Annotated in this window: 42 protein-coding genes and 5 pseudogenes; 31 read left to right on the plus strand and 16 right to left on the minus strand. The window is 46.1% G+C overall.

From position 1 onward, the window contains the following. Positions 1–100 precede the first annotated feature (100 nt). The 3 genes from ACQ76X_RS32060 to bshB2 are packed head-to-tail and all read left to right on the plus strand — an operon-like array spanning position 101 to position 1,483. Positions 101–409 (plus strand): hypothetical protein, encoded by a 309-nt coding sequence (locus ACQ76X_RS32060; RefSeq protein WP_038592034.1) that lies wholly within the window; start codon positions 101–103, stop codon positions 407–409. Between the two features lie 22 nt (positions 410–431). Next, positions 432–776 (plus strand): YojF family protein, encoded by a 345-nt coding sequence (locus tag ACQ76X_RS32065; protein ID WP_438497812.1) that lies wholly within the window; start codon positions 432–434, stop codon positions 774–776. A gap of 23 nt (positions 777–799) precedes the next feature. After that, the gene (gene bshB2 / locus ACQ76X_RS32070) at positions 800–1,483 is read left to right on the plus strand and encodes a bacillithiol biosynthesis deacetylase BshB2 (RefSeq protein ID WP_438497813.1); all 684 of its coding nucleotides are present in this window, start codon (positions 800–802) and stop codon (positions 1,481–1,483) included. A gap of 51 nt (positions 1,484–1,534) precedes the next feature. Here bshB2 and ACQ76X_RS32075 read toward each other — a convergent pair whose 3' ends face one another. Together ACQ76X_RS32075 and ACQ76X_RS32080 are read right to left on the minus strand one after the other, a co-directional pair. Next, positions 1,535–2,173, minus strand: a complete 639-nt coding sequence (locus tag ACQ76X_RS32075) for a TetR/AcrR family transcriptional regulator (protein ID WP_438497814.1) — start codon at positions 2,171–2,173, stop codon at positions 1,535–1,537. Continuing rightward, a pseudogene (locus ACQ76X_RS32080) lies at positions 2,166–3,369 on the minus strand (MFS transporter). Before ACQ76X_RS32080 ends, ACQ76X_RS32075 begins: the two are co-directional and overlap by 8 nt. A gap of 203 nt (positions 3,370–3,572) precedes the next feature. Between ACQ76X_RS32080 and ACQ76X_RS32085 the strand changes: the two are divergent. After that, the gene (locus tag ACQ76X_RS32085; protein ID WP_438497815.1) at positions 3,573–4,925 is read left to right on the plus strand and encodes a sodium-dependent transporter; all 1,353 of its coding nucleotides are present in this window, start codon (positions 3,573–3,575) and stop codon (positions 4,923–4,925) included. A gap of 81 nt (positions 4,926–5,006) precedes the next feature. On the opposite strand, the gene ACQ76X_RS32090 is transcribed toward ACQ76X_RS32085, so the two are convergent. Next, positions 5,007–6,392 (minus strand): MFS transporter, encoded by a 1,386-nt coding sequence (locus ACQ76X_RS32090; protein WP_438497816.1) that lies wholly within the window; start codon positions 6,390–6,392, stop codon positions 5,007–5,009. Between the two features lie 112 nt (positions 6,393–6,504). Here ACQ76X_RS32090 and ACQ76X_RS32095 point away from each other — a divergent pair, with 112 nt between their 5' ends. From ACQ76X_RS32095 to ACQ76X_RS32115, 5 genes are all read left to right on the plus strand, one after another. Then, a complete protein-coding gene (locus ACQ76X_RS32095) occupies positions 6,505–7,380 on the plus strand; it encodes a LysR family transcriptional regulator (RefSeq protein ID WP_438497818.1) in 876 nt (291 codons plus the stop codon). Positions 7,381–7,631: 251 nt separating this feature from the next. Beyond that, positions 7,632–8,402, plus strand: a complete 771-nt coding sequence (locus tag ACQ76X_RS32100; protein WP_438497820.1) for an amino acid ABC transporter substrate-binding protein — start codon at positions 7,632–7,634, stop codon at positions 8,400–8,402. Between the two features lie 29 nt (positions 8,403–8,431). Next, complete coding sequence (locus tag ACQ76X_RS32105) at positions 8,432–9,091, plus strand: amino acid ABC transporter permease (RefSeq protein WP_038592058.1); 660 nt, start codon at positions 8,432–8,434, stop codon at positions 9,089–9,091. A gap of 15 nt (positions 9,092–9,106) precedes the next feature. After that, entirely contained in the window at positions 9,107–9,850 is a 744-nt protein-coding gene (locus ACQ76X_RS32110) for an amino acid ABC transporter ATP-binding protein (RefSeq protein ID WP_438497822.1), read from the plus strand. Between the two features lie 106 nt (positions 9,851–9,956). Next, a complete protein-coding gene (locus ACQ76X_RS32115) occupies positions 9,957–10,085 on the plus strand; it encodes a DUF6254 family protein (RefSeq protein WP_231578275.1) in 129 nt (42 codons plus the stop codon). A 98-nt stretch (positions 10,086–10,183) separates the two neighbouring features. Here the strand turns inward: ACQ76X_RS32115 and ACQ76X_RS32120 are convergent, their stop codons facing one another. Together ACQ76X_RS32120 and ACQ76X_RS32125 are read right to left on the minus strand one after the other, a co-directional pair. Beyond that, positions 10,184–10,561, minus strand: coding sequence for a nitrous oxide-stimulated promoter family protein (locus ACQ76X_RS32120; protein ID WP_438497824.1), 378 nt, complete (start codon positions 10,559–10,561; stop codon positions 10,184–10,186). Between the two features lie 212 nt (positions 10,562–10,773). Beyond that, positions 10,774–11,628, minus strand: coding sequence for a helix-turn-helix domain-containing protein (locus ACQ76X_RS32125; RefSeq protein WP_438497825.1), 855 nt, complete (start codon positions 11,626–11,628; stop codon positions 10,774–10,776). 227 nt (positions 11,629–11,855) lie between these two features. Here ACQ76X_RS32125 and ACQ76X_RS32130 point away from each other — a divergent pair, with 227 nt between their 5' ends. Next, on the plus strand, positions 11,856–14,519 hold the full coding sequence (locus tag ACQ76X_RS32130; RefSeq protein ID WP_438497827.1) for a fibronectin type III domain-containing protein: 2,664 nt from the start codon (positions 11,856–11,858) through the stop codon (positions 14,517–14,519). A gap of 182 nt (positions 14,520–14,701) precedes the next feature. Further along, a complete protein-coding gene (locus ACQ76X_RS32135) occupies positions 14,702–15,670 on the plus strand; it encodes an alpha/beta hydrolase (RefSeq protein WP_438497829.1) in 969 nt (322 codons plus the stop codon). A gap of 84 nt (positions 15,671–15,754) precedes the next feature. Here ACQ76X_RS32135 and ACQ76X_RS32140 read toward each other — a convergent pair whose 3' ends face one another. Further along, positions 15,755–18,898 (minus strand): alpha-mannosidase, encoded by a 3,144-nt coding sequence (locus ACQ76X_RS32140; protein ID WP_438497831.1) that lies wholly within the window; start codon positions 18,896–18,898, stop codon positions 15,755–15,757. Between the two features lie 231 nt (positions 18,899–19,129). On the opposite strand from ACQ76X_RS32140, the gene ACQ76X_RS32145 reads away from it, so the two are divergent. The 6 genes from ACQ76X_RS32145 (at position 19,130) to ACQ76X_RS32170 (ending at position 28,992) form a co-directional block, all read left to right on the plus strand. Next, complete coding sequence (locus tag ACQ76X_RS32145) at positions 19,130–20,956, plus strand: sensor histidine kinase (RefSeq protein ID WP_438497832.1); 1,827 nt, start codon at positions 19,130–19,132, stop codon at positions 20,954–20,956. Between the two features lie 4 nt (positions 20,957–20,960). Next, positions 20,961–22,523 (plus strand): response regulator transcription factor, encoded by a 1,563-nt coding sequence (locus tag ACQ76X_RS32150; protein WP_438497833.1) that lies wholly within the window; start codon positions 20,961–20,963, stop codon positions 22,521–22,523. A 253-nt stretch (positions 22,524–22,776) separates the two neighbouring features. After that, entirely contained in the window at positions 22,777–23,706 is a 930-nt protein-coding gene (locus ACQ76X_RS32155; protein WP_038592086.1) for an ABC transporter permease, read from the plus strand. Between the two features lie 25 nt (positions 23,707–23,731). Next, positions 23,732–24,682: a carbohydrate ABC transporter permease gene (locus ACQ76X_RS32160; RefSeq protein ID WP_438497834.1), complete on the plus strand. Its 951-nt coding sequence runs from the start codon at positions 23,732–23,734 to the stop codon at positions 24,680–24,682. Between the two features lie 70 nt (positions 24,683–24,752). Further along, a complete protein-coding gene (locus ACQ76X_RS32165; protein ID WP_438497835.1) occupies positions 24,753–26,285 on the plus strand; it encodes an ABC transporter substrate-binding protein in 1,533 nt (510 codons plus the stop codon). Positions 26,286–26,340: 55 nt separating this feature from the next. Next, positions 26,341–28,992 (plus strand): endo-beta-N-acetylglucosaminidase, encoded by a 2,652-nt coding sequence (locus tag ACQ76X_RS32170; RefSeq protein WP_438497836.1) that lies wholly within the window; start codon positions 26,341–26,343, stop codon positions 28,990–28,992. Between the two features lie 115 nt (positions 28,993–29,107). Here ACQ76X_RS32170 and ACQ76X_RS32175 read toward each other — a convergent pair whose 3' ends face one another. Then, positions 29,108–30,406 carry an ankyrin repeat domain-containing protein gene (locus ACQ76X_RS32175; protein WP_438497837.1) on the minus strand — a complete coding sequence of 433 codons (1,299 nt, stop codon included), beginning with the start codon at positions 30,404–30,406 and terminating at the stop codon, positions 29,108–29,110. Positions 30,407–30,437: 31 nt separating this feature from the next. Here ACQ76X_RS32175 and ACQ76X_RS32180 point away from each other — a divergent pair, with 31 nt between their 5' ends. The 10 genes and pseudogenes from ACQ76X_RS32180 to ACQ76X_RS32225 all read left to right on the plus strand — a co-directional run bounded on the left by ACQ76X_RS32180 (position 30,438) and on the right by ACQ76X_RS32225 (position 38,849). After that, positions 30,438–31,826, plus strand: a complete 1,389-nt coding sequence (locus ACQ76X_RS32180; protein ID WP_438497839.1) for an AAA family ATPase — start codon at positions 30,438–30,440, stop codon at positions 31,824–31,826. 19 nt (positions 31,827–31,845) lie between these two features. Next, positions 31,846–32,247 (plus strand): DUF1257 domain-containing protein, encoded by a 402-nt coding sequence (locus tag ACQ76X_RS32185; protein WP_438497840.1) that lies wholly within the window; start codon positions 31,846–31,848, stop codon positions 32,245–32,247. A gap of 1 nt (position 32,248) precedes the next feature. Then, a complete protein-coding gene (locus ACQ76X_RS32190; RefSeq protein ID WP_438497841.1) occupies positions 32,249–32,443 on the plus strand; it encodes a DUF2997 domain-containing protein in 195 nt (64 codons plus the stop codon). Next, a complete protein-coding gene (locus ACQ76X_RS32195; protein ID WP_438497843.1) occupies positions 32,440–33,054 on the plus strand; it encodes a 4Fe-4S single cluster domain-containing protein in 615 nt (204 codons plus the stop codon). The genes ACQ76X_RS32190 and ACQ76X_RS32195 overlap by 4 nt, the downstream gene beginning before the upstream one ends. A 33-nt stretch (positions 33,055–33,087) precedes the next feature. Next, positions 33,088–33,309, plus strand: a pseudogene (locus ACQ76X_RS32200) (AraC family transcriptional regulator); the annotation flags it as partial. Further along, positions 33,296–33,909: pseudogene (locus tag ACQ76X_RS32205) on the plus strand (SDR family NAD(P)-dependent oxidoreductase); the annotation flags it as partial. The pseudogenes ACQ76X_RS32200 and ACQ76X_RS32205, both read left to right, overlap by 14 nt. A 261-nt stretch (positions 33,910–34,170) precedes the next feature. Beyond that, positions 34,171–35,661, plus strand: a complete 1,491-nt coding sequence (locus ACQ76X_RS32210; RefSeq protein WP_438497845.1) for a caspase family protein — start codon at positions 34,171–34,173, stop codon at positions 35,659–35,661. A gap of 75 nt (positions 35,662–35,736) precedes the next feature. Next, positions 35,737–36,279, plus strand: a complete 543-nt coding sequence (locus ACQ76X_RS32215; RefSeq protein WP_438497847.1) for a GNAT family N-acetyltransferase — start codon at positions 35,737–35,739, stop codon at positions 36,277–36,279. A 225-nt stretch (positions 36,280–36,504) separates the two neighbouring features. Further along, complete coding sequence (locus ACQ76X_RS32220; RefSeq protein ID WP_076112872.1) at positions 36,505–36,927, plus strand: chemotaxis protein CheW; 423 nt, start codon at positions 36,505–36,507, stop codon at positions 36,925–36,927. A 266-nt stretch (positions 36,928–37,193) separates the two neighbouring features. Next, a complete protein-coding gene (locus ACQ76X_RS32225; protein ID WP_438497848.1) occupies positions 37,194–38,849 on the plus strand; it encodes a DUF6138 family protein in 1,656 nt (551 codons plus the stop codon). A gap of 44 nt (positions 38,850–38,893) precedes the next feature. On the opposite strand, the gene ACQ76X_RS32230 is transcribed toward ACQ76X_RS32225, so the two are convergent. Then, on the minus strand, positions 38,894–39,169 hold the full coding sequence (locus tag ACQ76X_RS32230; RefSeq protein WP_438497849.1) for a hypothetical protein: 276 nt from the start codon (positions 39,167–39,169) through the stop codon (positions 38,894–38,896). A 331-nt stretch (positions 39,170–39,500) separates the two neighbouring features. Here ACQ76X_RS32230 and ACQ76X_RS32235 point away from each other — a divergent pair, with 331 nt between their 5' ends. From ACQ76X_RS32235 to ACQ76X_RS32245, 3 genes are all read left to right on the plus strand, one after another. Further along, positions 39,501–39,665, plus strand: coding sequence for a thioredoxin family protein (locus ACQ76X_RS32235; protein WP_438497863.1), 165 nt, complete (start codon positions 39,501–39,503; stop codon positions 39,663–39,665). Between the two features lie 25 nt (positions 39,666–39,690). Beyond that, positions 39,691–41,082, plus strand: a complete 1,392-nt coding sequence (locus ACQ76X_RS32240; protein WP_438497851.1) for a DHA2 family efflux MFS transporter permease subunit — start codon at positions 39,691–39,693, stop codon at positions 41,080–41,082. 160 nt (positions 41,083–41,242) lie between these two features. Beyond that, positions 41,243–42,493: an MFS transporter gene (locus ACQ76X_RS32245; protein ID WP_438497852.1), complete on the plus strand. Its 1,251-nt coding sequence runs from the start codon at positions 41,243–41,245 to the stop codon at positions 42,491–42,493. Between the two features lie 242 nt (positions 42,494–42,735). On the opposite strand, the gene ACQ76X_RS32250 is transcribed toward ACQ76X_RS32245, so the two are convergent. The 8 genes and pseudogenes from ACQ76X_RS32250 to ACQ76X_RS32285 form a co-directional block, all read right to left on the minus strand. Further along, a complete protein-coding gene (locus ACQ76X_RS32250; RefSeq protein ID WP_438497854.1) occupies positions 42,736–43,854 on the minus strand; it encodes a GerAB/ArcD/ProY family transporter in 1,119 nt (372 codons plus the stop codon). Between the two features lie 16 nt (positions 43,855–43,870). Next, on the minus strand, positions 43,871–44,122 hold the full coding sequence (locus ACQ76X_RS32255; RefSeq protein WP_438497856.1) for a hypothetical protein: 252 nt from the start codon (positions 44,120–44,122) through the stop codon (positions 43,871–43,873). A gap of 2 nt (positions 44,123–44,124) precedes the next feature. Further along, positions 44,125–45,348 carry a Ger(x)C family spore germination protein gene (locus ACQ76X_RS32260; RefSeq protein WP_438497858.1) on the minus strand — a complete coding sequence of 408 codons (1,224 nt, stop codon included), beginning with the start codon at positions 45,346–45,348 and terminating at the stop codon, positions 44,125–44,127. 15 nt (positions 45,349–45,363) lie between these two features. After that, positions 45,364–46,980 carry a spore germination protein gene (locus ACQ76X_RS32265; RefSeq protein WP_438497859.1) on the minus strand — a complete coding sequence of 539 codons (1,617 nt, stop codon included), beginning with the start codon at positions 46,978–46,980 and terminating at the stop codon, positions 45,364–45,366. Between the two features lie 406 nt (positions 46,981–47,386). Then, positions 47,387–49,437 (minus strand): annotated as a pseudogene (locus ACQ76X_RS32270) (serine hydrolase domain-containing protein). 151 nt (positions 49,438–49,588) lie between these two features. Further along, positions 49,589–50,871: pseudogene (locus ACQ76X_RS32275) on the minus strand (GHKL domain-containing protein). 1 nt (position 50,872) lies between these two features. Beyond that, positions 50,873–51,613: a LytR/AlgR family response regulator transcription factor gene (locus ACQ76X_RS32280; RefSeq protein WP_438497860.1), complete on the minus strand. Its 741-nt coding sequence runs from the start codon at positions 51,611–51,613 to the stop codon at positions 50,873–50,875. Positions 51,614–51,864: 251 nt separating this feature from the next. Next, a complete protein-coding gene (locus ACQ76X_RS32285) occupies positions 51,865–52,641 on the minus strand; it encodes a hypothetical protein (protein ID WP_438497861.1) in 777 nt (258 codons plus the stop codon). Positions 52,642–52,803: 162 nt separating this feature from the next. Here ACQ76X_RS32285 and ACQ76X_RS32290 point away from each other — a divergent pair, with 162 nt between their 5' ends. Continuing rightward, positions 52,804–54,114, plus strand: coding sequence for a YheC/YheD family endospore coat-associated protein (locus ACQ76X_RS32290; protein ID WP_438497862.1), 1,311 nt, complete (start codon positions 52,804–52,806; stop codon positions 54,112–54,114). Positions 54,115–54,190 lie beyond the last annotated feature (76 nt).

Here is a 54,190-nt window from a genome sequence, read left to right on the forward strand (position 1 = left end):
TCATTTTATGTACACTATAGTTTTGACAGTAGACTCCGAGAATGAGAGAATATAGTTTTGTAGAAGCTACAGATTTCAAAATAATTTTGGAGGCCTATCAATGAATCAGCGTTTTCGTATCACACGATCAATGCAGGAAAACAATGCGGAGCCATCCATCTCTTTGGATGAATGCAAAGATTACTTTGCAGCTAAGCCCGACTTTGCGTACTCACAGGTTTTTACCGTAAAAGGCCCGGAAAGCAACATGTCCATTGATGGAGACTTTTTTATGTGGAAGCAGGGGGATGTGGAAATTCCTTTCCGGCTTTACATGGGTGATTTGTATGTAGCTATTTCCAACGAAGCTGTAGTTCCCAAAATGATTGAAATTGCAACGGAACTGCAAGCTGATATAGTTGAAGGGTAAAACACCAATCAAGGAGGCCATTATGCTGCCGATACATCCTCAAGACATCCAAACTGTGATCGACCGCCTCACCGGTCAGGAACTTTACTTGCACCTTGAACTCACGACAGGGGCCTATGCCAGTCATTTGGACAGCAGCCGGCCAACCGCTTCGGCGTTCATCACCAATGCGGCCGTCTCATATACGCACGGCTCCATCTCCGGCACGGGTCCTTACCGGGTCGGATTAAAGACAGCAAGCGGCTGGATCTATGCAGAGGGCCTTACGCATGTTGATGAGAATGAGCATGAACGCCTAATCATGGCTGGGCACGACAGTCAAGGAAAGCTAATTGTGTCATTGCAATTAAGCCGGGAAAAGTTCTAATGAAAGCGGAGGATCAAGCAGCCATGAATACTAAACAAGCCAAACATGAGCGCATCTTAGTGGTATTTCCCCATCCCGATGACGAAGCATTCGTTGCATCAGGGACATTGGCTATGTACATAGAAGGCGGCGCTCAAGTCACCTATGCTTGTCTGACACTAGGGGAGATGGGCCGCAATATGGGCATCCCGCCGTTCGCGAGCCGTGTCAGCTTGCCAGCAATCCGCAAGGAGGAACTGACAGCGTCTTGCCATGCGATTGGCATCCAAGACTTAAGGATGCTCGGCTTCCATGATAAAATGATTGAGTTCGAAGACCAGCAGCTGCTGGACTCCCGCATCCTGTCACTACTCCAGGAATTGACCCCGTCGCTGGTCATCACCTTCTATCCAGGGTACAGTGTGCATCCCGATCATGATGCCACCGGGGCCGCCGTCATCCGAACCATCAGCCGGCTCCCCGCGGCAGAACGGCCGCTTGTGTACTGCAGCGCCTTCGCCAGCAATCATGAGATGGTAATCGGGAAAGCAGATGTGACCGTAGACGTGACATCATTCCTTGTTAAGAAAATGGCCTCGATTACGGCGCACCGTTCGCAATTCCAAGCGGCGGAACTCGTCGGGAACCGGGAGCTGAGTGATGAAGAAATCCGCGACCGGTTCGGCACAGAACAGTTCTGGACCTACCGGTTCGATTCATCTCTATGATAGAGGAACAGTTTATGGACAAATCCCCCTGCCTAAAGGCAGGGGGATTTGTTATATTCCACTTAAATGCTGAACCAACATTCCAACAAACCGCTTAGCCATTTGTTTATCCTGAAGTTCGCTGTTCCAATCGCCCTTGGGAATCAAGCTCATTTTCTGAAGTAAACCCATCATAGACATGAAGATAAAATGAGCGGTCTTCAAGGGCTCAGTATCTGACTTTAACGATCCATCTTTAAATCCAATGTCCAGAGCATCCATTAGGAAATGGCGTTCTTTTTCCCGGTTCACAAAATTATTGTACTGCTCTTTGAGTTCATCACTTGAGTCGTAGGCTTCATAATGCAGGTCGAAGAGAAGAATAAACTTGATGTACTCTGGATGTTGCGAAGCATAATCAATCCAAGCCTCCAGCATCGAAATAAGCATTTGTTTACCATTCATTTCGAGTGAAGCTGCTCTTCCAACAAATTGGGTCATACTCTGGAGGATTTCCATCTGGACCTCAAAGATCAGTTCATCCATGGATTGAAAATGCTTATAGAATGTAACCCGGCTTACACCGGCCACGAGGCATACATCTTTAATATTAACTTTGAGAAAGCTTTGCTTCATAAAAAGTTCCTTAGCCGCAGCAATTAGTTCTTCCCGGTTTTTGTTTCTCAAATTCTGATGCCAGTTCTCAGTCATAGGCAGCAATCCGTTCTTTATCATTTTTTGGCTTTCGCAAGGTTAAGAAAAGAGCAGATGTAAGGATAAGTGCACCAAAAATATAGGGTATATTCATGTGTTTGTCAAACAACTGCCCTGCTAAAATCGGCCCAAGTATATTTCCTATGCTGGTATACGTTGTATTCAATCCGGCAGCATATCCTTGCCGATCACCAGCTGAGTTGGCAATCAGCGTACTTACCGTTGGTCTTAAGAATGCATTAAAGGCAAAAAACAGGGCAGATACTACGATCAGATAACCTAAATTAAACTTGATGATCATTAAGAGCAAACTTATTGCCGTGATCACCAAAGATAGACGTATAAGTTTCATCTCGCCTAGCCGCTTAATAAGATAATCAAGCAGCCAGATCTGCACAATGATGCCTATAACTGCACCTACCGTAATGATAATTGAGATTTTAGCGGCATCAAAACCGTACTTTTGTTCCACAAATAAAGGCATACACCGTTTCATAATTCATCAAACCAAATGTCATGATCAGAATGAGCAGGAGATAGCGGAAATACGAAGTCCGGAATGAATTTAGGATCAGGTTGCGAAGGGGCTCCCGGCGTACCCGTTTACTAACGGATTTCCGTCTTTCCTTGGGAAGTGTCTCTGGCATAAATATACTAAGCAGCGTAGCTGCAAGTCCAAGCCCACCCGCGAAAAAATAGGGGACACGTATGCCGAATTCAGCGATAATCCCTCCTAACCCTGGACCAAGTACCATACCCAAATTCATGGAAGCCCCCAAGAATCCCATTCCTTTAGCGCGGGTTTCCTGAGTGGTAATATCAGCGACATAGGCCATATTGGAAGGAACCATTAATCCAATACCTATTCCCCCGATAAATCGGGCAATATACAGAAGCGGCAATGTCGCAGATACGGCAAACATCAGATCCGCAATGACCGTTAAAAACAGACCGGATATGATCATGGACTTACGACCCCAGCGATCCGAAAGCTGCCCGCCTATAGGTGAAAAAATAAACTGTGCGGCTCCAAAAGCAGCAATAAGATACCCGGCTGCAGCCCCTGAGGCATTAAATTGTTTTAAATATTCAGGAAGAATGGGGATGACCATACCTTGTCCCAATAAAGCGATAAACAGATTCAGCATTAGAATGAAAAGTGGAAATCTGGCAGACTTAGGTAAGCTGCTCATATCAAAGCCCTCCCGCGAATGGTTTACACTAAGTAAATATTAACACAATGTAAATCATTCTAATTGAAAGAGAGAACATTGTAAATGATAAATACAACTCTTTTAACTTGAATGAATAGTTGAGAAATTAGAAATTACCATATGACTCCGATGGGTACTTAAGCTATAATGAGTTCTAAAAAAAGAAAATGGGGCGTTATGAAATGAATCAGTATAAAGGTGAAAAAAGCCTGCTCTCGGAGAAAAAGGAACGTTTCTCCTCCAGCGGCTTTATTTTCGCGGCCATCGGCAGCTCGGTGGGTCTGGGAAATATGTGGAAATTTCCTTATATTACAGGAGAAAATGGCGGAGCGGCTTTCTTCCTGCTCTTCATCGTCTGTCTGGTGCTAATCGGCTTGCCTGTGCTATTGGCCGAACTCGCCATCGGACGCAGTGGACGCGGAAGCGCGGCAACGTCGTTCATCCGTGCCGGAGGCGGAAAAGGGTGGAAGGCAGCTGGAATACTGCAAGTGATTGCGCCTTTTCTAATCCTCTCCTTTTATATTATTGTTGCAGGTTGGACGCTGCACTATGCAATGATTGCCTTCAATGGACAACTGTTCAGCACGACTGATTATGCAGGTGAATTTGGTTCATTTATCTCAGGGTACTTGCCGATTGTCTGGCAGGGTGTAGCCATCCTGATTTCTGCGGGAGTAGTTATCCTGGGGGTATCGGGCGGGATTGAGAAATTTAATAAAGTACTGATTCCCGGCCTGGTTGTACTCCTTATTGTATTGATGATTCGTGCGCTAACCTTGCCGGGTGCAGATAAAGGGGTTTCCTTCTTCCTCAAACCGGACTTCTCGGTACTAACGGCAGAATCCGCACTGGTCGCCTTGGGACATGCCTTCTTCTCGTTATCACTCGGAATGGGGATTCTTTTGACGTACGGTTCTTATGTAGATAAAAATCAGTCGCTGGGCACCGCTACACTTGCGATAGGAGCCGGAGATTTGATCTATGCGTTTATCGCCGGATTGATTATTTTCCCGACTACGTTCTCGTTCGGCATTGCTCCTGACCAAGGACCTTCGCTGATTTTCATCGCTCTGCCGGCGGCTTTCTCGGCTATGCCGTTAGGTTCGTTCTTCGGCGGTCTGTTCTTCATCCTGCTGGCGATTGCCGCCTTGACCTCAGCTGTATCCCTGCTTGAAGTGCCTGTATCCTTCGCGATGGAGCGCTGGAACTGGAGCCGTCAACGTTCGGTTTGGGTATTGTCTCTGGTCTGTTTTCTGCTTGGGATTCCTTCAGCAATGTCGCTGGGAATGTTCCCTGAACTTACGTTTGGCGGCAAAGCCCTGTTCGACTGGATGGATTTCATTACCTCCAACATTATGCTGCCGCTTGGCGGTCTGCTGATCACCATTTTTGCCGGTTATTTCTGGAAGGGGGCAGCAGAAGCGGCTGGACTACAGGCGCGCTGGTTCCGCATCTGGTTGTTCATGCTCCGGTATATTGCGCCTATTTTGGTGTTCCTGGTGTTGCTGCATACCTCGGGAATCCTTAAATTCTAATTCAACAACCATTCATTGCAGAATGAACAAAAGAACTCTACAACCCATGTGGTTGTAGAGTTTCTTTGTTTAGAGCATCACCTAAGACTCTTCCAGTTGTCGCGAGTTCCTGTGCCGCCAACTCATACATACCAGAGACAATGCAATGACCGAGAGGATCACACCAAGCAGTCGAAATCCCCCAGCGCTGAACTTACCTCCCATTATGATGCCCAGCAATAAGGAAGAGAGAATGGTTCCCAGATATCTTGATGTCATAAATACGCCGGATGCTACACCGATCATTTCTTTTGGCGAACTTTTGAACAGAGCCACTTGCATACCGACATTATTTAATCCGTTCCCAACACCGAATGCAGCCAACGACACACATACACTGATAACTGGTGAAGTGGGATTCATGGTCACCATCCATACCGATCCTAGTGTCATTAGTATTCCGGATGTCAGCAATGCGGGCCCTGGTCCTGATTTATCTATCCATCGTCCGGCTAGTGGAGAAACAATGAGCGAGCACAAGCCTAAGCTTAACATCAGAATCCCTGTATGGGATTCGCTGACATGACGTACCATTTGCAAGTAGGACGGAAGCCCGAAAAAGAGTGAGTAATAAAGTACGTTAACGAGCATGAATTCGATATTAACCCAAGTCATCTCAGGATATTTGGCGAATGTGCGCAAAGGAATAAAGGGTGATGCCGCTTTTAACTCATGGCGTACGAAAGCCACCAGTGCAAAAAGGCCAATCAGTCCGATAATGACAGGACCCAACGAGACATGGCCAGATGATTTTGCTGACAGTAATCCCACCAGCAAGGCGACCAGACCCACGATAAAGAGCAGAATCCCTGTCGCATCAATCAAATCATACCATTTACGGAACGACATCTGGGATGTAACGGATGTTGGCGGTTCGTCCTTAGGAATCATCCTCCAAGCTAACACAAAGCTCGTAACCACGAACGGAATATTGACGAGAAAGATCGCAGACCAGTCCCACCATTGAATCAAGACCCCTCCGATAAAGGGACCGATAGCTGCCGCACCGGATAGGAAAATGGACATCACGGACAGCGCAGTCGCCTGTTTCTCCGTAATATGAATTCGCACAATGGCCATTCCAACTGCAACCATCATGCTTGTTCCGATGGATTGCACAATACGGAACACAATGAGCCACCCAAAGGTGGGGGATAGCGGAGCTAATAATGATGCAACGAAGGCTACAACAAGACCGGTTAGAAAGATCTTTCTGCGCCCGAATAGATCACTGGCCTTCCCCATGACAGGTTGAGCGATAGCACTCGCAATATAGAATGAGAAAATGATCCAGGATACCTCTGTAAAATCAAGCTGATACACCTTTTGCAGCCTTGCTATAGCCACGGAAATCATCGAAGAATTTAATGGGTTCAATAGAATCCCCAGACCCACGGAGATCATCAGCCACCTGCTGCGAGCATTCATTTTTGGTCCTCCCCAAAGTGTTATTGATGTCATCGTACTTCAGATTGATTATTTATTCCAACGCCTTTTATGTTATGATTTCATAGACTAGAAGGAATGAGAGGGGTATAAAATGGAACTTCTTCAACTGCAGTATTTTCTCGTGGTAGCCCGGCTGGAGCATGTGACCGAAGCAGCACGGACCCTGCACGTTACCCAATCCTCATTAAGCAAAACAATTCAACGTCTGGAAGAAGATCTGGGAGTCCCGCTATTCGACCGGATAGGAAGGAAGCTACGCTTGAATGAGTTCGGAAGCCAATTCCTCCGCAGGGCGGAAAGGGCCTTGTTTGAACTGGAACAGGGAAAGCAGGAGCTGCGTGATTTATCCTCCCCGGAACAAGGTACACTTGAACTTGCGGTGACTGCCGCGAGCACGTTGCCAAATATCCTTCGAGAGTTTCGAAAAAAGCGGCCTAATGTCCAATTTCATGTGCAAATGCTGACCACGCATGAAATGGTTAAGCTTCTTCACAGCGGAGAAGTCGATTTCTGCTTGTCCTCACCTGCCATAGAGGAGGAGGATATTGAATGCCAAATAGTCTTCATTGACCCCATTCTTGTAGCGGTTCCCAAAGGGCATCGGCTGGCAAATCGAAGCAGCATTTCTTTGACAGAATTGAGGGATGAAGAGTTTATCGGTGTAAAGAGAGGTTATGGTACCCGCGATTTAGTAGACAATGTATGCAGAACAGTTGGCTTTGAACCTAGATATGTGTATGAGGGGGATGAACCAGCAAGGCTAAGTGCCCTTGTGGAGGCAGAAATCGGCATCGCTTTTATACCTAGCACGGCAAGGAATTCTAGGGAACAGATTCACTATCTCCAAGTGGAAAATCATGACTTGGCGCGTGAGATCGCATTATTGTGGCACAAAAGCCGCTACATTTCGCCGGCTGCTCTGGAATTCCGTGAGGTCGTTGTAAACTATTTTAAGCCATTGACCTGAAAATACAGGCGATGGCTTTTTTTAAAATGTTAAGAATTTATATGCTTCACGGTATAAATCATCCTTCTATTTCTCGCTGAAACGGAAACCGTCCTTTTGAGGACGGCGAAGCCGTTTCACTTGTTTGACACAGAAGTGTTTCTCTTCTCTATCGACGCCGCTCAGATGATATGTTATCATGATAAACTGATAACGTGTTAATGAGCTAAAGCGTAGCATACAGTGTGTCATTTACTAGGGGGATTAGAGAGATGAAGAGAAAAGGATTATTAATTTTATTCGTAGTTATGGCAATTGCAGTGATCGCAGGCTGCTCCGGTTCAAAAGGTGATGACGGCAAACTGGTGATCGGTATAGATGATAAGTTTGCTCCGATGGGCTTCAGAGATGACAACAATGAAATTGTCGGTTTTGATATTGACTATGCGAAAGCAGCAGCCGAGAAAATGGGCAAAGAGATCACCTTCCAGCCAATTGACTGGTCGGCCAAGGAATCGGAGCTGAACAGCGGACGCATTGATATGATATGGAACGGGTACACCATAACAGACGAGCGTAAAGAGAAGGTGTTGTTTACCAAGCCTTATCTGGAGAACAGCCAGGTTGTAGTCGTGCTGGCGGATTCAGCGCTGTCGAAGCTGAATGATCTGGCTGGAAAAGAAGTCGGACTGCAGAGTCTTTCGTCGGCTGCCGATGCCCTGAATGCCAGTCCAATCAAAGCAGAGATTGACAAGGTATCTGAATTTCCGGACAATGTACTTGCCCTGACGGACCTGAAGTCGAAACGCCTGGATGGAGTGGTTATTGACGAAGTGGTGGCAAGATATTACATGTCTAAGGAGACCGGTACTTACAAGCTTCTGGATGAATCACTGGCTCCTGAGCAATACGGTATCGGGATTAAGAAAGGCAATGAAGCACTGCTTACTAAGCTGCAAAAGGCTCTGGATGAACTAAGCAGTGATGGAACGGCTGCTGAAATTTCAACGAAGTGGTTTGGCGAGAACAAAGTACTGAACTAGATTGTTTCCTTTAGGAGTCGGTTGAAGATATGAATATAGATTACATTATAAAAATTGCCGGGCCGATGCTTGAAGGTGCACGGACGACCGCCTTGCTGTTTCTGATTGTCATCGTGCTGTCCATTCCGCTAGGGATGCTGGTCACACTGATGGCCAAGAGCTCAATTAAACCGCTAGCTTGGCTTGCGCACACTTATATTTACGTCATGCGCGGAACTCCGCTACTGCTGCAGCTGCTATTCTTCTGCTTCGGCTTGCCGCAGATTCCGGTCATTGGGGAGTATCTGGTCATGGACCGCTTCGTTGCGGCCAGTCTTGGCTTCATCCTTAATTATGGTGCTTATTTTGCCGAAATCTTCCGTGGCGGGATGCTCTCGATTGATAAAGGACAACACGAGGCGGCCAAGGTTCTCGGGCTCAGCAAATGGCAGACCCTGCGCAAGGTAATTCTTGCCCAGATGTTCCGGGTTGCATTGCCTGCGGTAGCCAATGAGTCCATTACTCTGGTCAAGGACACTGCGTTGCTCTATGCTGTAGCTGTACCAGAGCTGCTGAATTACGCGAAGACGGCGGTGAACCGCGATTTTACGGTGACCCCATTTGTAGTTGCCGGCGTTATTTATTTGCTGATGACATTAATACTAACGCTGTTCTTCAAGGCACTGGAGAAACGTTTCAAATTTGAGTAGAAGGGCTGTCCAATTATGAGTAGTATGATTGAAGTTAAGCAATTGCAGAAATCTTTCGGCAGCCTCGATGTGCTGAAGAAGATTACCTTTGATGTGAAACCGGGAGAAGTCGTGGCGGTGATCGGGCCTTCCGGTTCCGGGAAAAGTACGATGCTGCGCAGTCTTGTTCATCTGGAGGAGGTTACCGGCGGAAGTATCCTTATCCATGGCAAACCGTTGGTAGAGAACGGCAAATACGCCAGCAATGCAGATATAAGGGAGATTACCGCGACCATGGGCATGGTGTTTCAGCACTTTAATCTGTTCCCTCACCTTAGCGTACGGGGGAATCTGGAGCTTGCCCCGCGAACACTGAAGCGGGAGGGCACTCAGGATATTGCCGCCAAAAGTAAGGAATTGCTCTCCAAAGTAGGCCTTGCCTATAAAGCGGAGGTGTACCCTTCCATGCTGTCAGGTGGACAGAAGCAGCGGGTAGCTATCGCCAGAGCGCTGATGCTGAACCCGGACATCCTGTTGTTTGACGAGCCGACTTCGGCACTTGATCCCGAGCTGACCGGCGAGGTGCTGCGTGTCATCCGCCAGCTTGCGGACGAGAACATGACGATGATAATCGTCACGCATGAGATGAACTTTGCCCGCGATGTGGCGGACCGTGTATTCTTCATGGATAACGGGGAAATTGCCGAATCGGGAACACCGGAGCAGATCTTTGGCAGCCCGCAGCTGGAGCGGACCCGGACGTTTTTGAATCAGGATTAACAAGAGTATCAAACATGAAAGCAAACTAACACGTATGAATAAACGCAATATTCAGCATCCTATTACTGTAGTATACATGATGCATTTCCAGAGGAGGCTACCCGAGATGAGCCAGCAGAAGCAAAGAAAAGAAGCTGGGTGGAAATCCCGAAAGCAGGACCAGCACCCCCATGGTAAAATCAAGTCGCTGAAAGAGCTTTCCAGCGAGTATGATGCGGAACATACTACGTCGTAACCTAGCACAAGGCGGTAGGTTGCCGATTCCCTTCGGCAGCCTATTCGGGACCGCCCGCTGATCTGGAACATTTGCCAGAATACATAGTCCAGACTGGGCTATTTTCTTCCTTTGCCTGGGATTGGAATATGCCTAATGGACTCAATGGGGTGGTACAGCAGCATCCATGGACCTGAGTAACGCATTACGTCCTTGATTTTTTGACGGTAATCCTGTTTGTAACAATGGATGGGGCATTTTGCGCAAGCCGTTTTCTCCTCACCGAATCGACAGAGCGATAATCTGTTCCTCGCATATACATTTAACTCCTGACATTCCTCGCAGAAGGCTGTTTGATGATGTTTTTTACTGCAATAGATACGAATCATTTTTGATACCAATTCTTGTTCTCTTCGAATTCTAGGCCCCTCATTCAATTGCCTTTTCACTTCTCTTGTCATGTGCGAAAGGTTCCTTTCAGTGTTATAAGAATACATTAACTCTATTTAATAAAGAAAATGGGTATTATTCTTTACATTTTCAAGGCATTTGCAAGGCCAACATGCACCCGTCCTACGTAGGATAGCTATTCAAGCAGGAAGTTGGCGGGAACGTATCGGATTCTTTGAATCGGGTGCGGAAATTCCCAATGGATGGATTGTACCGACCACACAGGATATCATTACTCCTTTAAAGGAATTCAGGCTTTTTATTGTTTTTCGGCCATGTATCCCGCCTGCGGATTCTTGCGGAATTTCAAGGGAGAGAGACCTATGATGCTTTTAAACGTCCGGCCAAAATGAGTTGAATTCTCGAAGCCGACGCTTTCGGCAATAGCTGAAACTTGCGAATTGGATTCTTTCAATAAATGGCAGGCTTGTTTGATCCGAACATGGTTCACATACTCGATGAGGGTAAACCCTGTTGATTCCTTGAAGGTCCGGCTAAGATGGGAGGGACTGACATGGAAACGGACTGCGAGCTCCTCCAAGGTCAGGCGCTGATCATAGTGGTGATTGATGAAATGGGTGATATGGGAGATACGCTGATAAACCTGGTTGGTGGAGCAATTCATATATGGACGTCCGCTGTTTAATAAGCGGTGTATGTAAATTAAAAGCTCGGACAAGAGGATTTTGAGATAGAAACCCGACTCAGGAAATCCGTTCGCGGACTCGGCGGCCATCTTTGCAAATATCGCTTCGACATAACCTTGCTCCTGACCCTTTAACCGGAGGGAGCCAGAACCGGATTGGAAAGCGGACAACGGATGAAATGACAAGTCCCCGGTCAACAACCCGCCTAGAAACTCTTCTTTAAAAAGCAGTGTTACTCTCTCAAATTCTGCACCATTGGGATTGATCAGCCGGTGTTCGTCATTTTTTCGGATGAGCAGCATGGAGCCGCCCACAAGCTGAAACGGCTGGCTTCCGATAGAATAATGAAGCTCGCCCGAGACAATATACAGAATTTCATAAGCATCATGATAGTGGAATGAAGGAATGCTGGAACAGGATTTACTTTCTCGGCTGATATAAAAGGGATCAGAATGAAAAAAGTTCATATCAATCACCTCTCCGGCACTCCGGTAATTTAATGATATTCTCATTGTAGCCGAAGCGGTTTGAATTGTTAAACAAAATGTTAACAGCAAGATATGTTGAAAATGGGGGTTTTTCAATAAGATTCTCTGAGAATCCTGAGGCGGGCGTGGGATATATTCAAGAAAGCGGGATTCCTAATGAATCCTCAAGCTAATCCGTTCATTTGAACGGGAAAGGGGCTGCAAACATGCAAAGCCAGAAAAAGAGAGGAAGTAATCCGAAACAACTATTCTTTATGTTCTTGGTGTTCCTGTTGATCCCCTGTTCATTCCCGGCAGACTCACTGGCCGGCCCCGTGGCGGGCAAGCCCAAGCAAGCCTCCGTTGTACAGAAGGAAACGGCTGCTGCAGAAGCCGTAATCGCCGAATGGGTATTCAAAAACAAAGGAGAAGCAGGTAGCCATCCGGCCACCGGAGGAGAATACATGTCTTCCTCGAGCCTTCAACAGGTCGGAGGGTATTTCGAAAACTTCGACAGCAAAGCCAAAGACATCAGCTATCAGGGCTGGGACAAAGGTGAGGGCAAAAAGTATTGGCTGGCAACCCTTTCTACATCCGCCTACAAGAATATCAAATTATCCTCGGAACAAAGCTCTTCCGGTTCTGGTCCGAACGATTTCAAAGTACAGGTAAGTTCGGACCGGACAGTCTGGACCGACGTGCCGGGAGGTACTGTTCAGATGAAGACCGTTTCAAGCTACAGTTGTCCGGGTCAATCCTGTAAGCTCAGCAAGCTGTCTCTGCCGAACGCAGACGACAAGGAATTGCTGTATATCCGCTGGCTGGTCAATTCCAATCTGGCCACGAACTCCAAAGATAATCCGGAAGGCATTGGTGAAGGTGGGTCCAGCAAAATCCGGAATATTCGTGTGACGGGTGATCTAATCCCTGGAAAAACGCCCATACCGCCGACAATTGATAAGTCCCATTCTCCTGAAGATGGAGCTGAAAAAGTATCCGTGACGGCTCCAGTCGAGGTTGAATTCAACAAATCGATAAAGCTGATGAATCAACAGGCCATCACGATTCGAGATGACCAGAATCAGCCTATACCCACCCTAACCGCCGAAGTCATAAACCAAACGACCTTGCGCATCGGGCATGGCGGACTAGGTCAAGGGAAAATGTACAGAGTTTCCATCCCCAAAACCGCGGTCCAAGGAATAGACGGCTCTCCCATGATCCGTAATGTCGAATGGAGCTTTACGACTCAACCATCCGCGTCTCAGCCCAATCTTATCAATATGACTTTCAACGGCGATACCAAAACGAGCATGTCGTTCGCATGGTACACAAATATTTCAGCGGAGACGAAGGTCCAGACTGCTGAAAGCGCAGGGGGAACCGGAAACGAATTTCCGAATGAGGGCGTTCTCGAATTTACCGGATCCTCCGAGGAAATATCAACTTATATGACCAAGAGCGACAGAACGACCGGAAAGAAGAAAAAGTTCTTCAGCCATAAAGCAACCGCGAACGGATTAAAGCCGGGAACCAAATATGTTTTCAGAGTGGGTGACGGCTCGGTTTGGAGCTCCATCGGATCATTTGAGACCGATACGGCGACCTCTCAGCCTTATCGTTTTATTGTTGGCTCCGATTCGCAGGCCTCAAGCAAATCGGGTTTTGAACCCTGGGCAGATACCTTCAGGAAAGCAAATGAACATATCGGTAACCCCAAATTTCTGATTAATGCCGGCGATTTGGTCGACAACGGTGACCTGGAGGAGCAGTGGCAGTGGATGCTCGGGCTCGCACAGCAGTCACTGATGAAAGTGCCCTTCGTTCCCGTGCTTGGCGGACATGAGGTGTCCGATTGGGACGGGGATGAAACAACGCGGAATAACAACTTTTACAACCACTTCAATCTGCCCCGGAAAGTGGTGGAAGCAACGCATGACGGCTCGGTGTATTCTTTTGAATATGGAGACGCTCTTTACATGGTATACAACTCTCAGTTTGACGGAAAGCTGAATGAAGATGGCTCTGTCAACTGGGATGATGAGAAACATGAGCAGTTCTGGAACCAGATCGATTGGATGCGGAATACAGTCGCTAAGTCTGATAAGAAGTGGAAATTCGTTGCATTTCACAAGGCGCCTTACGCATCCGGTGATAATTCTGCACAATGGGAAGGGGATCGCGTTAAATTTTACAGAAAGAATCTGATTCCAGTCTTTGACGAGCTTGGCATCGATATGGTGTTTGAGGCTCACGATCATATGTATATGCGTTCTTTCCAGATGTATGGGGATAAGGTTATAGATCCGAAAAAGCTGGAGAAGGACGAGGCAGGCAACGTTGTTAATCCGCAGGGAACGGTGTATCTGATGCCCAATGCTTTTGGAAACAAGTTTTATTACAAAAACGAACCGTATGACGACTTTTTTGCAGCAGTAAATAAGCAACCGGAGAAAAAAATGTTTACAGATGTGTCGGTTTCAGATCAAATCCTGAAACTTGATGCCTATACGGCTGCTGTGGAAGATGAAGGAAAGAGTGGCTATGGAAAAAACGGGCTAAAGGTATACGATCATTACGGCATCAAACGAACGGACACCAAACCGGCTCCCGCAGAGGAGTTCAAGGTGAAACTTCAAGGGACCAAGGCGACATTAACCTGGAAAACGCCTTTCACCAGCAAGGAACAGGTAAGGGGATTCCGTATTTATGAAAAAGATGATAAAATCAGCAAGTATTGGAGCCTTTATGTGCCGGTAAAGCCGGGAACGACGCAATACAGCACCGTTATCGAGCATTTAAATCCAGAGCACCAATATAATCTGGTGATCAAGTCCGTCGGCAGAAGGGACAATTCCAGTCCAGTCACGGTAAGTACAACAGCTAATTAATTTGATTCATTCTCGATGCAACGACTGATGTGCAAGCATCCTTGCATGTTACGTCGTTGCATTTATTTTGTTTGTTCATACTCCGTTCATATTGCCGTTACAAGGAGTACATGTTTGTCATGTAAACTTTGCAATAACGGCCCGCTTAAGGCAGTCCAATACACAGATAAGGACAGGAGAAGATGAGTGTGAAACGACAAGAAGAGGGGACAAAAAAAAGGATGCGCAAACCACTTCGCATAATCCTTAAATCTATAGGAGCTTTAGCAGGATTAATGGTACTTTTTCTAGCCATTGTTTTTATTGTTAATCTGGTTTGCAACAAGGTGGAGCAAGGTAAAATAGAACCCTATGGCCAGTTAGTATCTGTAGACGGAAAACATATGAATGTGCTGATCCAAGGGGAAGGCGAAGAAACAGTCGTGCTCCTGCCGGGTTTTGGAACAGCAGCTCCAGCACTTGATTTTAAGCTGCTGGTAGATGAACTATCTCCGTTCTACAAAGTTGTCGTGGTTGAGCCGTTCGGCTATGGATTAAGTGATGAAACCGATAAGGAGCGGACCGCAGACAATATGGTAACTGAAGTCCATGAAGCTTTGCAGCAGCTCAATATTGACCGGTTCACGCTAATGGGCCATTCCATTGCAGGTATTTACGGATTGAATTATGTTAACAAATATCCAAACGAAGTAAATGCATTTATCGGAATCGATAGCAGTGTGCCAACCCAAGGCGGAATGGATGCTGGATTCCCATTAAAAACGTTTAAATTCCTCAATAAATCAGGTCTCTTAAGATTGATCAAAAAAGTAGGGGAGGACCCCTATGCTTCGTTAGCATTTGATGATCACACCGTTGAGCAATCGAAAATGATTGCAAATAAAAACAATAATAATGACACTACTTTAAATGAAATGAAAAATATTTCTTCTAATTTTAAATTGGCTCAACAGTTGAAGTTCCCAAAAAATCTTCCCGTTCTTTTGTTTATCCAAGCGGATAATAAATCTGTTGAAGGCTGGATACCACTGCATGAAGCGCAGGCTAAAGATTCTGTACGTGGAAAAGTCATAAAACTTGAAGCAGAGCATTATTTACACCATACCAAATCCAAAGAAATCGTTGAAGACTTCAGGGAGTTCATGAAGTAAGCAATTATTATATACAAAACAAGGCGGCCTCACTTGAGGTCGCCTTGTTTTGTGCTTTAGAGGGAAGCCATCGTTACCTGACAGTTAGCATCGCAGGTCGATTTCAAAGGTTTTAATCTCATAAGGTTCAAGGATGAAGCAGATGCCAGCATTGTTATGCATTTCGCCATCTGGTTGTTCCATCAAGTTCGTTTCTCTCCATCCATGAATCTGCAGGCTGCTCGTCAGCTCCAGCATGTTGGAGCTTCCGGAGTAATCGTGAATACGCACGATGAGGCAGTCCGAATCCTCTGCTTTTTTGACAGCAGAGATCATAGCCGTATCGCCGGACAAGGCGAACATGGAGCGGCTTGGCTGCTCTGCATGTCCCTTCGTATAGCGAATCGGGGCATTCAGGAACCAGGCTTGCTTGACGGTCTGACCGGTCAGCCAATCCCCTTGATGCGGTAGAAGGGCATAGGTGAAGCGATGCAGCCCCTGATCGGCATGCGGATCAGGATGTGTAGCGCTTTTGATCAACGTCAGCCGCAGGACATTGTTTTTAATATCATACCCGTACTTGGAGTCGTTCAACAGGCTGACACCATAACCCTTGTCGGACAGATCTGCCCATTGATGCCCGACAGACTCGAAGCGCGCCCAATCCCAGCTCGTATTCCAATGTGTCGGCCGTTTCACGTTGCCGAACTGAATGTCATAGGTTGCCTCAGTAGATCGGATGCCGACCGGGAAAGCCACCTTTAGCAATTGCTGCTTCTCGTGCCAATCCACTTCGGTCACATAGTCGATGCGCCGATTCCCGGCATAGACGATCAGGTTCTGCGTAATTGTGGAATTACGGTACTGCCAATTGAACCGGATGACGGCCCGAAGCGGACCGGTCTCCATCACTTCGATTGCTGAACAATCTCGAATCTCAGTCATTTTTTCCTGATAGAAGATATCAATATCCCAAGCTTCATGTGCCAGAGGTTTATCCTCAAACACCTGCAATAGATTGCCGTTAGCGCCCTTGGCCAGTACTTCCCGTCGTGCTGCTTTATCGTAAATGCGGGTCAACTGCCCGGCTTCGTTCCACGCCAATTGATAAAAAGGGGTTTCGATTCCACGTTCTGTATGGCTGAATGGAGACAACTCCGAACTGATAGATTCAGCTTCGCCATGGAAATGAATGGTTGTATACCCGAGCGAAGGAATATCTTGCACTTCAATATACCAAATGCCTGTATCCAGCTGTGCATTCAAGCGTAGCCCTGCATCGCTTAACCAATATCCCTGCTCCATCCCCGTAGAAGCGGGAATAGCGACTAGCTCCGTAATACTCCATGGTGAGGAATTCCACACCGAGAAACTGCCTGCCGTTTTCCCTGCTGCGATCGCAGTCCGGGCTTGTGTGTCGACTTGACTGCCGATCTGCCACGCTTCCTCGTATTCGACTGTACTGTCTTCGTACACCTCACGGATGGAGGAGCCTGGAATGATGTCATGGAACTGGTTGCGCAGAATAATTTTCCATCCTGAGGTCAGCGGTTTGGCTTGATACAGATTCCAGTCTTCCTGCAAAATGCATTGCAGTGCATTCAGCCACTCGGCTTCACGATAGGCCAGTTCGAGTTTACGGTTCATCTGTTTGTTATACGCTTGGCTGGTATATGTCCCGCGGTGATACTCCAGATACAATTCGCCGTCCCAGGTATGGATGTATGAACCGGTATCCGCCACCGTCTGCTGCAGCTTTTCGAAATAGGCATCTGCACGTCCGGTGGTCACCTTTGGTAGCCCAGGCAATTGATCCAGCCGCCGGCGCATCTCGAGCATTTCGCGGTTCACGCCGCCACCGCCGTCGCCATAACCATAGGACAGCAGCAGTTCCTGATTCATCTCCTTGTCGCGGTAGGCATCCCATATTCCTTTGACCGTCTTGGGGATGATCTTCCCGTTATAGGTGTAGAACCATGAACCCGGCTCAGACCACGGTTCAGGTGTTGTGATGAAATGGGTCAATACCTCGGAGCCGTCAATGCCGCGCCAATGGAACGTATCGAAGGGCATCCGGTTATATTGGTTCCAGCTGATTTTCGTGGTCATGAACGTATGAATGCCCGATTTTTTCAAAATTTGCGGCAGGGACCAGCTGTAGCCGAACACATCCGGCAACCATAAGTACCTGCACTCCGATCCGAACTCCTCCTTCAGGAAGCGTGTACCGATCAGCAATTGCCGAACCAGCGATTCGCCCGAGGTCAGATTGCAGTCCGCTTCAAGCCACATGCCACCGCCGGCTTCCCAGCGTCCTTCTGCAATGCGCTCCTTGATGGATTCATACAGCTCCGGGTAGTCTTCTTTCACATATTCGTATAGCTGGGGCTGTGTCTGCAGGAAAACATACTCCGGGAACATCTCCATCAGCCGCATCACCGTAGAGAAGGACCGCGCACATTTCTCGCGAGTATGCTTAAGCCGCCACAACCAGGCAACGTCAATATGGGTATGGCCAATACAGGTGACGGTCACATCGGATAGTTTGTCCATGGCTTCCAGGCAGGCACTAAGATTGTCTCTGGCTTCGTAGACAGAGATGAAAAACGCCTCTGATTCGGAGTCTGCCCAGTCGATCATACGTAAGGATTGCTGCAGCGCCTGCAGCAGCTTCGTCCGCTCCGGCGCATTTGGATCCAGGATTTTTACGGTTTCGAGAATGGCCGTCCCGGTGAACACAAGATCGTCCATTTTCTCATCCAGCCAGCACAGCTCCGCCTGTTTGAAGGTATGGGTCTGATTGCGCGGTTGTCCGCCTCCTTCAAGGCCGGACCATAACCGGAAGAGCAGCTCAGCTGAGTGGCCTGCCGCCGAAGCAGGAAGAAATACTTCCTTATGATTGGAATCGACGCCTTGAAAAGGCTTGCCTTCCCAATAGAAAAGGGATTCAAATCCGGAGTTATTACCGCCCCCGGTATCGCCGAAATCAAACAAGCCGACGATTCGCTTATTTTCCCAGGATACAGGGATTTCAGCATCTGTACGCAGCCACAAATAGAGATCCCGGCCAGTCCAGGTCTCGTTAATGTGCATTGGCTGCCAATTGGCTTCGGCACCGGGCACCGTAGGATTTATATCTTCCCGGCGGTCTTCACAAGCAAGAAATACGCTCAGGGTCTTCCGGTCTCGGTAACGGAGTGCGGATAATTCATGAATACGTGCCTGTAATTTGTTTTCGGTAAGAAACATCGTGTGGACCCCCAGTTCATATTATCGGAGGGTGAATGATTTATAGGGAAAGTTCCAAATTGGGATAAAAAGTGAATAGCATAGGGGAATGCGCTCATTATAGCGGTTTCTTTTCCTTTTGACAATTGAAAGTTGAGGGGAAGGCACTGCATGTTCTATTTATTGCGCAAATTTAACGAACGGTGATACACTGAGTTGAAAATTGGCTCCGAAGGAGGCGGTCAGGCGCGAATGTCCAAGATCCGGACCTTTTATCAAAATCATCTGAAGAAAAAAATGTTTAACAAGATCCTCCTATTCTACTCCATGGTCATGGTTCTCTTGTTTATTAGTGTCTCAATTCTGGCTTACCGTTATTATGAGCAGCGGCTCGTAAGGGAGCAGATGGATGCGAGTCTTCAGGAACTAGACATCATCAGCATCAGTCTGAATCAGCAGAACGAACGGATGTATGGCGCAGTTCAGCAGATTTATACGGATGCGATGATTGGAGATGATCTGAAGTATTTCTTGACTCATGAGTATGAGAACTTCCTCAAGTGGCGTCTGAATCAATATGCAAACAGCTACCGGACGGAGCGTAACAGCTTTGATTATCATTTACGCCTGCTGCTGAAGGAGGAAGCATCCATCTCGAACATCGTGCTGTACAGCTCGGACCAGGACTTTTATTACCTTCTGAACCGGGAAACGCAGCATTTTTACGATCAACCGACGTTATCCGCCGCACATCAGGACTGGTACGATCGGTTCCGGAATCAGCCTTGGCAGTATATGGGCAACGAGCCGCTGTTCGAGGGAAAAGCCGCCGGGGAATCAACACCTTACAGCTACGTGAATGTGCTCAAGGACCCTGTGACGCTGAAGGAATACGGTGCCATCCTGTTCGAACTCAATACAGGCCGTATTAAAGGGCTGCTGCGTGAAAAATTGAACAATACGAGCAGTCGGATAATGCTGATCACATCGCAGGGGCAAGTGATTTTTGACTCGCAGGGGCGTTACGATAATACCGTCTATCCGTATTGGAAGCAGATGACTAAGCCGGGGGATTGGGTGAATCTGGAGGAACGCTCCAAAGTACAATTGCTGAATATCGGGAATACCGGGATGGTCGCTGCTGCCATCATTCCGGAGTCTCAAATCGTACAGAGCCTTCAAACCTTACGTTTTAGCCTCACAGGGATCGTGATCTTATGCATCATTATCAGCATCTCAGTGACGTTCACCGTTATCCGCCGCTACTCCAAAAAAATCCACAGAATTGTCGTCTACATGCGGCGCTGGCAGGATGGCGATTTGAGCAAGCGGATCAAAATGGAGGGGGAGGACGAACTGCAGCAGATCTCGCAAAGCTTTAACTATATGTGTGACCGGCTGGAGTCCTATATCCAGACCGTCTACATCTCGGAGATCAAGCAGAAGAACGCACAGCTCGTGGCTCTGCAGGCGCAGATCAATCCGCATTTCCTGTACAATACGCTCGAGAGTATACGCATGAAGGCCATTAGTTCAGGGGCCAGGGATGTCGGTCAAATGATCTATATTCTCGCCACAATGTTCAGACATTTGATCAAAAAACAAACACATGTCACTTTGGCCGAAGAAATCGAGCTGTGCGGGATGTATTTGGCCTTGATCCAATACCGGTACGAGAACAAGCTGCAGGTGGAAACGAACATCGAGATGCCGGTCGCCGGAAGCATCGTGGTTAAGCTGCTGATTCAGCCGATTATCGAAAATTACATCGTTCACGGCTTTCGGGCGAATGACGACGATAACCGGATTTCCATAACGGCTGCAGAACAGGAGAGACACATCATTATTCGTGTGAAGGATAACGGAAAAGGCATTGCGCAAGAGAAATTGATAGAGCTGCGCAAGACGCTGCAAAGTGAGGGGGGAGCACCTTCGCTATCCAGTGATTCCCTGGGTCTAAAAAATGTACATGAACGCATTCGTTTGAATTATGGCAGCGAGTTTGGAATAAGGGTGATCAGTGAGCAGGACAAAGGCTGTGAGGTTATCATCGAAATTCCATTCACAAGGGAGGACTAACCGAATGAGGAACGTATTGCTGGTGGATGACGAGCCACTCATTGTCGAAGGAATGCAGTCCATCATCGATTGGAATGCGAATCATATGCAGATTGCAGATACAGCGCGCAATGGGGTGGAAGCGCTAGCAAAGCTGGACGGCTTATCCGTAGATCTGGTTATCACGGACATCATGATGCCCCAGATGACAGGACTTGAGCTGATCCGTGAGGTCAAAGTACGTAATCCCCTAACTAAGTTCATCATTCTGAGCGGTTACGAGGAATTCAATTATGTGCGGGAAGGCATTACGCTGGGTGTCGAGAACTATTTGCTCAAGCCGGTCAATATCGACGAATTGGAAGCGACGATTAAGCATATGCAGCATGATTGGGAGCGCGAGGAAATCAGACAAATCCAAATGGATCAGAGCTGGAGGATTCTGAGAAATAATATATTGCAGCGGTGGGCTAACGAAACCATTGATGCCAAAGAGTTCCGGGAGCGCGCGCAGCTGCTGGAAATCCCCCTGACCAAGTCAAATTACAGCGCTGCTGCGCTGCGAATCGTAACTGATCATGATCACGAGATGGATGATCCGCAGTTTTACAGACCCGTAATTGCCGAGCAGTGTGAAATCATAGGTAGAAACCAATTGCCACACGGCTGTGAGATCATCTGCTTCCCTGATCAGGAAGGGGATATCATCGTGCTGTTCGCTTCAACCGGCATGGAAGAAGAAGAATGGCAATATCATGCGCTTCGCGGGATGAAGCAGTGGATCGCGTCTGATACAGGCGCCTGTGTATGGGGCGTGAAAGGGCAGTCCGAGCAATCCTATCTGGGGTTTCCGCAAAGCTGCAAACAAGTGAAGCTGTGGCTTCAGAATCATTTGTTTGGCGATTCAGAGACTTTCATAGTGACACAGGACAACGGAAGAGAAGCCGATCCTGCATATGAGCAAAGGGAACCCGCTATGGATCAATTCCATAAGTTGCTCCGGGACGGGAAAAGTGTTGAGGTTGACCGGTTCATCGACGACTTTTTTGATGTTCAGGCAGAGGATGGGCACTCGGCAAGAACACCATTCTTCAACTCCGCAATCCAGCTTATGCTGGCGGCCAAGACTTTGGAAAAGACTCCGGATTACGGAGGCGTATTCGGTCCCTTATCCAGAATTCATACTCGCAGCGGGCTGAAGCGGCTGGTGAAAAGGGTGATCCATCAAACACTTGATACATACCATGCGACTGAAAGGGACTATAGCCCGCATGTGATGGCTGTACTGGATTTCGTAAAAAACACCTACAAAGAGGAGCTTTCGCTGAAGACGCTCAGCCAGAAACTGGACCTTCATCCCAACTATCTGGGGCAGTTGTTTCAACAGGAGGCAGGCACCAGCTTTTCCGATTATGTAAATCAGTACCGGATCGAACGTGCCACTCATCTGCTGCTGTACTCGGACAAAAAGACGGCGGAGGTGGCAACGGAGGTAGGCTATTGGGATACATCTTACTTTTACAGACAGTTCAAAAAATATGCCGGCGTTTCCCCGACAGAGCTGCGTTCGATGTATATGAAAAAGTAGGCCGTGACCTGCCGGTTCTAAAAAACACACCTTGCAGAGGTGTGTTTTTTTGTGAAATGAATGCGCTATCTTTAATTAATCCATCATTTTATTGTATTTTTCAACTATCTCGGCGGCTGCCCGGCTTTCATAATAAAGACAGGGGTGAACGGGAAGATCCAATACACCAAGTGAGCTGAAGTTTACCATTGTTGATTATAGGGGATGAACAGTGGATGAACTCAGCTACAAGTGAATAAAAGGAGGGACAGCCGTGCTAGGCATCTTGAAGAAACTGATGAAGAATAGGGCGTTTCTTCTGCTGGTATTGCCGGGAGCAGCGTGGTTTATTATTTTTGCATATTTGCCGATGTTTGGGACGATTATTGCCTTTAAGGATTTCCGGATTCATCCGGGAGGATTTCTTGAAAGCGTTTTAAAGAGCGAGTGGGTCGGTTTCAAAAACTTCGAGTTTCTGTTCTCAACTGATGACGCTTATATCATAACGCGCAATACGATTCTTTATAACGTCGGTTTGATCATGCTTGGACTGGTTCTCGCGGTTACGCTTGCCATCATTATGAATGAGCTGTTAAATAAACGGCTGGCGAAATTTTACCAAACCGCGATGTTTATGCCGTATTTCCTCTCATGGGTTATTATTAGCTATTTTGTATTCTCGTTCCTCAATGTAGAAAAGGGCGTGTTCAATCAGCTCCTTGTCTTCTTTGGCGAAGACCCGGTAAGTTGGTACAGCGAGACGAAATTTTGGCCGTATTTTCTTATCTTTCTGGGTCTCTGGAAAAATGCCGGATACGGGAGCGTCGTCTATCTTGCAGCAATCGCCGGCATTGACCGCTCTTATTATGAGGCAGCAATGATCGACGGCGCTACCAAATGGAATCAGATCAAGTTTATTACACTGCCGATGCTGAGGCCGCTGATGATCATTTTGACAGTTCTGGCACTCGGCGGCATCTTCCGCTCGGATTTCGGCTTATTCTACCAGGTTCCGCGGGATTCCGGTGCACTGTATCCGGTCACCAACGTTATCGACACATTCGTGTATCGAGGATTGACGATCATGGGTGATACAGGTATGAGTACGGCTACGGGCCTTTATCAATCCGTTGTCGGTTTGATTCTCGTTCTGCTCGCGAATTACGCTGTACGCAAAATTGAAAAGGATTATGCCGTATTCTAAAAAAATCGGCAAGGGGGTGCCTGCAATGAATGACTTAAACGAATCTATGGAGAGAACGTTGCTCTATGCTCCCAGGAAGAAGACCAGGGACATCAATGCGATTAGTCCATTATGGAATTTTATATTTAATGTGGGGGTGTGCTTATTCGCCCTATCCTGTATCTTCCCGTTTATTTTTATCATTATCATTTCCTTTACGGATGAGAAGACGTTGGCCATCGACGGATTCAGTATCCTGCCCAAGGTGCTCAGTCTGGACGCCTACCGGTTTCTGATGCGGTCCGGTGAACAAATGGTCCAATCCTTGGGCGTGACTCTGGCCGTGACAGTCATTGGAACAGTTCTGACGCTGTATCTCGTTTCTACATATGCGTACGCAATTTCACGTAAGAACTTTGAGCAGCGCCGGTTCTTCAGCTTTCTCGCTTTCTTCACCATGCTGTTCTCCGGGGGACTGGTCCCGGGATATATCGTCGTTACGCAAGTACTTCATTTGCGGGATTCCATCTGGGCGCTGATATTCCCATCCATTCTAAACGCATTCTATATTATCGTCATGCGCACCTTCTTTACGACGACTGTGCCGGATGCGATCATCGAATCGGCCAAGATCGACGGAGCAACCGAATTTGGCATCTACACACGTATTGTGCTGCCCATCTCGCTGCCGGGTATTGCGACTATCGGGCTTTTCAGTACACTTGGCTTCTGGAATGACTGGTTCAATGCGCTTCTGTATATTGATAATCCAAATTTAATTCCACTGCAAACACTTTTAATCCGGATTCAGAACAATATGGACTTCATCGTACAGAACAGCAGCCAGGTAGTATCTTACGACATTGCTGCGACCTTGCCGACAGAAACGGTCCGTATGGCGATGGTTGTGCTGGCTACGCTGCCAATCGCGCTGGCGTATCCGTTTTTTCAAAAGTATTTTATCCAAGGACTTACGATTGGTTCGGTTAAAGAATAAGTTGGATAAGTTGTAGCTGCCCGAACCAGGGCAGTAACAATAGATATTTATATTGATTAGGGGGAGACATATGAAGTCCAAGAAAATTGTATTGCTAATGGTTGTGTTTCTGTTTGCACTTGCTTCCATGTTGGCTGGCTGTGGCAGCAACAACACGAAGGAGAACAGTAATGGGAATACGCCGTCCGAGACCCAATCGGCTAGTCCAACGGAATCCGGCGACCAGACCGGGGATAAGCTGGACCCGGTGAAGCTCAAGGTATACCTGATCGGTGGTCCACAGCGTGACCTGCCTAAGATTCAAGAGGAAATGAATAAATATTTGACGGACAAAATCAACGCAACCGTCGACATCACAATGATTGACTGGGGCGACTACTCGAAACGGTTACCGGTTATCACTGCTTCCGGGGAGAATTACGATATCGCTTTCACCTCATCCTGGGCTTTTGACTACCTGCCGAACGCGACTCGGGGTGCGTTTTTGCCAATCAATGATTTGCTGGAAAAATACGGTCAGGATATCATAAAAGAGCTCGACCCGCGTTTCCTGACTGGATCGCAGGTGAATGGTAAAAATTATGCCGTGCCGGTGAACAAGGAACTGGCTTCGCAATGGGTATGGCGTTTTAACAAACAGTATGTCGACAAGTACAAGATGGATATTACAAAAATCCGCACCCTAGAGGATCTCGAACCTTATTTGAAACAAATCAAGGAAGGCGAGCCGGCTGACATTACACCACTGGCCGTACCAAAAGGCTTCAAGCCTTATATGCCGTTCGACTTCCTCCTGGGCGATGAGTTTCCGGTTGGTATGAATATGAATTCAACGGATGGCAAATACGTCAATATCCTTGAATCCGACGAACTGAAAAGCTCGCTCAAAACCATTCGCAAATACTATCAAGCCGGATATCTGCGCAAAGATGTTGCAACTCTGGAAGGCATTGATAACATCAAGACAGGCAAATGGTTTGCTGACCGCGAGCAAACGCAGCCTTATGCAGAATTGGGCTGGTCGAGAAGTGCGGGCTATGACATTGTGACCTCACCGATGCAGGATCCGGTTATCTTTACAGGCTCTGCAACCGGTTCTATGCACGCAATCTCGGCGAATTCCAAAAATCCGGAACGTGCGATGATGTTCTTGAACCTGCTCAATACGGACAAATATTTGCGCAATCTGATCAACTACGGTATCGAAGGCACGCATTATAAGAAGATCTCTGAAGACGTCATTGAAGATCTGCCGGCCATGAAAGACGGGTACCAGATGCCGGGATTTGCACTAGGCAATCTTTTCCTGACCTACAGCCACAAGGAAGACCCTGCGGATAAATGGGAAGCGTTCAAGGAGTTCAACAATTCCGCCAAGGTTGCTCCAAGCTTCGGCTTCAACTTCAACCCCGATCCAGTAAAGACCGAAGTAGCATCCATCTCGGCGATCGTAAAAGAATTCTATCCACCTATCATGACAGGTGCAGTCGACCCGGATGAACATCTGCCGAAGGCAATCTCCAAGATGAAGGCAGCCGGGCTGGACAAAGTCATAGCAGAAGCACAGAAGCAATACGACGAGTGGAAAGCAGCCAATAAATAAGGCTGGCATTAATCTACTATTCACAACACAGATTGATCAATTGGAGGAGGATGGCATGAAAAAGATAGGTGCAGGTTTTATCTTCTTAGTTATGATGTGCGCTGCATTATCCACTTCTGCGTTTGCAAAACAGCCTTATTCATCCTATTGGTTTCCAGAACAATTGCTTCAGTGGAGTCCGGCATCCGACCCGGATGCGGCATTCAACCGCAGTACAGTCCCGCTGCAGGACCGCTTTGTGGGAGCAGGGGTCAACTCGCATGCGACTAAAGCGCCGAAGGTTATGGCTTTATCGGCACTCAATTCGGGAACAAGTGGAGTACCCTCACAGGGCTCGGACAAATTCGGGGCAAACACGTTTACCTATTGGCAATATGTTGATAAACTGGTCTATTGGGGCGGCTCGGCCGGCGAAGGGATCATCGTGCCTCCAAGCGCCGATACGATCGACGCAGCTCATAAGAATGGCGTGCCGATCATCGGAACGGTGTTTTTCCCGCCAACGGTGTATGGCGGGAAATATGAATGGGTGAAGCAGATGCTTCAGCAGAACAGCGACGGCTCCTTTCCTGGCGCTGACAAGCTGATCCAGGTTGCGAAGCATTACGGATTTGACGGCTGGTTTATTAACCAGGAGACCGAGGGTGGAACGCCGGCTGATGCACAGAAAATGAAAGCTTTCCTGAGTTATCTTGAATCGCACAAGTCTACATCTATGCACATCGTATGGTACGATTCCATGACCAAAGAAGGCAGTATCAGTTGGCAGAATGCACTAAATGACAAAAATGCGATGTTCCTGCAGGACAATGGGAAGCAAATAACAGACAGCATGTTCCTGAACTTCTGGTGGAAGGATCTTAAAAGCTCGGCAGAGAAGGCCAAAAGCTTGGGCAGAAGTCCGTTTGACCTGTATGCAGGCATTGATGTTGAAGCCAAGGGTTACGATACGAAGGTGAACTGGAATCTGCTGTTCCCGGAAGGAGTGCCTGCAGTCACTTCTCTGGGTATTTACCGCCCGGACTGGGCTTTTAACAGCGCAGAGAGTATGGAGGATTTCTTCATCCGCGAGAACAAATTCTGGGTGGGTCCAAACGGAAATCCGGGTAATACCGCGAGCAGCCAGGCCTGGAAAGGAATCGCGAACGATGTTGTCGAAGCATCCCCGGTAAATGAGCTGCCCTTCATCACCAGCTTCAACACTGGAAGCGGACAGAAATATTATGTTCGAGGGAAGCAGGTGCGGGATAAGGGATGGAACAACCGGAGCCTGCAGGATGTCCTGCCGACATGGCGCTGGATCGCAGACAGCAAAGGAACACCGCTTACACCGGTACTCGATTGGTCCGATGCGTATTACGGCGGCAGCTCGCTGAAGGTATCAGGTGTGCTGAGCCATAACAATGCGACACAACTGAAGCTCTACAAGACAGATCTGAAAGTCGAAGCAAGTACGAAGCTATCGGTTACGTACAAAACGCAGAGCAAGCCGAGCCTGAAGGTTGGCCTTGCTTTCGCAGACCATCCCGGCCAATTTGTCTTCCTTAACGTGAAGGATAAGACATCACCAGGCTGGACTACAGAAACATTGAATTTGACCCCTTATAAAGGGAAAAAGATCGTGGCGTTGTCACTGTATTTTGACACCAAGGATACGATAAGTGATTATGCCATACAAATTGGCCAGCTCTCCATCCAAAATGCCAACGACCCGATTCAACCGCTCCCGGCGGTTCGCGAGCTTAAAGCCACTCAATCCGATTTCCGCAATGGAATCTATGGAGATGCCAGATTGCAGTGGAACCCGCTCGATCAGCAGGTGAAGCAGTACGAAATCTATCGTGTACTGCCGGATGGCAATGAGGTGCTAATGGGTGCAACGCCGAATCATGTGTTTTACGTCCCTGAGATGAGAAGAATAGACAAGGAAGCAGTCACGGTATTGAAGGTCGTTGCGGTCAATGGAAGATACGAGCAAGGTCAGGCCTCCAGCGTGAAGATCAGCTGGCCGGCTTATCCGAAGCCGGCTGCGGAGTTCAAGGCCGATCGGACGCTGGTGGCTCCAGGTGAGAGCGTAAACTTCACCGACCTGTCGACCGAAGTGACAGAAGGATGGTCATGGACCTTCGAAAGCGGAAGCCCGGCTGTCAGTACCTCGAAGAACCCGGTGGTAATGTTCAATCAGGAAGGCGTGTATAGCGTGACACTGACTGCAACCAACAGCTCGGGCCAAGACACAATGACGAAAAAGGCGCTCATCACCGTAAGCAAGGAAGCCGGTGCGGTGAAGAATCTGGCACTAGGCAAAACTGCAACAGCCGATCATGCCTGCGGGGAAAAGGAAGGAGCGCCTAATGCCGTAGATGGTAAAGTGACGGACAACAGCAAATGGTGCGCACTTGGCAATCTGCCTCACTGGCTTCAAGTCGATCTGGGCGCCGAGCATCAAATCAGTACCTTTGTCATCAAGCATGCTGAGAGCGGAGGAGAATGGTCCGGGTTTAATACCAGCGATTATACCATTCAGGTGAGCAGCGACGGTACGAACTGGGCCGATGCCGTCAAGGTCCAAGGAAACACGGAAGCCGAGACGACTGACGCGATTGCGCTAGTTAAAGCCCGCTATGTAAAATTAATCATTACTAAGCCCTCGCAGGGTGCCGATACAGCCGCGCGAATCTATGAGTTTGAAGTTAAGGGACTGTAATATTACACTTAAAATATCATCCTTATAATGAAGCAAATAAACCGCACGCCCTTCATAAGGCGTACGGTTTATTTGCATTGTCTATTGGATCACTTCATTCCGAAGAGAATTGGCTTCAAAAAGAAATCTTCCGGCCGACACTGGCCGGGGCTATATTACCAGCGTCAGCATCTTGTGCAATTTCTTGCGCCGTATTCCCGCCGGCGCGGGACAAAATGGTTACCAGTTCTTTGTATCGTTTTTCTGTGGTATACTGCAGCGGCGATTTTTGATAGACATCTTGCTGATTGGGATTCGCCCCCAATTTCAGCAAGAGTGAAGTGATCGTCGGATTGTTTTCGCCAATAGCGTAATGAAGCGGGGTTCTCCCCATATAATCGCCCTGATTTATATCAATGCCTTCCTGCGCAAGAAGAGTGATCATCGCCAGGCGTTCCTGCTCCGCATATGTATCCAAGGAAGTGATGTCTTCCAACATAATATCATTGTACGTTATGGCAAGACTGATCAAGTTCCGCCCCGTGCCATCTTGATAAGTTTTCTCTGCTCCATGTCTGATCAGCAGATGATAAATCGCATTTTTCGGGTACCATTTGAGGAGTTCTTCCATGAGATTACCGAGCTCCGTGGGACGTCCGTTTGCTTTTAAAATAGTGATATATGTATCCAGAATCCCAACTTTCCCCGTATTGACAGCCTGCATGATGGGAGAAGGAATCCATACCTTTTGAGAGTAAGGGTCACCCCCCGCTTCCACAATTTTGCGTACTAAAGCCGGATCTGCATCGTTCCGGTTGCAGGCATACAGTGCAATGTCCAGAGAGCGAACGTTGGATTTCGGCAAAATTAGCTCGATGAGTTTCTCATTACGGTTGATGATCGAGTAACTTAAGGCTGTTTCATTTTCCGAATCTTCCGCATTGACATCGGCGCCCGCGCTGATTAGATATTCGACAAGAGCCGCTTTGTTTTCGGAGGCGGCCACCAAGAGGGCGTTTTTTTTGTTGCGGTGCTTCGTTTCCAGGTCATAGCCCTGCTGCACGAAGGAGGCTACGGTTTCAACTTTTGCCTGCTTGACTGCCTCAAGAAAGGCCCGCTTCTCATCCTTTGAAAATTCACGCTTTGTGATGATGCCTTGTGGAGCTGTAGCTGGCGAAGACACGGGCTGGACTGTTGCCGGGTTAGACTCGTATTTGATGCCCAGATAATGAAGCATTAGCACAAGAAAAGCTTCACCTTGAGCTATGCTACAATTGAGGTGACCCGTAAATTCTTCGACGAGTTGCTCGAACTCGCTTTGGGTTAAATTACTGTTTTGACGGACAAAAATTCTCTGAAACGTTTCGCTTCGGGTAATTCGTAGTAAGTCCCCGGCCGCTTGACGGTTAAAATCTTCAATCGTGAGTATCGCCATGATGCCCTCAGCCCGAGATCAGTCCCTTAAAATGAAAGTGTGGTCAATTACCGAAGGCTGGATAAGCAAAGATACGGGGAAACGGCTGGAAGTAACAGACCCTGTAGAAGCGCTTAATGCGGTGAGGGACGGCGAGGATTCGAGTCTCTACGTGTTTCTCAGCTTTCATTTCTATCTGGGGAGTCCCGAAGTGCTGCAAAAGATTATGGATCTTATCACGATCGCCAAAAGCTGCGGCCGCCATCTTGTGTTTCTCTCCTGTCGCGTAGACCTTCCCCCAGAAATTGAAAAAGAAATTACACTAATCGATATTTCTCTACCCAAAATAGATGAGTTATCCTCAGTACTGGACAGTGTTCTAGAATCCGTTCCTCAATCTATTCAGATAGATGATCGCAAGGCACTGTTGGAAAATGCACTGGGCCTCACTTGCGCGGAGGCGGAAAATGTTTTCGCTCTGTCACTTGTGCGCTACAAAAGCTTTTCGACCGACGCGATTCGCAACGTCCAGCTTGAAAAATCAAATGTCATACGAAAGTCGGGGCTGCTCGAGTTCATACCGGCAGAGCTTACAACGGAAGAAATCGGCGGTCTGGATTTGCTCAAAACATGGCTGTCTGAGAGAAAGCGGGCTTTTTCCGAGGAAGCTCAAGCCTTCGGTTTGCCAAACCCAAAAGGAGTTCTGGTTGTAGGCGTGCCCGGCAGCGGCAAATCTCTTTCAGCCAAAGCTATTTCGAGCGCTTGGAACTTGCCACTGCTGCGCTTCGATATCGGGAAGGTATTCGGAAGCCTTGTAGGGCAGTCCGAGGAGCAGATGAGACGGGCGCTGAATTTGGCCGAGACGATATCGCCTTGCATTTTATGGATCGATGAACTGGAGAAAGGGATGGCCGGACTGCAGACATCGGGCTCCTCAGATTCCGGTGTAACGGCGCGTGTACTTGGAACCTTCCTCACATGGATGCAAGAAAAATCGCGGCCCGTTTTTGTATTCGCCACGGCGAATAACGTGAACGCCCTGCCCCCTGAAATGTTGCGGAAAGGGCGGTTCGATGAACTGTTTTATGTAGATCTGCCCAACGAGCTAGAACGAAAGGATATTCTTCGCATTCATCTGAAAAAACGCAGGCGGAATCCGGACGCTTTCGATCTGGGACAGCTTGCCCGGGAAAGCGACGGTTTTGGTGGAGCCGAGATTGAGCAGGCAATCGTGTCCGGGCTCTATCGAGCTTTCAGTGAACATCGCGATTTGCAGACGGGTGACATCTTGGAAGCATATCGGGCAACCAAACCACTTTCGCAAATCATGAAGTCGCATGTCGAGCGTATCCGGGAATGGGGCATGGCGAATGCGCGTCCAGCCTCATCTAGCATGATAGAGATAAACGGCGACGATAATAAAAGACGCTTATTTATTTAAGCGGAGTTAGGAGGAACTGGTGTCACATTTCACAACTTTGCAGACAATCATTAAAAATATCGAGGCGGTCCGTATGGCGTGCCGGGAACTCGGATTAGAACTTGTGCAAGAAGGCCAGGCGCGGGGCTATGGGGGACGAACGATTAACGGAGATTATGTCATCAAATGCAAAGGACCGTATGACGTTGTTTTGAATAAGCAGCAGGACGGCCACTACGGGATTATCACCGACTGGTATCAGGGAAATGTGGCCAAAGAAATCGGTGAGGGTGGAGGCCGCCTTCTGCAAACATACGGTGTAGTTCTAGCCACTATGGAGGCCCGCAAATTGGGTTATTCGGTAACCAGCCAATCCATGCCCGACGGGTCGGTGAAAGTGGTGTTAACTCAAGCAGTATCAGGCGGAGGAGGGGAGCTGTGAAATGAAGCAGATTATCATAACGGTCGGACCCGACGGTTCCGTTTCGATCGAGGCTCAGAACTATAAGGGTACTGAATGCGACGCCGCGACCCGGCCATTCGAGCTTGCATTAGGACAGATAACGAAAAAACAGCGAAAGCCGGAATTTTATTCTGCGAAGCATGGAACTATGAACAAGTACGAAAAACTTTTATGAATAGTAGATCACCATTTAATGAATCAGTTCAGGACACCGAAATTCAGCTCCTGCTTCATACTAGTGTCACTCCTTACTCCCTGGTGAACGGCCCGGGGTTGCGTTCGGTCATACATATGCAGGGTTGTACCCTCGCTTGCATTGGGTGTTTTAATCCGGCTTCTCACCAACCAGGAATCGGTATCAAAATGAACATTGATGAGATCTGCAAGAGTATTCCAAATGACGTGGAAGGCATAACCGTAAGCGGCGGGGAGCCTTTTCAACAACAGGATGGCTTGCTGCTACTGCTCAAGAAGCTACGTCAACATGGATATTCCATCATCGTGTTCAGCGGGTATACCCAAGAGGAAATTTCCAAGTTGCCGAAAGGGAATAGTATTATGGAGTATATCGATGTGCTGATCGACGGCCGCTATGAGGCAGACCAGTCAGCTGATATAGGTCTGCGAGGGAGTAATAATCAGGTAATCCACCTTTTGACGGACCGTTATCGGATGGAGGATCTGCAGGTTCGCCGGACAGAGCTAACTTTCCTGCAAGATGGCACAGCTACGTTGGCAGGGTTTCCAAGCAGGGCGTTACGAAAGGTTTTTCGGCAAATAAAATAAGACGAATAATGAACTAAACGACCTGCAGGAGCCACGGTCGCCCAATATTTTGCGATCTGACAGGTATACTCTGATCTCGTCTTAGATATCTCCCAAGGAATCATCAAGCCTTCTACTGCGTTTGATACAGCGCATTATCCGCCGTCCGTCATGGCGACGTACCATGCTCGCGACTATCGAGATGCACTTAACCGAATGGCCCGGTACAAGCAGTTGTGTTATCCTGTGAGCTTACAGATTACCGGGGAAGGCGAAAGTTGATATCGTGGATATTAATCAACGTGAAGCTTTATTCAAGAAGTACCCCAGTGTGGATGTTTTAGAAAACAATATGGGTATTTACGAAATCATGCGATAAGAGGATGTTGACGATGAGGTATGGGAGAAATACTTCCGTACGAATGTTCTCGTCGCAAACAGATGTTCTAAATTTTATCTTACTAAGATGTAAAAACGATTATGGCCGCATTATCTTTATTGCGAGCGAAGAAGCCATCATGATTTCCGGCCAAATGCCTCAGTATTGCATGACCAAATCGATGATATTATCCTTGTCCAAAATTTTATCTAAACTAACGATAGAACGGAAGTTACCGTCAACACGATTATGCCGGGACCCACGTCTCCGAGAATGTCCATCAAATCATTGATAGCATTTACCCCAATGAAGAGATTACTTTTGCGGAAAAAGAGAAGAAATTCATGGCCAAAAACCTGCCTCAATCTGAAATCCAGCGTTTTATCAGGCTGCACGAGATAGGCAGACTAGCCGCGTTTGTATGCAGTCCAGATGCCTCCGCGTTTAAGGGTTCTCCAATCCGAATGGATGGGGGAATGGTGCCGACGATTTTCTAACCTTTATTATTATTGCTAGGTGCATGAGCTTGCTCTTAATGGGTAGTTCATGCGTCTTTTTCAATTTTATAAAACCGATATTTAATATTTTCATATCTCCAAGTAATTCAAAACTCCACGTCTTTCAAGAAACATTTCACTTATCGCACGGGAGTAAGAATTTTTGGGTTGTTTAACAAGCAGGATAGTTCTGTATTTTCGCGAATACTCTAAAGATGGACTTTTTTACGAAGTTCGCAAATAAAAAACAGGGGAATAATTATGCTAAATAAACAAAGAAACATACTAAATAAAATAATGGGTAAAAAGAATCTATTAGCGATAGGGGTTAATAGTTACAGTGATATTAATTTCGGAGATCTAAAAAGGGCATGTGGGGATGCTACTGCTGTATTCAAAACGTTTGAAAATGTATTGAATTTAAATTTAGACGTTTCCAATAGTAAACTACTTATTTCAGATGGAAAGAACGACGAAGCAACAAAAGCAAACATTCTGGAGGAAATTGAAACAATCTCAAAAAGCACATCTTATGACGAAAATATTGTTCTCTATTTCAGCGGACATGGACATAGAATCAACGACAAGAATTTTATTGTCCCCTCCGATTCAATTAGTGCAACGGAAGAAGAGTTAATAGAAATAAAGAAAATCATAGAAATTATTGATAAGTGTAATTGTAGACATAAGCTGGTTATCATCGATGCATGTTTTAGTGGTGTTGTGGATTCGGGAAGAAAAGGAATAGGAGATTATAATTTCAAGAATATTAAAGACTACATGGAAGAGTCTCATTCTTTAACTTTAATTACTTCAAGTGGGAAAGATGAACCTTCGTATGAGATATCTCCTAATAATGATCAATATAGTTTGTTTACCACTTTTCTAATTGATGCATTAGAGGGGAAAACGGAAAGTTTGATAAATGGCTATCTAACTGTCCAAGGGATGTACGATTATATTTTTGATCGTGTCAGGAAAGTGGGCAGAGAGGATCGGGAAGTGAGACAAAGGCCAAATCTTTCAATGAATTCTAATGGGGATATTGTCTTGGGAATTTATGATGCAATGATATTCAAAGATGATAGTGATCTTGACAATTACAGCGTAATACAAATAAGAGAAGAAGAAGACTTATTTAATAAAATTGAGAAGAATATGAAGATTAGAATTTCTGATGCTTTGTGGGCGGATACCAAATGCGCAATTAGTGAGTTGATTATGAATGGTTTTGAACATGAAAAATCTAACGATATTAACATTAACATCTCATCACAAAAAATTGTTTTAAATATTAAAGGAAATATGTTTGATAGTATTACCATGTCAAAAAGTGCAAATGAAAATGGTTTAAAGTTTGTAAATGATTATATTAATAAATATCAAAAAGACTTGACAATCGAATATGCATATAAAAAAGACAATAATATAATTACATTTAATTTCGGTGATAAACATGCTTTTTTTATCAAAGGGATATGTGTGGTTGAAGTGGAAAGTATCGGGTTTAGGAAATATACATCTAAAGATATCATTATGCCAATTGGAGTTTGTAAAAAATACTACTATTATATTGAAAGACAGCATATGGCCATGAGCAAAACTCGTTCTGCTGTATCTGCAATACTTGAAAATTTACCAGAAGAAAGTATTCTGATTGTCTATGATAGAAATGTAATATCAGGGAGCATGAGTTTTTCTGATTATATTGCTAATGAGAGAGTGATTTACAGGGGGGAATCCCAGAGATAAGACCTTCCTGAAAGAGCGAAAATCAACGGCCAAGTTCGTGATTATCAAAATTTTTAGAATATGGAGATGGTGCAAATGTTAGATCAGCGAGTGTACGTCCGGTTCACGGAGGAAGCGGACGCCGAACAATTGACAGCAATGTTCAAGCGCAATCGGGAGTTTTTTGAGAAGTTCTCACCAACCAACCCGGATGAGTTCTATACAGAGGAGCAGCAGCTCCAAATGATTAAGAAGAGTAAGGCCGACAGAGCGGAGGACCGGAAATATGACTTCATAGTATGCCACAAGGAGGACGACCGGATTATTGGCAACGTAGGGCTGTCCTTTGTAGTGCGGGGCCCGCTTCAGTGCTGCATGATCGGATACTGCCTGGACCAGGATTATAACGGCAAGGGCTATATGACGGAGGCTGTGAAGCAGGTGGTGCGCTATGCCTTCGAGGAGCTGAAGTTTCACCGGATCACAGGGGAAGCCTCTCCCCGGAATCCCGGATCCATGCGCGTGCTTGAGAATGCCGGGTTCCACAAAGAAGGCATCGCTCAAAGCAATGTAAAGATCAATGGGGTATGGGAGGATCATCAAGTTCTGGCCATTATCAATCCCTCAGAGCGCAGCTAGACATTACGCAGCTAACTTGAACAATTATATAATCGACCTTGATTGGCTTTGTGCCTTTCAAGGTTTTTTTCAACAATCCATTATAAATAAAAAAATTATCGTATCATATCTTCGTCACTTCCTTCCGAAAGTAAATAGAAAGACTTTATTCAAAGTGTGATACATTTGTTTGACTATTATAAACAACAAAGAGCTTATTTGACATCAGAAGGAGCTGGCTAATTTATGGATCAAATCATTGTATTCAAACTCGGAAATGAAGACTTTGGACTCGATATCAATACTATCGGGGAAATCCAAGATTCTAAAAAATCCACACCGCTTCTATTCGCCGAACCTTGGCACGAAGGATTCGCAACTATTTACGGAGAACTCTACACTGTCATTAACCTGAGAATAAAGCTGAATATTTCTCGTCAGGAACGCCGTGAACAAGACAAGTTCATCATCTTGCATACACATAAATTAGCTTTTGTTGTTGATTCTGTTGAAGACATTGCCTCCGCTGCTGATTCTGTGGTTCATGAACCACCTGATAATCCCAATAAGCAAGTGATCGAGTGTAGGTATGAATCCAAGAATCGTATGATTTCGGTCTTAAATGTCCAAGCACTCATTGATTCAACACTTCTTAAGGCAAGTGAGTAACGATATTCATACAATTTTCTGCTGAAGTAAGGGAAAGATCAAATTAAGTAGACTATTTATTTCATTTTGGACGTCCTAAGCAGTTAAGGGACGTCTTTTCTTCGTATACGGGACCTCCAACCACGCTGGCTTCAAAACCTGTTGCCGATCAATTTATAGGAACCCAGCATATAACTGGGTCTCGCGCCTAATTGTTCTGCTTAGGAGGAGAGGCTATGATAGAAAGTAACTTATAACAGCACTAAATAAAGGAGCACGTTATGGAAATGGATTCCACGTTAGAAACGATTCTGGACGAAATGAAACAGGAGATTGACAATTGGATAGCCTATATTAGCAATAAGGACGCAGAAAAAATCATAAAACGTACCAAGCTGCAGGTGGGAATTCACGGTCATGCTCTGCTCGAATATGCCAAGGGCAGGGTTGACGTGACGGATGATGAGCTCAATCTCACTTTGCCTGGAGGTAAGGCCATCCCCGGCGAGTTGCTGAGCGAGGAACAAGTGCGAGAGCAGTTCGTTCCTGAGCTTGCTTCTTATATGCAGCATAAATTGAATGCGCTGCCTTCGGCGTTAATCGATTATCAATTTACTTTTGACGGCAAGTTTCGGACGCGGGAGGGCGGAGTCAACATTCGTATTCTCGAATTCGTTGACGAGACGAAGAAGCAACAATTGCTGGAACGAATCTCCATCTATATTGCGGATAAGCTCGAAGCGGGAAAGTATCCGACCAAACCTTTGGAGACATTTTTCCTTTCCAGACACCTGTTGGACGAGGGACTGTTCCCTGACACAGATCCCGGTGTAATCATTTCTATTTTCGAGAACATTCAACAAGTGAATAAAGGGAACAAGCATCTTGCTGAGCATCGGAATAATGTTACCGGGGCTTTGAGGAATTGGGTAGAGAGTCATTGGTTGCCCTGTTATTTCGATAATATAGGGACACAGTGGCAGAAAGAATATAAGAAAAGAAGCGATGCCCGGCTGGAAAATACGGAGCAAGGTGCGATCGAGCTGGCCCTCTATGCTGCAATCCTGATTCTTAAATACGAACCTTCCTATAGTAGAAGTGTGGGGCTGGCCATTTTGAATTGCGCTATCGAATTGGGAAGCGCCCAGGCAAAACGTCTGACAAAGGAAGGCAGTGGAACGTTCTCCAAGGAGGACGTCAGCTTTCGCGATGAACTGGCGGAGTGCACGGCCAACGATGTGTTTGCCGAGGTGACCATAGCCATTAAGCAAGAAACGGAGGAGAGCTACGCGCGGGCACTCCGGTTTCTGACTCACTTGCTAAGCCTGGGCTTCCCGAAAAGCTATCAAATCAAGCTGAAATCAAGCGTCAAGCAATGGCTGCCGATGAAAGGATTGGCCAAGTCGAGCACGCACCGATTCTTTGCCAACGCCCTGGAATATCCGAATTTGCACCCCTTGCTGGAGGAGTACGCCCGGGTGGCGATGGAACCATTCGAATGGTATGCGGATACGGAAGGCGAAAAAAATTGCATGCCGGGCAGTTATGCGGTCTTCGGCCTTGGACTCACGAATCGGGTTTATTTTCCATTAGTAGAACAATACATGGGGATGGTTGACGAAGAACACCAGTCCGTTCAGAATCACTTCACAGTCGCGTTGGCCGAACGGCATGGCATTCACTTGGAGACAATTCCTACGTTGGTGAAATGCATGCTGCATAGCACGGATTCGATGAAGCTGAAGATCCAAACTGATATGGAAGATGAGGCTCATCTCCGGCTGCTGCTCGATCAAGCACACGGTCTTCAGTACTATGAGGTGGAGCATATCGTTTATTTGATCTGGGGCGGAACGGACAAACTGAAGAAGATAGCCGCCAAAGCCGAAGGGGATCGGGGAAAATGGCTTTCCGAGCTGGCACAAGCCACCCGCCGCGGTTAGCCTTGGCGATCATCCTGCGAAGTATTTTCTAAATAAGCGTTAGCTTATTTGGATGGCAAAAGTTTAATTTGGGGAGTATCTTCATTCTTATAAATTGGAATCAGCTGAACGAGACCCTTGTCTTCGTCAACCACCGGAACTTCAATCAGATTCCGATCTGAAGTTGGAAGGTGGGAATCAGAAACTAATTCCGAGCTAACGTTGTCTACTATTGGTGATTCTACAATTTGTTCATTGAGCGTATCCGACTTTCCAAAGAAGAAGACAGTAGTAAATAGTATGGCACTCAAACTTATATACTTGATCCGTAATTTCATCATTCCTACCTCCATCAACGATTAAATTGAAGCCTTAACTATATTCTACATTAAAGTGGGTGAGGATCGTAGCAATATCGTGGAGATTCGAGTCCTCTCGACCGCATCATTTACAATCAAAGATCCGTTAACTGCTCTTGAAGCAGTTAACGGATCTTTTTGTTTTATAAGTACAAGCACAGGAATAAGTGAAAATCAGATTGACAAAATAATTGATTAGATATATTGTGGATATGCGAAGTCTATATATTTATCTTAATTATAGATATATTGTATCTATAATGTATTTTATTAATCTTGAAAGGATGATTCATAACTCATTCAATCGAAAGGGATAACTGTATTGAAGGTCAATGTGGATGACAGCCCGAATACGGATGGGAAATACCGTGTGATGAGCATTCCGGCCACCCTCATACTCAAGGATGGACAACCTCGGCAACAAGAGGTGGGGATGTTATCCATACACGTCTCGCAGCAGCTCGCTGCATCCGAATAGTACTTCTGAAAGCGGTGAAGATAGCTTGACTAATAAACCCAGCATTATTGTTGCCTCCCTGGTGGTTGCCAATTTTCTAGCCCAATTGATGCAAACGATGTTAAATACGGCGTTGCCGCGTGTCATGCAGGATCTTGCAATTCATGAGAATCAAGCGCAGTGGCTGATTACAGTGTATTACCTGATGATAGGTATAACTGTTCCTGTTGCCGGATTTTTGATCGGAAAGTTTACCACTAGGGCCTTGTTCATGGCCTCTGTCGTAGCGTTCACAGCAGGAACACTGATTGCCGGGATCGCCTGGGGTTTCCCGCTAGTCCTGACGGGGCGTTTGGTTCAAGGCATCGGTGCGGGCCTGCTGTTCCCGCTGTTTCAGACGACGATACTCAGAGTCTTTCCGAAGGAGAAAATCGGTGCAGCGATGGGGGTAGTCGGTTTGGTCCTGGGGCTGGCTCCGGCGCTTGGGCCCACTCTGTCTGGGTTCGTGGTTCAGAACCATTCATGGAGACTGTTGTTTTACGCTGTGGCGCCGCTTGCAGCCGCCAATTTATTCTTAGCGCATTTCACACTGCGGAACGTAGGAGAGACTCATCAGACCAAGCTCGACACCAGGTCCATTATCTATTCTTCACTCGGATTCGCTGGTATTTTGTACGGATTTAGCATTGTCGGGGAAGAAAAGGGAAATCCCGCTGTCGCTGGGGTCATCCTTCTGGCCGGATTCCTGATCGTGGCGCTGTTTATTAAAAGACAGCTCAAGCTCACGGCACCTTTGCTCGATTTCAAGCTGTTTCGGCACCGCTCCTTTACCCGTTCTTCCATTGTGGGGGTGATCTTGTTTGCGGTGATGGTGGGGGTTGAACTCCTTCTTCCTCTGTATGCACAGACGATAAGAGGCTTAACACCTGGGGAGTCCGGGCTTATGCTGTTGCCGGGCGCATTGCTGATTGGTGTCTCTGGTCTGATCTCAGGCAGACTATATGACCGGTTTGGGGTTAGCCGCGTAACCCAGGGAGGATTTCTGCTCATTCTGATCATGGCATTGGCTCTTGCCCTCACGTTATCAACAGAGACGTCCTTTAATCTACTGGTTATAATGTATGCCTTGCTTATGTTTGGAGTAGGGACAGTAATGGCTCCAATTACGGCCTATGCCATGGCAAGTATCCCAAACACCATGGTTGCTCATGCTTCTCCAATGACGATCACGCTGCGCTCGCTCAGCGGTTCAATAGGAGGCGCCTTGCTTATAACGATAATGACTTCAACTGCGAGTGCCAGTTCCTTATCCTTTCCGCTGGATATGCTCCAAGGGGTCCACATTGCATTTTGGACGTTGACGGCTCTTGCCGGATTAGGATTATACTTGTCTTTTTATCTGCAAGAAGCGAGAAAGCTCAAACCTGCTAATATTTGATTTCTTAAATCTATCCTGTGTTAGTTTTAGGAGATGCATTCTGTAATTTCAGACTTTAGAAGGTTGTGCACGATGATGAGGTCAGTATAATTAAGAATTGAAAGGAGAGTCATTCGATTCATTAAGATAAGTATTTTAGACAAATTGGGGGTTGAAAAGATTGAATAGGCACCAAAATAGCTCCAATGCACCAAGCCTGTTTCGCAATCAGTTCCTGCAGACGATATTATTATCAAGTGTGCTCCTGCAGATCGGCATCTGGGTACGTAATTTCGCTATTCTCCTATACGTTGCGGATAGAACAAACAATGATCCATATGCCATTTCGCTAATCAGCGTAGCTGAATTCGCGCCTATTTTTGTTTTTTCTTTCATCGGTGGCACATTTGCCGACCGCTGGAGGCCGAAGCGAACGATGATTTGGTGCGATTTATTATCCGCGGTATCGGTATTCGTAGTACTTCTGACCATCCATTACGGTTCCTGGCACTCCGTCTACCTTGTCGCCTTCATCTCAGCTATTCTTTCGCAGTTCTCGCAGCCTTCAAGCATGCGATTGTTTAAGTATCATGTGCGGGAAGAACAGCTGCAGCAAGGGATGGCTTTATTCCAATCGCTGATGGCTATCTTCATGGTGCTTGGCCCTATGCTTGGCACCTTCGTTTACAGCAAGTTTGGCCTTGAAACTTCGGTCGCTGTAATGGGCGTGGTATTTCTGCTTTCTGCACTCGTCCTTATTCGGCTGCCTGAGGATAATATGGAACCTCAGACGGCCGCTGTAAAAGGGCAGTTCCGTAAAGATTTCATAGAAGGCTTTCGTTATGTCTGGCAAAGCCAAGTGCTCCGTATGCTTGGACTTGCGTTTATTCTCGCAGGACTCTCTGTTGGCATAGCCCAAGCTCTCAACCTGTTTATTGTAACGGAGCGGCTAGGCAAAAGTGAGGAATTTCTGCAATATCTGCTGATGGTGAATGGTGCAGCCATGCTGATCGGGGGCGGGATCGTAGCCGTATTCGCAAAGCGGGTTCCGCCGCAGCTTCTTCTAGCGATAGGGATGCTGGCAGGCGCGGTCTGTACAGTGATTGTCGGGTATTCGACGAGCGTTCCGGTCACGCTGACTGTTCAATTTCTGAATGGGCTTGTTTTCCCTTGCATTCATATTGGGATTAGCACAATGATTCTGAAATGGTCACATGCTTCCATTGTCGGCCGGGTGAATGGGGTTCTGAATCCGATGTTCGTTGGCATGATGGTCGTTTCCATGTCTTTCGCTGGCGTGTTAAAAGATGCCTTCTCGCTGGGTACGATCTATAGCGGAGCAGGATTATTATTTCTTCTGGGAGCACTGGTCATGTTGCCGATCATGAACCAAAAAGCACCGGATCATGCACATACTGCACAAAAGACATAATATCGAGACCACCTCTATAAGGTTTAAATGAAGAAGAACCGGCCATCAAAAAGTGGGCCGGTTCTTCTTCATTCCATGGTGGTTAACCTTCAAAGAGTACCGGTAAGAATCGGGATGGTTGTTCTGCTGGAAATGGCCTTGGAGACGAGTATGTAAAAGAGGACAAGAACATGATCCTACGACCACGATCCGCAGCCGTTTAAGCTCGGCCATCTGACTGGCCAGGCGGTGCCCAGTGTGACTTACCCTTTGAATTCTGTTCTTTTCTTTGACCATAGTTTTCGTATCACATGAATACAGAGCAGCAGTAAAGGCAAAAGAAGCCCTATAGATAACGTATAAGATAACCATACTGTCCCATCCCACGTTTGTTGGTAAGGGACATTCGGATATATGACTACCGACATGACAACCAAGATCATTCCGAGTGGTGAAACTAGAGGCCGATAATCTTCTAATTTAAAAACCTGAGCTATGGCCAACACAATTGCGTATATGTATATAGTGGCCCTAAAATAGAGCGAAATAAACCACATGATGGCCATGATGGCTTCAATGCGCTGCAGAAAATTGCCGATATTGATTTTCTGGGCTAACGAATAGCTTGGAAATATACTTTTTGCCGTTAAATCAGGTCCTAAAACCAAAATCGACAATGCAACAATCAGGACCATCATCAGCCCGCCAAACATGCTTCCGTTGAAAAAAGCTTTACGGGCGTTATCGATACGATTCACAGCCGGAAAAATCATTAACAAAACGATATGGGGTAGAAACAAAACACTGATAAAGGATAGTGCAGCAGGCCAGATCGGTCCTATTCCTGCCTCCAGCACAGGCTCGACATTTTCCAGTTTGATCTCAGGCGCAATTAAAATAACTAAAGAAATATAAAGAAGGATAAATAAGGGGAACAATAGTTCAGCAGAACGGGCAAACGTTTCAATTCCAAGCCGTGCCCCCATGACTATAATGACGGCAAAAAGAATATTTACGGATTGAGCCGGCGTTTCCGGCATGATTTGGGTAGTTAGAAAATTCCCTACATCATACAACGCTGAGGCAGGACCACTCAAGAAAAGAGTAACGATAAATAGAAGAGAAATTGTTTTGCCCAACCATTTTCCGAGAAGGGCTTCAATGATCTCAACCAATGTCATCCCTGGATAAAGGGTCGCTATTGTGTTGTAAATCCATACGAGGAAAAAACCGGATCCCACGCCAACGAACGCAGCGATCCACGCATCCTGTTTGGCCAGGAAGGCCATACCTGAGGGGATGATCAGGATTGCGCTTCCGATCGTAAATAAAGTCGTTAAGACCATAAATTGACGTCCGGAGATTTTGACTTGCTTAGACACCACTTTCACCTCATTTTTATTTTATTAGACCGATATGGGTTAGAAAATCAGTGAATGGTTTATACACAAATGTAATCCAATCCAAAGGGGTGGGAATAGCCCATTGCAATGCCTCGGCGCTGCTGATTCCCACCCCAAGGAGTAGCAGAAGGGAAAACACCCATAGCTCCTTTTTCAACCTTTTTCTCAACATGTAAGGGACTTCGAGAATCATGATCGCAGCAGCGGACAGGATTATTCCCAGTATGACCGCCATCTGGGTTAGCATCGTTAATCACCTTTCTTCATTTCATTCAGGAATGAGCTTCCAGTCGTACCCAAGCGTCGAATCTTGAAGTCGACTTTGATGTTCACCGGCAGTTCTGCAAAGTACTCATTATCCCAATTTTGTTTCAGTGACTTCCAGGCTCTCGGGTTACTGCGGTGAATGGCTTCACCGAATCCGAAAATGTCAATTTTGTACGATTTTTGTGCCTTCTTGATCGCAGACTCCATAACTCCTGCTATCTTTTCTTCACCTTTCATCTGTAGATCATAAATCGTGTTCGTCTTAGTCAGATCCAGTTCGCTACACTCAACTTCCCCCACGTTGGCTTCAATCTTGAGTTGAATATTGATCCGGGGCTCACCCCTATAAACGTACCCTTTCATGGAGGCATGGGTCCGGATGATTTCCAATACGACTTTGCCGCCTTTGGGACAGGTTACAAAGCCAACAGAGCTTTGCACTTTGCCGAGGATGAAATTGTAACCCTTGCTTTCACTTTCATTTAGCCAGCCAATCAATCTATCTTTTTTAAATACAGCAAGCCCAGAATACTGTAGGCGAGTATGGGGGGATATCATTTCGACATTCTTTTTTGCTTCTCCAGATTCTTGATCTCCAACGATCTGAAGTCCAGTCAAGATGGGCTGCTTTCCTTCACTTGTGAGATCGGCTATAAATTGATCTAAGGTTACCGTAGCACTGGGGGACCAGCTTTTTTCCGACGATTCCAGGGATGAGAACAGCTTGTCGGCAGGAATAGGATCCAAGGGCGTCATGATTTTGAGCGTATCCTCCGCACTTGAGCGTTTCGTTACTACAAGGTAAAAATCGGAGCGAAATTCATGGTCCCTGGACAGGAAGTCCAGGGCTTTTGCTATTCCTTCCGTGGCCATCGACTCGCCGATCACGCATATACGTAGGTGGGAAAAATAGATTTTTCTAGGGCTTAGTGTTGTTAGTTTTCGGACCGCTTCAAATAGGGTATCGGCTTCCGATGTATACAACGTGGCGGGGGCCCGCCCACCCACCCCTTTCTTGGTAGATACTTCTCCAGGATCTACGACTTGGACAGAAACACGGAATTGATCTCCCTGCTTATCTATTCCCATACCGACGGCGATTGCAAGCTCATTTAACTCTTTGCGGTTCCAACAGCCAGTCAGAAGCGTGCCAAGTGTAAGAATTAGAATTAGAATTAGAAACAGAAAGGAAGTTTTCCGTTTCATGCTTGTCCACTCCTTTCAATCCGTATCTGTCTCCTCTGGTTTATTTCCGTGATTTTCGGGGTGAAGCGTTTCGCGATTCACGTTCTTCTGATTAAGTAGCCGGGGACGAGAGAGCATCAACCAGTGCGGAAGCCGTATGAGCGTATCCTTGGTGTCTGCCGGGATTAGGGGCGCAAGCGGACTCATATACGGAACGCCGAAAGAACGAAGGCTGCACAGATGCAGAATGAGGGCAATGCCTCCGACGATGATCCCGTACAGCCCAAATGAAGCGGCTAGTCCCATCAAGGGGAACCGCAGCATACGAAAAGCGATGGACATATTATAGGCAGGGAGAACAAAGCTGGAAATCGCGGTAATAGATACGACAATAACCATTGCTGCAGATATGATGCCCGCCTCGACGGCTGCTTGCCCGATGACGAGTGTGCCTACGATAGAGACGGCTGCCCCGATGTACTTCGGCATGCGAACGCCAGCTTCCCGCAATATTTCAAAAGTCAATTCCATCATGAGTGCTTCAATAAAAGCGGGGAAGGGAACAGCCTCCCGCTGTGCTGCCAGACCGATCAGCAGTGAGGTCGGCAGCATTTCCTGATGGAACGTAGTGATGGCAATATATAAGGACGGACCGAGCAGGGAGATAAAAACCCCGGTGTAACGAAGAATCCGGATAAAGCTGCTGATGTCCGCACGCTGATAATAATCCTCCGATGCATGCAGGAAGGAAACAAACAACGCGGGTACGATAAGCACAAACGGGGTTCCATCCACCAGGATAGCGATTTTTCCTTCCAACAGTTCGGCGGCGATGACGTCTGGACGTTCGGAGTTGTACACTGTTGGGAAAGGGGTGAAAGTTTCGTCCTGGATAAATTCCTCGATATACCCGCCTTCGAGAATACCGTCTACATCAATGCGATTCAACCGCTCATGCACTTCCTCGACCAATTTATGGTTCGCGATCCCATTGATATACATGACAGCGACATCGGTCTTAGTCACACGACCGATTTGTTTCGTTTCCAGCCATAGATTCGGATCTTTAATCTTGCGCCGGATTAAGGCCGTATTCGTGCCCAGTGTTTCCGAAAATCCTTCCCGCGGTCCACGGACGACATTTTCTGAGGCTGGTTCGGTGACACCGCGATCCTTCCATCCTCCTGCGCTGACCACTATTCCCTTAGTCTCACCGTCAATCAGGATGATTGCATCCCCGGACAACAGCGCGTTATATAAAGTTTCAAAGTCGGTAATATCCCGGATGTCACCGATGGTCAGAGTGTAATCTTTCAAAATCTGCAAGACATTGGAGGAAATTTGAATCTTGCGGTTCACGTCCTCAGACAGGCTGCTATCGAGCATCATCGATTTCATGATAAAGTCGGATACTATATTTTTATCCACTAAACCGTCGGTATAGAGGATCGCGATGATTTGGCTCCCGTCCTTGCCAATGCGAACTTCTCTGATGATAATGTCGGTGCTGTTACCGACGGTTTGTCTGATCTGCTGAAGGTTTTGTCCAAGACATGCACTGATCGGTTCCTCTGAATGTGCAGGTTGACTCTCGCTGTGCTGGACCTGGGGCTTTTTAACTTTGTTAAGGGGGTTTCTTTTACGAAAACGCATGAACGTTCTCCCTCTCCTTAAGGATTCTTTTAATCCAGTATGGGCGCAGAGGTCTCCTGCTAAACTTATTGTTGGAATTATCATATAAAACCATTTATTTTTGCTGTTGTGGATGATACGACTTGTAGTTGGGGAATTGTCAGAAGTGAAGGCACCTCCATTATAAGGGATCAGTATGGACCCGGAGGGCCTAGTATTTTTATTAAACACCATGACTGCACCTTTATTGAATATGTAGAACCTGAAAGACCATTAAGGATTCGATAAAATAACAGCCTGATTTCAGTGAGTCGCCATCACCGAAATCAGGCTGTTATTTTAATGTAACGAAACAGAAGATAAGCATTGTTCCAGAGCTTTCTGTGCCTGTACCATCCCACGGCTCTGGATTTGTTGTTCCAAACCTCTATTTCTTCATACTAATCTGAAAAACATCTCCTGCCTCGCCGCCGAAAACAATCATCCCGCCTTTTGGAAGGGTGACTGGCTTATCTTTATTGACGAGAGAGGAGGACACAAACATTCCTTTCGCATCATAAACGACGAATCCTCCGGTTGCCGGAGCATCAACGCTCATCGTTTTAGCAGCCGATTTGGCATCGATCTTGAACCATACGGCATGACCGTTGTCCTCAATCGTACAGATCGACGTTTTTCCGCCGTAGATCGGATTAACAGCATCCTCACTAAGGTAAGACTGCCCGTCTATCGTCAAATACTCTTTGTTGTTCACGGTATGGAAGCTCAAATCGAAGGCATCCCTTCCGCTCAAAACCGGAATTTCAACAGCATTTACAGCTGTATGCTCATCAACAATTTTAGTGCCTGATGCATAGCCGTTTTCACTATCCACAGCTATATTTCTGACTAAGATGTCAGGGGAGAAATAGTATAGCGAATTGATCTTCTCTCCCAACCCATAGTAATTTTTACCGTTTCTTTTTTTCCATGCGGCTTTGGTTACCGGCTGCAGAGGATTGGCATCAAGCTTCTGATATTCATAGCTGACCATCATCGCTTGCCCGATTCCCGGAAAATCCACATACGCCTTCAACTTAAAATAGATATTTCCATTCGATTGTTTGTCAAAGCTTATCGTCACTTTGCCATCGTTGTTTTTGAATTGGCCATTGCCCGTATACACGTAGGTTTGTGGCGGGATAATCCCCCCGACCAGAGCGGGCAGCTTAATCTCTCCGTTCTTAATCTCCACATTCATCGTTGTGCCTACTGTACCGTATAATCCAGAGTACGAAAGCTGCTCCGCCGGCATAATGACCTTCACGGAAGGTTTAAAGCTTCGACCCGGCAAAACCTCTTTGATCTTGCCTTTGTCCTGCAAATATTCCAGTAGAACATTAGATGCAAAAACACTAGTGTAGATTGAACTCCCTCCCGATGACAGGACAGCGATTGAAATATTATATTCAGGCAATGAAGTCAAAGTAGCGTGATACATAGCGGTATCCCCGCCTTTGGATAATGCCTTGATGCCGTAATCACCAAACGGGGCCAAGCTGACGGCATCCCAGCCAAGACCATAGTTATAGTTATTTGTCTCCTCAGGTACCCAAATGCCCTTTCTATATTCAGGGCTTTGCATCGCGGCGGCCGATTTCTCTGATAAAATATTTGACCGATTACCGATCAATACATCTCCGAAAATTGCTAGTTCTTCAGCAGTGGAGTAGATCCCGCCTGCACCAATGACGTTTGCATTCTCAACTGGCAAGCTTCTTCCATAGTAGGGTAATAGGTTTTCGCCAGTTTTTCTCTGTCAAAGTCACTAAGCGGCGTTTTGGTGGAGATTAATTTCAGCGGCTGGCTAATCTTCTGATCCAGAAATTCGGTATAGCTTAACCCGCTTACTCGTTCCACGAGGATTTCCAGCAGCTGAAATCCATCGTTGCAATACACCGAATATTCGCCCGGGTTGGACTTTAAGTGCTCAGATTGTAGCCTCATCAATAATTCATCATGATTGCGGGTATCATTGTCATCAAACAGCCTACTATTTGCATAATGAGATCCGTAAAGCCCTGACGAATGATTCATGAGCATCCGCGGTGTTATTTCCTTATATCTTTCATCGGCCATGGTGAAATCCTTGATATACGTGACAAGCGGTTGATCGATATCGATTTTGCCCACATCAGCCAGCATCATCGCTGCAGCCGTTACATGCATTTTACTGACGGAGCCGATGCCGAACATCGTGTCCTTCGTAATTGGAGCATTGGTGGCTATATTATGGACACCCGCGCTGTCGGATAATACAATCGATCCCGAATCCAGTATGGCGTACTGCAAGCCGGTCACCCCATAGTCGGACACGATCGACGAAGCCAGCCTATGAGCCTTCACCTGGACAGTTTCCTTTTGGGTTTGTGCTGAAACCTGATTCATGGGTATGACCACAAGCATGGCAGTCATTACTACAGCAATGATTTTCTTCATTCTAACTTTCCTCCTTAGCATCCTTTACCGGATTTTACCGGATTTAATAGGCTGTATTCAGAATACAAGAGAGGAGGCTGGTAAAATGCAAAAATACCCCGAAACGCCAAAAAACAATCCCTAAACAACAGTTTGTCTAGGGATTGTTTGTTCAAAAGGGCAGCATGACCATATTGTGAAAGGTTTTTCGCTTGGTTTCAATAGTCATATGGCCGCCGTATTTGTCGCAGAGACTGGCGATATTCGTGAGTCCGATGCCATGATTCTCCGGGTTTAGCTTTTGGCTGCGTAAAGGAACAACTTCATTTTCCATATGATTAAGAATGTGTATGAACAGAGCGGACTCATGGGAGAATATTTTGATCAACACGTACCGGTCCTCTGCGATTTTCACATGCTTGGAAGCTTCGATCGCATTATCCAGCATATTTCCGAGTATGACACATAAGTCATAACGATCTATCAATATCTCAGGAGAATACAAGTTCAGCTTCGTATCTATCCGAATGCCATTCGCTTGTCCGATGTTAAGTGTATTAGTAACAAGGGCGTCTATCACCAAATGGCCTGTATTTACCCGCTGATAGGCGCCTTCGACTTTATTTAGCGTCGTTCGGATATGCTCTAGTGCTGCCGCTAGCTCATTTCGCTTAATACACTCCTCGATATAAGAAACTGCTGGTTCGTGTCGTGAATAATTCCTTTAATCGATTTAAAGCTGTGTACGGTTTTTTCGTAATTTGCATCCTGATAGTCCATCTGCTGCTGCAGCTGGGAATTCTCATGCTTGAACTGAAATTTATCAATAATCGTATCAAAAATGTAGATGATCATCACGTTTATAATAAGAAATCCAATAGCTGAAAGGAAATAATGGATGTTCATCTCATTGTAATTCGTGAGTACATTCAGTTGGTAAATGCTGATGATAGGGATAAGTATTAATAATATATAGTAACGATAATGCAAGGAGAAGCTCCTGCGTTTGGCAATCAGCCGGATAATCTGGATGACGGCAAACATCATCGTGAAGCTGAGCAGGTTGGACTTGAATAACAGGAGCTGATTCTGTTCATCTCCAAGATTAAGACTGTTAAGGTCAACCGAATTCAACAGATAAATAAAATAGGTCGAAATAAAATTAACGATAGACATTAACACGCCATAAAGCACAGTAAAAATGATTTTTGTTGTTATTTCCACGTTATAGGCTTGCGCCAAACTAAAGATGATCACTAAGGCCAGGATCGAAGAGACCACAAAGGAAACCGGAACGGAGAAATAAACGTAACCAAACATCCCGAAAACAATAAAGTACATCCACCGCTTATGCTTTTGGGCAGACTTGCCGAACACTGAGTTAAAGTAATAAATGATCTGAAGGCACATTACAACCTCAATACATAGCACAATCAACCAGTTGTTAGTGACCATATCACTGGACCTTCATAATCATAAATTTGGTGTAACAATCCTTAACCTCTTTCAATTTAGAGCGGCCGATCGGCAGCTCAATCCCACCCGACATAAGCACAACTCCGCTGGCGAACTTCCGCACATGAAGCAGATTAATAATTACGGAACGGTGAATTTGCAGAAAGTTGTTGTCTTTGAGTGCCAGAGCATAATCGGCAAGGATGCCTTTACTTTCATAGATTTGATTAAGGGTTATAAAATTCAGCTTGCTTTTTATCGTTAGGCTTTTAGCCGCTTCGATCGCAATGATATCATCATGCTTCAGCACAACTTCTTCAAAGGCCGACTTGATGATCATAAATTTTTTATCAAGGGCTTGGAAGTATTGGCATAGCTTGATCATTTTCTCCTCCAACACCTGGGGAGTAATAGGTTTGATTAAATACTGGAAGGTCATTACGTCAAAGCTTTCCACCATATATTCCGGGTAGTTTGTCAGAAACACAATTTGTTCATCCAGGTGTTTTAAACTCCGTATTTGGCGGGCAGTCTGAATCCCGTTTATACCACCCATTTCAACATCCAATATTAATATGTGAAAAGGGGGTTCATTACGCTCATAATGAGAGACAAGCTGCTCCCCCGAGCTGAATTCCTCAATTTCAAAATCAATATTCACCTTGATCGACAACGCAATCAGCACGGCTTTTACAATCTCTCTTTGTTTGTCCTCATCATCGCAAATAGCCACTCGATACATAGTGGATACACCTCTCATTTCTAAAACCGTTGTTCTAGAACTTGATCTAACTATCATACAAGCTTTTGGGCTTGAATAAATCATTTTTGGATGAAATGCAGATTTAAATCCCTCAAGTGCATGTGGAAACGAACCCTTTCAATTTCCTATGTATCAAAACTGCAGTTTAAAAAGCGCACTGCCAGCAATTGCAGAACGCTTTTTATATTTCAACAGAATTTAACGAAAAGTGATTTGTATCTTTGCATATTTTACAACTCGGCTATTTTGAATATGACAAAGCTGCTCATATTTACCTGCTGATTTCCGGCAAATGGTAGTAATACAGCATTCGTATTTCCTGTGTTTGTGAGACGGATTGCATCACCGACGTTAATCGGAATGATCCCTTGCCCAACAAGATGTACATCATTTCCCAGGTTCGTGTTATTTCCAGAAATGGTTATAGATTGTTCAAAATTATTCACTGTGACTACAAAAGCAGCACCTGGTAGAGCATCCCCTTGGATATACAAAATGTAGTTTACATAATAAAATCCTGATTGCTCTGCTATTGCCGCTCTTGCACCAGCATCGAAAGTAAATCCTCTTTTCGGATCTGATATTAGTGAAGATAATGGTATGGAAACATTTGGAGGTATAACTGTTGGAGCTGCAGATAGTAACACCAGATCTGCAAAAGCGCTGGATAAGGTTCCTTGAGGGCCAGTAGATCCTGTTGGGCCTGTTGGGCCTGGTAATCCTTGAGGGCCTGTTGGGCCTGCCGGGCCAGGTAATCCTTGAGGTCCTGTTGGTCCTTGAGGTCCCGTTGGTCCTTTAGATCCCGCTGGTCCTTGAGGTCCCGTTGGTCCTTGAGGTCCCGCTGGTCCTTGAGGTCCCGCTGATCCATGGGCTCCTGATAATCCTTGAAGTCCCTCGGGACCCTGAGGTCCTGGTACTCCTTGGGGCCCCGGTAATCCTTGAGGTCCTTGTGGTCCCTGAGGTCCTTGAGGACCTTGAGGACCTGCTATACGGTTTTTCACACCCATAATATCATCCTCTCTGATCGATATGCCGTTAGTATATATACCCAGGAGTTCATTTGTCTGGGCGTATTTAAAATTGGGCTAATAACTGATTTTTTAGAATGTGATGTTTATTTACTGTAATAAATCATATTGTGGGATATCAACTTAAATGGGGGCATCCTGATGTGGATAAAATGGTCTAATGATTCAGAACATATTGTTTTATCTAATAAATATAGCTTACAATTTGGTGCGCAGATTCCTCCAAAAATAAAATTTCACTTTGGTTCGTTTGAAACAGAAAGAGAATTGACATTAAGCACCATATTAACTAAGGATACAATCGTTTTACCTGTATCAATTAAACTCAATTTTATGATTCCTGATACACTTCCTTATGATTTAAGAATAGATGAGAATGGTCTGCATCTCGGCCCGGTAATTGCTATTTTAACTTCGAGAGTAAATGTTTCCCCAGGCATTAGAACAAAGTACCTTGAGTACCTGTGGGATTATAAGAATTTAAAAGGATTAATTTACCTTTGTCCCTTAGAGGGGATTAATCCTGCGAAAACAGGAATAGAAGGTTACTACTACCAACCAGATAAATTAGGAAGCGCAGGAATTTGGAAGAAAGGGGTATTTCCATACCCTAATGTTGTCTATCGCAGGATTGTAGTAAACAGAAATGATAAATACGACCACTTGCTGATTACTGTTGGCCATAAGATCTTTAATCCAAGCTTTTTAGATAAATGGGCAGTGTGGAAGGCTCTTCAGGATAATCCTAAGATAAATCCCCATTTACCTAAAACGGCACTATTGAGAAATGCAAAAGAAGTTATTTGCATGTTAAAAGACTATGGTTCAGTTTACCTTAAACCGGTGAGTGGTTCCTTCGGAAGAGGTATAGTAAAGATCGAATTAACCAACAAGGGTTACCTTTGGAAGCATAAGAATACAAAAAAAAAGTTGAGTCAAAAAAAATTAATAAAGTTATTGTGTTACCAAAAGAGGCGGCGTCCTTACTTATTTCAGCAGTCAGTAAGTTTGAAAGTCCATAATAAACACGTCGACTTTCGAGTGATAATGCAGAAAAACAATACACAAACCTGGAACTGTACTGGCATTATTGCTAGATATGGTATGAAAGGAAAGCATTACACCAACGATGTAAGTGCGCTGAAATTGGGAGTGGATGGTTTAAAGAATGCATTAAATTTAAATGATCTACAGATTAAACTCAAGACTCAGGAAATTCTGTCTTTATGTACTTTGGTTTGCGAAAACCTGGATGAGTTACATGGACCATATGCGGATTTAGGTTTAGATGTGGCAATTGATACTAATTATAAGGTGTGGTTACTTGAGATCAATTTTAGGCATATGCATAACATCGCTGCACTAGTTGGCCAACAGAGTAGTATGTATAGTAAGGTAATAACACGCCCATTAGAATTTGCAAAAGCATTTGCTGGATACAGTACTTCATAACATAGTTTATTTCGGACAACGTTTTTTATCTTTATCAACTTAATCTATCTTTAGATTACCGGTTTATTCTAACCGG

The sequence above is a fragment of the Paenibacillus sp. IHBB 3054 genome, from assembly GCF_051594305.1.
Taxonomy (GTDB): Bacteria; Bacillota; Bacilli; order Paenibacillales; family Paenibacillaceae; genus Paenibacillus_AQ.

Excerpts from the sequence above, each read along its gene's own strand:
- ACQ76X_RS32075 (WP_438497814.1), bottom strand. The coding sequence starts at position 2,173 with ATGACTGAGAACTGGCATCAGAATTTGAGAAACAAAAACCGGGAAGAA.
- ACQ76X_RS32215 (WP_438497847.1), top strand. The coding sequence starts at position 35,737 with ATGTTAGATCAGCGAGTGTACGTCCGGTTCACGGAGGAAGCGGACGCC.
- ACQ76X_RS32290 (WP_438497862.1), top strand. The coding sequence starts at position 52,804 with ATGTGGATAAAATGGTCTAATGATTCAGAACATATTGTTTTATCTAAT.
- ACQ76X_RS32125 (WP_438497825.1), bottom strand. The coding sequence starts at position 11,628 with ATGAACTTTTTTCATTCTGATCCCTTTTATATCAGCCGAGAAAGTAAA.
- ACQ76X_RS32220 (WP_076112872.1), top strand. The coding sequence starts at position 36,505 with ATGGATCAAATCATTGTATTCAAACTCGGAAATGAAGACTTTGGACTC.
- ACQ76X_RS32255 (WP_438497856.1), bottom strand. The coding sequence starts at position 44,122 with ATGCTAACCCAGATGGCGGTCATACTGGGAATAATCCTGTCCGCTGCT.
- ACQ76X_RS32175 (WP_438497837.1), bottom strand. The coding sequence starts at position 30,406 with ATGGCGATACTCACGATTGAAGATTTTAACCGTCAAGCGGCCGGGGAC.
- ACQ76X_RS32260 (WP_438497858.1), bottom strand. The coding sequence starts at position 45,348 with ATGAAACGGAAAACTTCCTTTCTGTTTCTAATTCTAATTCTAATTCTT.
- ACQ76X_RS32190 (WP_438497841.1), top strand. The coding sequence starts at position 32,249 with ATGAAGCAGATTATCATAACGGTCGGACCCGACGGTTCCGTTTCGATC.
- ACQ76X_RS32130 (WP_438497827.1), top strand. The coding sequence starts at position 11,856 with ATGCAAAGCCAGAAAAAGAGAGGAAGTAATCCGAAACAACTATTCTTT.
- ACQ76X_RS32265 (WP_438497859.1), bottom strand. The coding sequence starts at position 46,980 with ATGCGTTTTCGTAAAAGAAACCCCCTTAACAAAGTTAAAAAGCCCCAG.
- ACQ76X_RS32135 (WP_438497829.1), top strand. The coding sequence starts at position 14,702 with ATGAGTGTGAAACGACAAGAAGAGGGGACAAAAAAAAGGATGCGCAAA.
- ACQ76X_RS32145 (WP_438497832.1), top strand. The coding sequence starts at position 19,130 with ATGTCCAAGATCCGGACCTTTTATCAAAATCATCTGAAGAAAAAAATG.
- ACQ76X_RS32225 (WP_438497848.1), top strand. The coding sequence starts at position 37,194 with ATGGATTCCACGTTAGAAACGATTCTGGACGAAATGAAACAGGAGATT.
- ACQ76X_RS32165 (WP_438497835.1), top strand. The coding sequence starts at position 24,753 with ATGAAGTCCAAGAAAATTGTATTGCTAATGGTTGTGTTTCTGTTTGCA.
- ACQ76X_RS32210 (WP_438497845.1), top strand. The coding sequence starts at position 34,171 with ATGCTAAATAAACAAAGAAACATACTAAATAAAATAATGGGTAAAAAG.
- ACQ76X_RS32085 (WP_438497815.1), top strand. The coding sequence starts at position 3,573 with ATGAATCAGTATAAAGGTGAAAAAAGCCTGCTCTCGGAGAAAAAGGAA.
- ACQ76X_RS32065 (WP_438497812.1), top strand. The coding sequence starts at position 432 with ATGCTGCCGATACATCCTCAAGACATCCAAACTGTGATCGACCGCCTC.
- ACQ76X_RS32150 (WP_438497833.1), top strand. The coding sequence starts at position 20,961 with ATGAGGAACGTATTGCTGGTGGATGACGAGCCACTCATTGTCGAAGGA.
- ACQ76X_RS32285 (WP_438497861.1), bottom strand. The coding sequence starts at position 52,641 with ATGGGTGTGAAAAACCGTATAGCAGGTCCTCAAGGTCCTCAAGGACCT.
- ACQ76X_RS32230 (WP_438497849.1), bottom strand. The coding sequence starts at position 39,169 with ATGATGAAATTACGGATCAAGTATATAAGTTTGAGTGCCATACTATTT.
- ACQ76X_RS32180 (WP_438497839.1), top strand. The coding sequence starts at position 30,438 with ATGAAAGTGTGGTCAATTACCGAAGGCTGGATAAGCAAAGATACGGGG.
- ACQ76X_RS32120 (WP_438497824.1), bottom strand. The coding sequence starts at position 10,561 with ATGTATTCTTATAACACTGAAAGGAACCTTTCGCACATGACAAGAGAA.
- ACQ76X_RS32160 (WP_438497834.1), top strand. The coding sequence starts at position 23,732 with ATGAATGACTTAAACGAATCTATGGAGAGAACGTTGCTCTATGCTCCC.
- ACQ76X_RS32195 (WP_438497843.1), top strand. The coding sequence starts at position 32,440 with ATGAATAGTAGATCACCATTTAATGAATCAGTTCAGGACACCGAAATT.
- ACQ76X_RS32090 (WP_438497816.1), bottom strand. The coding sequence starts at position 6,392 with ATGAATGCTCGCAGCAGGTGGCTGATGATCTCCGTGGGTCTGGGGATT.
- ACQ76X_RS32100 (WP_438497820.1), top strand. The coding sequence starts at position 7,632 with ATGAAGAGAAAAGGATTATTAATTTTATTCGTAGTTATGGCAATTGCA.
- ACQ76X_RS32170 (WP_438497836.1), top strand. The coding sequence starts at position 26,341 with ATGAAAAAGATAGGTGCAGGTTTTATCTTCTTAGTTATGATGTGCGCT.
- ACQ76X_RS32060 (WP_038592034.1), top strand. The coding sequence starts at position 101 with ATGAATCAGCGTTTTCGTATCACACGATCAATGCAGGAAAACAATGCG.
- ACQ76X_RS32105 (WP_038592058.1), top strand. The coding sequence starts at position 8,432 with ATGAATATAGATTACATTATAAAAATTGCCGGGCCGATGCTTGAAGGT.
- ACQ76X_RS32280 (WP_438497860.1), bottom strand. The coding sequence starts at position 51,613 with ATGTATCGAGTGGCTATTTGCGATGATGAGGACAAACAAAGAGAGATT.
- ACQ76X_RS32110 (WP_438497822.1), top strand. The coding sequence starts at position 9,107 with ATGAGTAGTATGATTGAAGTTAAGCAATTGCAGAAATCTTTCGGCAGC.
- ACQ76X_RS32140 (WP_438497831.1), bottom strand. The coding sequence starts at position 18,898 with ATGTTTCTTACCGAAAACAAATTACAGGCACGTATTCATGAATTATCC.
- ACQ76X_RS32095 (WP_438497818.1), top strand. The coding sequence starts at position 6,505 with ATGGAACTTCTTCAACTGCAGTATTTTCTCGTGGTAGCCCGGCTGGAG.
- bshB2 (WP_438497813.1), top strand. The coding sequence starts at position 800 with ATGAATACTAAACAAGCCAAACATGAGCGCATCTTAGTGGTATTTCCC.
- ACQ76X_RS32115 (WP_231578275.1), top strand. The coding sequence starts at position 9,957 with ATGAGCCAGCAGAAGCAAAGAAAAGAAGCTGGGTGGAAATCCCGAAAG.